This is a genomic window from Porphyromonas uenonis DSM 23387 = JCM 13868, assembly GCF_000482365.1.
Classification (GTDB): Bacteria; Bacteroidota; Bacteroidia; order Bacteroidales; family Porphyromonadaceae; genus Porphyromonas; species Porphyromonas uenonis.
Window position 1 is genome coordinate 4,398 of record NZ_KI535306.1, and the last position, 57,671, is coordinate 62,068.

44 protein-coding genes, 1 tRNA gene and 1 pseudogene (1 of these 46 only partly in view) are annotated in these 57,671 nt (G+C 51.6%); 35 read left to right on the plus strand and 11 right to left on the minus strand.

Annotation, left to right across the window (positions count from 1 at the left end):
* From L215_RS09260 to L215_RS0103765, 8 genes and pseudogenes are all read left to right on the plus strand, one after another.
* Positions 1–459: pseudogene (locus L215_RS09260) on the plus strand (conjugal transfer protein TraG); the annotation flags it as partial.
* 371 nt (positions 460–830) lie between these two features.
* A complete protein-coding gene (gene tnpA, locus L215_RS0103735) occupies positions 831–1,766 on the plus strand; it encodes a transposon Tn4555 protein TnpA (RefSeq protein ID WP_004292844.1) in 936 nt (311 codons plus the stop codon).
* Positions 1,767–1,907: 141 nt separating this feature from the next.
* Positions 1,908–3,026 carry a tyrosine-type recombinase/integrase gene (locus L215_RS0103740; RefSeq protein ID WP_004338318.1) on the plus strand — a complete coding sequence of 373 codons (1,119 nt, stop codon included), beginning with the start codon at positions 1,908–1,910 and terminating at the stop codon, positions 3,024–3,026.
* Between the two features lie 247 nt (positions 3,027–3,273).
* Positions 3,274–4,131 (plus strand): transposon Tn4555 protein TnpC, encoded by an 858-nt coding sequence (gene tnpC, locus L215_RS0103745; RefSeq protein ID WP_004339687.1) that lies wholly within the window; start codon positions 3,274–3,276, stop codon positions 4,129–4,131.
* A gap of 199 nt (positions 4,132–4,330) precedes the next feature.
* On the plus strand, positions 4,331–4,705 hold the full coding sequence (locus tag L215_RS0103750; RefSeq protein WP_004338328.1) for an excisionase family DNA-binding protein: 375 nt from the start codon (positions 4,331–4,333) through the stop codon (positions 4,703–4,705).
* A 5-nt stretch (positions 4,706–4,710) separates the two neighbouring features.
* Positions 4,711–5,808, plus strand: coding sequence for an AAA family ATPase (locus tag L215_RS0103755; protein WP_004338330.1), 1,098 nt, complete (start codon positions 4,711–4,713; stop codon positions 5,806–5,808).
* A gap of 3 nt (positions 5,809–5,811) precedes the next feature.
* Positions 5,812–6,927, plus strand: coding sequence for a DUF6371 domain-containing protein (locus L215_RS0103760; RefSeq protein WP_004292742.1), 1,116 nt, complete (start codon positions 5,812–5,814; stop codon positions 6,925–6,927).
* Positions 6,928–7,210: 283 nt separating this feature from the next.
* Positions 7,211–8,614, plus strand: coding sequence for a hypothetical protein (locus L215_RS0103765; protein WP_004339684.1), 1,404 nt, complete (start codon positions 7,211–7,213; stop codon positions 8,612–8,614).
* A 92-nt stretch (positions 8,615–8,706) separates the two neighbouring features.
* Here L215_RS0103765 and L215_RS0103770 read toward each other — a convergent pair whose 3' ends face one another.
* The 3 genes from L215_RS0103770 to L215_RS0103780 all read right to left on the minus strand — a co-directional run bounded on the left by L215_RS0103770 (position 8,707) and on the right by L215_RS0103780 (position 10,972).
* Positions 8,707–9,672 (minus strand): CfxA family broad-spectrum class A beta-lactamase, encoded by a 966-nt coding sequence (locus L215_RS0103770; protein ID WP_004339683.1) that lies wholly within the window; start codon positions 9,670–9,672, stop codon positions 8,707–8,709.
* 170 nt (positions 9,673–9,842) lie between these two features.
* Entirely contained in the window at positions 9,843–10,661 is an 819-nt protein-coding gene (locus L215_RS0103775) for an IS3 family transposase (protein WP_025883500.1), read from the minus strand.
* A 5-nt stretch (positions 10,662–10,666) separates the two neighbouring features.
* Entirely contained in the window at positions 10,667–10,972 is a 306-nt protein-coding gene (locus L215_RS0103780) for a transposase (RefSeq protein WP_025883498.1), read from the minus strand.
* 709 nt (positions 10,973–11,681) lie between these two features.
* Between L215_RS0103780 and L215_RS0103785 the strand changes: the two genes are divergently transcribed.
* On the plus strand, positions 11,682–13,088 hold the full coding sequence (locus L215_RS0103785) for a DUF3945 domain-containing protein (protein ID WP_027451366.1): 1,407 nt from the start codon (positions 11,682–11,684) through the stop codon (positions 13,086–13,088).
* A gap of 210 nt (positions 13,089–13,298) precedes the next feature.
* Here the strand turns inward: L215_RS0103785 and L215_RS0103790 are convergent, their stop codons facing one another.
* The gene (locus L215_RS0103790; protein ID WP_025883601.1) at positions 13,299–13,607 is read right to left on the minus strand and encodes a hypothetical protein; all 309 of its coding nucleotides are present in this window, start codon (positions 13,605–13,607) and stop codon (positions 13,299–13,301) included.
* A gap of 876 nt (positions 13,608–14,483) precedes the next feature.
* Between L215_RS0103790 and L215_RS0103800 the strand changes: the two genes are divergently transcribed.
* Together L215_RS0103800 and L215_RS0103805 are read left to right on the plus strand one after the other, a co-directional pair.
* Positions 14,484–16,760, plus strand: coding sequence for an NADP-dependent malic enzyme (locus L215_RS0103800; RefSeq protein WP_025883602.1), 2,277 nt, complete (start codon positions 14,484–14,486; stop codon positions 16,758–16,760).
* 231 nt (positions 16,761–16,991) lie between these two features.
* Complete coding sequence (locus tag L215_RS0103805) at positions 16,992–18,221, plus strand: class I SAM-dependent methyltransferase (RefSeq protein ID WP_025883604.1); 1,230 nt, start codon at positions 16,992–16,994, stop codon at positions 18,219–18,221.
* A gap of 85 nt (positions 18,222–18,306) precedes the next feature.
* Here L215_RS0103805 and L215_RS0103810 read toward each other — a convergent pair.
* Positions 18,307–18,380, minus strand: a tRNA-Cys gene (locus tag L215_RS0103810).
* Positions 18,381–18,855: 475 nt separating this feature from the next.
* Here L215_RS0103810 and lysS point away from each other — a divergent pair.
* The 20 genes from lysS (at position 18,856) to L215_RS0103910 (ending at position 41,526) form a co-directional block, all read left to right on the plus strand.
* The gene (lysS, locus tag L215_RS0103815) at positions 18,856–20,595 is read left to right on the plus strand and encodes a lysine--tRNA ligase (protein WP_025883605.1); all 1,740 of its coding nucleotides are present in this window, start codon (positions 18,856–18,858) and stop codon (positions 20,593–20,595) included.
* A gap of 61 nt (positions 20,596–20,656) precedes the next feature.
* Entirely contained in the window at positions 20,657–21,664 is a 1,008-nt protein-coding gene (locus tag L215_RS0103820) for an NAD(P)H-dependent glycerol-3-phosphate dehydrogenase (RefSeq protein WP_007366179.1), read from the plus strand.
* 36 nt (positions 21,665–21,700) lie between these two features.
* Positions 21,701–23,068, plus strand: a complete 1,368-nt coding sequence (locus tag L215_RS0103825) for a glucose-6-phosphate isomerase (RefSeq protein WP_025883608.1) — start codon at positions 21,701–21,703, stop codon at positions 23,066–23,068.
* 20 nt (positions 23,069–23,088) lie between these two features.
* Positions 23,089–23,778 carry a DUF4290 domain-containing protein gene (locus L215_RS0103830; protein WP_238296474.1) on the plus strand — a complete coding sequence of 230 codons (690 nt, stop codon included), beginning with the start codon at positions 23,089–23,091 and terminating at the stop codon, positions 23,776–23,778.
* 46 nt (positions 23,779–23,824) lie between these two features.
* Entirely contained in the window at positions 23,825–25,135 is a 1,311-nt protein-coding gene (murA, locus tag L215_RS0103835) for a UDP-N-acetylglucosamine 1-carboxyvinyltransferase (protein ID WP_027451368.1), read from the plus strand.
* Entirely contained in the window at positions 25,128–25,673 is a 546-nt protein-coding gene (gene rimM, locus L215_RS0103840; RefSeq protein ID WP_025883610.1) for a ribosome maturation factor RimM, read from the plus strand. The genes murA and rimM overlap by 8 nt, the downstream gene beginning before the upstream one ends.
* Positions 25,674–25,706: 33 nt before the next feature.
* Positions 25,707–26,852 carry a 1-deoxy-D-xylulose-5-phosphate reductoisomerase gene (gene dxr / locus L215_RS0103845; RefSeq protein WP_027451369.1) on the plus strand — a complete coding sequence of 382 codons (1,146 nt, stop codon included), beginning with the start codon at positions 25,707–25,709 and terminating at the stop codon, positions 26,850–26,852.
* 287 nt (positions 26,853–27,139) lie between these two features.
* Positions 27,140–28,663 (plus strand): PBP1 and LysM peptidoglycan-binding domain-containing protein, encoded by a 1,524-nt coding sequence (locus L215_RS0103850; RefSeq protein WP_025883580.1) that lies wholly within the window; start codon positions 27,140–27,142, stop codon positions 28,661–28,663.
* A 9-nt stretch (positions 28,664–28,672) separates the two neighbouring features.
* Positions 28,673–29,350: a porin family protein gene (locus tag L215_RS0103855; RefSeq protein WP_025883579.1), complete on the plus strand. Its 678-nt coding sequence runs from the start codon at positions 28,673–28,675 to the stop codon at positions 29,348–29,350.
* A complete protein-coding gene (locus L215_RS0103860; RefSeq protein ID WP_025883577.1) occupies positions 29,350–30,039 on the plus strand; it encodes a CPBP family intramembrane glutamic endopeptidase in 690 nt (229 codons plus the stop codon). Before L215_RS0103855 ends, L215_RS0103860 begins: the two co-directional genes overlap by 1 nt.
* Positions 30,029–32,998 carry a PD-(D/E)XK nuclease family protein gene (locus L215_RS0103865; protein ID WP_025883576.1) on the plus strand — a complete coding sequence of 990 codons (2,970 nt, stop codon included), beginning with the start codon at positions 30,029–30,031 and terminating at the stop codon, positions 32,996–32,998. Before L215_RS0103860 ends, L215_RS0103865 begins: the two co-directional genes overlap by 11 nt.
* 42 nt (positions 32,999–33,040) lie before the next feature.
* On the plus strand, positions 33,041–34,426 hold the full coding sequence (locus L215_RS0103870; RefSeq protein ID WP_025883574.1) for a T9SS type B sorting domain-containing protein: 1,386 nt from the start codon (positions 33,041–33,043) through the stop codon (positions 34,424–34,426).
* 18 nt (positions 34,427–34,444) lie between these two features.
* Complete coding sequence (locus tag L215_RS0103875; protein ID WP_025883573.1) at positions 34,445–35,044, plus strand: IMPACT family protein; 600 nt, start codon at positions 34,445–34,447, stop codon at positions 35,042–35,044.
* Positions 35,045–35,195: 151 nt separating this feature from the next.
* Positions 35,196–35,927 (plus strand): 16S rRNA (cytidine(1402)-2'-O)-methyltransferase, encoded by a 732-nt coding sequence (gene rsmI, locus L215_RS0103880; RefSeq protein ID WP_025883571.1) that lies wholly within the window; start codon positions 35,196–35,198, stop codon positions 35,925–35,927.
* Positions 35,924–36,775, plus strand: a complete 852-nt coding sequence (locus L215_RS0103885) for a Cbp1 family collagen-binding glycoprotein adhesin (protein ID WP_025883570.1) — start codon at positions 35,924–35,926, stop codon at positions 36,773–36,775. Before rsmI ends, L215_RS0103885 begins: the two co-directional genes overlap by 4 nt.
* A gap of 96 nt (positions 36,776–36,871) precedes the next feature.
* Positions 36,872–37,600 carry a YjjG family noncanonical pyrimidine nucleotidase gene (locus tag L215_RS0103890; protein WP_027451370.1) on the plus strand — a complete coding sequence of 243 codons (729 nt, stop codon included), beginning with the start codon at positions 36,872–36,874 and terminating at the stop codon, positions 37,598–37,600.
* Positions 37,597–38,328 carry a DNA repair protein RecO gene (gene recO / locus L215_RS0103895; RefSeq protein WP_025883569.1) on the plus strand — a complete coding sequence of 244 codons (732 nt, stop codon included), beginning with the start codon at positions 37,597–37,599 and terminating at the stop codon, positions 38,326–38,328. The genes L215_RS0103890 and recO overlap by 4 nt, the downstream gene beginning before the upstream one ends.
* 272 nt (positions 38,329–38,600) lie before the next feature.
* Positions 38,601–39,392, plus strand: a complete 792-nt coding sequence (mazG, locus tag L215_RS0103900; protein ID WP_025883568.1) for a nucleoside triphosphate pyrophosphohydrolase — start codon at positions 38,601–38,603, stop codon at positions 39,390–39,392.
* On the plus strand, positions 39,359–40,336 hold the full coding sequence (locus tag L215_RS0103905) for a methyltransferase domain-containing protein (protein WP_244869669.1): 978 nt from the start codon (positions 39,359–39,361) through the stop codon (positions 40,334–40,336). The genes mazG and L215_RS0103905 overlap by 34 nt, the downstream gene beginning before the upstream one ends.
* Positions 40,336–41,526 (plus strand): hypothetical protein, encoded by a 1,191-nt coding sequence (locus tag L215_RS0103910; protein ID WP_027451371.1) that lies wholly within the window; start codon positions 40,336–40,338, stop codon positions 41,524–41,526. The genes L215_RS0103905 and L215_RS0103910 overlap by 1 nt, the downstream gene beginning before the upstream one ends.
* Positions 41,527–41,654: 128 nt before the next feature.
* On the opposite strand, the gene L215_RS0103915 is transcribed toward L215_RS0103910, so the two are convergent.
* From L215_RS0103915 to L215_RS0103935, 5 genes are all read right to left on the minus strand, one after another.
* Positions 41,655–42,170 carry a helix-turn-helix domain-containing protein gene (locus L215_RS0103915; protein ID WP_025883565.1) on the minus strand — a complete coding sequence of 172 codons (516 nt, stop codon included), beginning with the start codon at positions 42,168–42,170 and terminating at the stop codon, positions 41,655–41,657.
* A 1,519-nt stretch (positions 42,171–43,689) separates the two neighbouring features.
* A complete protein-coding gene (locus L215_RS0103920) occupies positions 43,690–45,225 on the minus strand; it encodes a potassium/proton antiporter (protein ID WP_025883564.1) in 1,536 nt (511 codons plus the stop codon).
* A 261-nt stretch (positions 45,226–45,486) separates the two neighbouring features.
* A complete protein-coding gene (locus L215_RS09265; RefSeq protein ID WP_238296469.1) occupies positions 45,487–47,067 on the minus strand; it encodes a fimbria major subunit in 1,581 nt (526 codons plus the stop codon).
* A gap of 570 nt (positions 47,068–47,637) precedes the next feature.
* Complete coding sequence (locus L215_RS0103930; RefSeq protein ID WP_025883562.1) at positions 47,638–48,552, minus strand: dihydroorotate dehydrogenase; 915 nt, start codon at positions 48,550–48,552, stop codon at positions 47,638–47,640.
* Positions 48,546–49,361: a dihydroorotate dehydrogenase electron transfer subunit gene (locus L215_RS0103935; RefSeq protein WP_238296468.1), complete on the minus strand. Its 816-nt coding sequence runs from the start codon at positions 49,359–49,361 to the stop codon at positions 48,546–48,548. The genes L215_RS0103930 and L215_RS0103935 overlap by 7 nt, the downstream gene beginning before the upstream one ends.
* A gap of 241 nt (positions 49,362–49,602) precedes the next feature.
* Between L215_RS0103935 and uvrA the strand changes: the two genes are divergently transcribed.
* The 4 genes from uvrA to L215_RS0103955 all read left to right on the plus strand — a co-directional run bounded on the left by uvrA (position 49,603) and on the right by L215_RS0103955 (position 56,874).
* Complete coding sequence (gene uvrA / locus L215_RS0103940) at positions 49,603–52,557, plus strand: excinuclease ABC subunit UvrA (RefSeq protein WP_025883558.1); 2,955 nt, start codon at positions 49,603–49,605, stop codon at positions 52,555–52,557.
* A gap of 22 nt (positions 52,558–52,579) precedes the next feature.
* A complete protein-coding gene (locus tag L215_RS0103945) occupies positions 52,580–53,965 on the plus strand; it encodes a hypothetical protein (protein WP_025883557.1) in 1,386 nt (461 codons plus the stop codon).
* A gap of 1 nt (position 53,966) precedes the next feature.
* A complete protein-coding gene (locus L215_RS0103950; protein ID WP_025883554.1) occupies positions 53,967–56,336 on the plus strand; it encodes an ATP-dependent helicase in 2,370 nt (789 codons plus the stop codon).
* An 82-nt stretch (positions 56,337–56,418) separates the two neighbouring features.
* Positions 56,419–56,874, plus strand: a complete 456-nt coding sequence (locus L215_RS0103955) for a DUF6078 family protein (RefSeq protein ID WP_027451374.1) — start codon at positions 56,419–56,421, stop codon at positions 56,872–56,874.
* A gap of 472 nt (positions 56,875–57,346) precedes the next feature.
* Here the strand turns inward: L215_RS0103955 and L215_RS0103960 are convergent, their stop codons facing one another.
* On the minus strand, positions 57,347–57,671 hold the final stretch of the coding sequence (locus L215_RS0103960) for an InlB B-repeat-containing protein (RefSeq protein ID WP_154657848.1). The gene runs 632 nt beyond the window's last position; 325 of the gene's 957 nt are visible here — the last part of the coding sequence; the start codon falls outside the window, past its right edge; the stop codon is at positions 57,347–57,349.

The following is a 57,671-nucleotide window of genomic DNA, read 5'->3' on the forward strand; positions in this document are numbered from 1 at the left end:
AATGTCTTTAGCGGACAGGTCGTGGGAGAAACGGCTAAGACGCTTTCCGAGCGTTTTGGCAAAGTGCTTCAGCAACGGCAGTCCATGACCATCAATCGAAACGACAAGTCCACATCTATATCTACGCAGATGGATAGCCTGATTCCTGCAAGTAAGATTAGTAACCTTACACAAGGTATGTTCGTTGGGGCTGTCTCTGACAATTTCGATGAACGCATCGATCAGAAAATATTCCACGCAGAAATCGTTGTGGATGTTGCCAAGGTCTCAGCTGAAACGAAAGCTTACCAGCCCATCCCAGTGATAGTGGAATTCAAAAATGAAGATGGCTCCGATAATCTTAAAGAGACCATTGAAGCCAATTATCGAAAGGTAAAGCAAGAAATCTTTTCCCTTGTAAATGTTGAAATTGATCGAATTAAGAATGATCCAGAATTATCTAAGTTGATTAAAGAGTAATAAATTCTCAACACTGTATTTATAACCATAGAACAACCAAAACTAATCAGAAATATCCGAGTGTAAATCTTTAATTACCAGCATATTCTAAAATTTAACACTTTTCGGTTGCCATTTGTCGCTTCCCAAATTTCCACATATTTTTGAGACGTATTTCTGACGTGGAGAATTTGCGGGGCTTGTTTTTTGTCACACCGTGCAGACAGTTGACAAGGGTTTACAACCGTTTACGACAAGCGACAATAACCGCCCCGATATGCGGAAACAGTCACACTGTGTAGAAAAGCGACAATGGTTGACTTCCGTTCACATCCGTTTACCATTTCAGAGATATAGGATTGAAGAAATGAACCATTAAACGATAAAACGGTATGAAAGCAACCAGAAAATGCAGTTTTTGCGGCAAGTCCTTTGTAACCCGAAGCGGTATGCAAAGATATTGCAGTGAGGCTTGTCAGGCAGAAGCCAAACGAGCCAGAGTGATGCAGAAGAACAACCTCTTCAAAGTCGCCCAACCCTTGATGGAGATACAGCATCAGGAGTATCTCACCTTTTCCAAAGCAGCCATCCTCATGGGCTGTTCCCGACAGTACATTTACAAACTTGTAGCCATCGGCAAGCTGAAAGCCTCACGCATCAGCAACCGCATGGCATTCATCCGCAGAGCCGACATCGAGCAGATGTTGGAGGGCAATCCCTATCACCGCATCCTGCCCGGCAACACCTCCACACCAAGGAAATCATCTTCATCTTCCTTACCTGCCAAAAGAGAAAAAAGGGAAAAGGAAAGCGAAGAAGTGTTGGACTTCTATTCGGGCGAGGAGGTGATGTCCCTTTTTAAGGTAAAGCAGTCATGGCTTTACACTTCCGCCAAGCGTAACCATATCCCCATCTGCCGTATCGCAGGAAAGAACTATTACAGCAAGAAGCATATTGACGAGTTTTTCGGTGTGGCAGTTGATATTAGCGAAATTACCGACTGGCTACTGACCGAGGAGGTGGAGGAACTGTTCGGCATGAAGCCGACCGCACTCCGTGCCTACACCTATCGCCATAAGATACCCACTAAAAGAGAGTACGGGCGTACCTATTACTCCAAATCACATTTGAACGAACTCCGCAGAACTGACCTTGTGAACGATGAACGCTACTATACCGTTGAGCAGGTGCAGCAAATCTATGGTCTTTCGTCAGCCAACATCTGCCATATCGTCAAGGTGAAGCACATCGAAAAGATAAAGGTGGGTGTGAAAAACCTGCTTTTGCGCTCAGATGTGGAGCGTGTCATGGCTGAAAGGAACAAATAACCGTGAAAAATCGGGATTATCGAAAATTATTTCAAAATGATGTATCGTGGAGGTATTCACGGATATTTCACGTTGTTCCTTTGCCATCGGAAACATGGATACAACTCCAAAATGTATACAACCAATTAAAACATAATTATTATGAGTAAATGCAAAACAGTTACCTTGCGTAAGCGCAAGATTAAGAACGGGACACAGTATTCACTATGCCTTGACTACTATCCCGGCTACCGTGACAATGTCACCATGAGAGTGATTACACGTGAAGCCTTAGGAATTTACATCTTCGCCAAACCTGCAAACCAGCAGGAACGGGACTTCAACGCACGCATGATGAAGAAAGCGGTCATCCTGCGCAACCAGCGCTACGAAGCCATTTTCAATGAAAACAACGGCTTTTTTGACAAGACCAAGATGAAGGGCGATTTCCTTGCCTATTTCAAAGGACTGGCTGACCGCAAGAATATCAAGTGGCAGCACGTATACAAGCATTTCCAGCGGTTCGTGAACGGCAAATGCACCTTTGAGGAGGTGGATGTGGATTTGTGCCGCAAGTTCATGGAATACCTGCTTGATGCACCCCAATCCATCCACACCAACCAAAAGCTGCACATCAACTCCGCAGCAGGCTATTGGTCAACTTTCCGTGCCGTGCTGCACACCGCCTACCGTGACAGGAAGATAAAGGAGAACCCAAACGGCTTCTTAGACCGCATCGAGTGCATTCCCACCATCAGGGAGCATTTGAGCCAAGAGGAACTGATACGGCTTGCCGAAACACCCTGTGAGGAGGAGGTCTTGAAAAAAGCTTTTCTTTTCGCCTGTCTTACGGGACTGAGAAAGAGCGACATCAGACAGCTCACGTGGCAGCAGATACAACCATACACCAACGGCAGGATGTTCGTTACCACCCGTATGCAGAAAACCAAAGAAATAGTGCATAACCCCATCAGTGATGAAGCCTATGGACTGCTGGGAGAACGGGGCGAGGGACTTATCTTTGAGGATTTCAAGGACAAGATGCTGCAAGGACCACTCCAACGGTGGCTCACGGCAGCAGGGATAACCAAGAAAATCACCTTTCACTGTACCCGCCACAGCTTCGGAAGCCTGCACGTGGAAATGGGAACGGACATGGCTGTCATCCAAGCCTATCTCGGACATAAGAACATTACCACCACACAAATCTATTCCAAGATAGCAGCGCAGCAGATGTGTCAGGTGGTGGACAAGATAACCTTGAAGCGCAAGGAGGCATAAATGTCTCACATTGACAGGTATTCAGAGGGGCGGTTATGGCTACAAGGCTATAATCGCCCCTCTATGTTTTTGGCTTGATGCCACCATTTATAAGCCCCTCAGAGTATGAAACAGAGTATGATATGATGACATTTCGTGAAATACATTGAAAAAGACCGTTCTAACCGCAAATAACGGGCAGTAATTGGGAAAAATAGCATTAACTTTGCACAAAATAATACAGGAACATTCAATCTCTCAACGAAATATGGAATCATCAATCAAGGACAAATACATCATCTTGGGCTTTGTCGGCTTCGCCATCGTCCTAATATCTTCCATTGCCACGCTGGTAATAGCGGACAGCTTCAACCAAGACAACTTTGTCAGGTGGATAGTATTCGTATGCTGTAACCTGTTGGGATGGTTGCTCTATCTCTCCTTTCAGACACTTATCTTTGATACATACGAAATCTACAAAATCAAGTTCGGCAAGAAAGAAACGATTGCCGAAGCCATAGAGGTGCAGGAAGAACTGTCACAAAATACACTTGAAGAAGCCACATCTGTGCCTGGACCTACATCAGTCCCTGAGCCTGTACCCGAATCATCCCCGACAAAAGAAGAGACACTTATCCAAACACAACCGATAGAGCTTACTATCGCCCCGGATCTTCACGAAAAGAACCGTGCCAATTACGCAAGCAGAGAGCAACGGGAAAAGGAAGAGCGCATCCGCATGGTCATGGAGTATTGCCATTATTACCTGCCTCGCATTGCCGACCAAGAAACCGTGAACCACATCTGTACTGAGGTGGACAAATGGATGAATCTTAACACTTATACCCCGAAGCCCATACAAAGACCGTTTACCAAAGACATCAACAACATTCCACTCCGTCACTTCGTATGGAATATCTCTGAGCGTTTCCTGTACAAGAGATACTACAATGGGGATAACCGTGCCAAGTTCATCAAAGCCCTTTTCCCGAAATCGTTTGCTGATACAGACTTATCAACCATCAAGAATTTCAAGGTAGAGCCGTTAAAGACGGAAATTCCCATTGATGAACCCGAAAACGGCAAACTTGATTTCCACTATCCCGAGGATTATGTGCGGAATTAGGATAATCACGACACCAACGACAACCATCCGGTAACTCATAACCGCCTGTTTTACATCGTTTCCCGAGTAATTTTACCCGTCATTTATGGCTGGGCTTAATTATTCGGGAATTATTTTGCAATGACGTGTCGTGGAGATATTCACGGATATATCATTTCAGTCCTTTGCGCCAAGTCTTACAAAAGAGACGAGTACGCGAATGGAAAAATCAATTCTTACCTTCAACGACCTCCCCGAGGTTGTCGCTCAGCTTCGAGACGAAGTGATGAGCCTGAAAAGCCTGCTCGCCGAGCAGCGCAGCGTGAACAATGCCAAAACGGTGGACACCCACGTGCCCATGTCTGTGGACGAGGCAGCAGAGTATTTAGGTATCCCTAAGGGTACGCTCTACATGAAACTGTCAGAAGGGACAATCCCTGCCACCAAGCCCGGCAAACGCTATTGCCTTTACCGTGACGAACTGGACAAGTGGCTGGAAACCGCCCGAAAGAATCCCATACCGTTGTCAGACGAGGAACTGAACAAGTCCTTATCCTCTTCCCACCGTCGCAAGCCCAACCCACGTAACTGGTGAATGATATGGAAGAGGATAAGAACTATATCAACCTGATACGTGGCGACCTCACAAAAGCATCCCAAGCGCATAACGGTATGCCCGACAGTGTAGGCATGATGAATATCAAGACGGCAAACCAAACCATTCTTGAAGCATCGTTATTGCCTACGCCCCGTGCGCTGTGGGACAGCTTTTGGTACGAGGGGGAACTCTCCTGCTTGTTTGCCGATTCCAACGTGGGCAAGTCCATCCTTGCCGTGCAGATAGCCGACCGCATCGCCCGAACCGACAATGTGCTGTATCTGGACTTTGAACTGTCCGAAAAGCAGTTCCAGCTCCGCTATACCAACGAGCATGGAGAGCTCTACACCTTTCCCGACAAAATCTATCGGGTGTCTATTGACTGCAACCAGCTTTTGGATGCCAACTTTGAGGAAGCTATCATAGGCGGCATTGAACAGATGGCTGTGCAGACCGACTGCAAGATTTTCATCATTGACAATCTTACCTACCTGTGTTGCGCCATGGAGAAAGGCGATGCCGCAGGACGGCTGATGATTCAGCTGAACAATCTCAAAAAGAGATATGCGCTCTCTATCCTTGTCCTGGCACATACGCCCAAACGCTCTTTGGATTGTCCCATCACATCCAACGACCTTGCCGGAAGCAAACGGCTCTACAATTTCTTTGACAGCGTGTTCACCATTGGAAAAAGTGCCCAAGACGGAGGGCTTCGCTATGTGAAGCAGCTTAAAGTGCGCTATGGCACGTTCTCTCATGATGCGGATAATGTAATCGTTTACGAGATTGACAAGGTGGATGCTTTCTTGCAGTTCGTGTTCAGGGGCTATTCCACGGAAAAGGAACACTTGAAAAAATTGGGCGACAATGAATCAAGCCAAAGGGATTGCCAAATTCTGCAACTCTCCCAATCGGGCAAGTCCGTCAGGGAGATAGCCTCACAGGTGAATTGTGGCAAGTCCACCGTAAACCGTATCATCCAGCGCAGCAAAGAGAGTAAAAACGCAGGTGTCCCAAGTGTCCCACTGTCCCAACCCTTAGAGTGTGGGACAATGGGACAGGATGGGACAGCCGACAATCAACCATCAAAAACGGACTAAGCTATGGGCAATTATTCATTACAGAAGTATAAAGGAACGGCAACACGGCATACCTGCCCCAAATGCGGAGACAGGCATTCTTTCGTCTATTACGTGGACGAAAATAATGTGCCGTTGCATCCATCGGTCGGCAGATGTAACCACGAAAGCGGTTGTGGGTATCACTACACTCCGAAAGAGTATTTTCAAGAGCATCCTGAACACAGAACTACCAATGATTTCTCTTTTGACAGGCAAAGAGCAGAGCAGAAGAAAGTGAAGCAGCAAAGTAAGCCGACAGCCATCGGCTATATTCCCCCTCACTATGTGGAGAAGTCGCAAAGCGAGCGTAGCAATTTCTTCCGTTTCCTCTTCACACTCCTTACTTCCTACTATGGCGACAAGGCGAAAGAGGTGTTGAAGCGGTTGTTGGAGGAATACCGTTTGGGGGCTACCCGTGACGGCTCTGTTATCTTTTGGCAGATAGACAGGACGGGCAAGGTACGCACGGGAAAGGTGATGCAGTACAATCCCGAAGACGGACACCGTATCAAGGGAGGACAGACATCGGCAGTGAACTGGATACACAGCATATTGAAAAAGCAGCGTGTGTTGGCAGAGGATTGGCAACTATCCCAATGCCTTTTCGGGGAACACTTGTTGAAAACGCATCCCGACAAGGTGGTGGTCTTGGTGGAATCCGAGAAGAGTGCCGTTATCGGTTCTGCTATCTTCCCCGATTATGTATGGCTGGCTACGGGTGGTAAGAGTCAGATGAGAGAAGAGAAACTCCGTGTACTGTCAGGGCGAACCGTGCTTCTCTTTCCCGATGCCGATGCTTATGCCGAGTGGAAACAGCGAGCCGAGAGCATGTACTTTTGTAAGGTGGTGGTTTCGGACATCATCGAAAGGAATGCCACCCCGAAACAAAAAGAAGCCCATATCGACATAGCCGATTGGATTATCTTTCAGATACGGGAGGGCAAGGTGATGAGTACAGCCAACCACTTGGTCGAGGCTGAGAGAATCCTCCAGCGGATGATAGAGAAGAATCCCGTCCTGCAAAAACTGATAGACGATTTAGACCTTGTGCTGGTCGGTGCATCTCCAATCGGCAACGATGATGAAAAACCTCCCTGACGGAGGAGAGCGGAAGCCGTAGGCTGGAGTTTGCAGACAATGGCTTGCCATTGATATAGCCCACTATAACTACACGCTCCGCTTACGTAGTTGTGGGCTCTCCCGAGGGGATTAGGGTTTTACCCTAATGACCCACTCAGGGCGTTTCTCCCCTGAGAACCCAGAGCAAAGAGTGACCCTCTCTTTGCAATCTCCGCTTATGGGTTGCACCCCTAAGAACCCCATGCGTTTACGGACAGCGGAAAAGCAAACAATAAAGTACAAACCCAAAAAACAAGTATCTATGGCAACAAAATCAAGCATACATATCAAGCCCTGCAATATCGCATCGAGTGAGGCTCACAACAGGAGGACTGCCGAATACATGCGCCACATCGGAGAGTCCAGAACCTATGTGGTTCCAGAACTCTCCACCGATAATGAGCAGTGGATAAATCCCGACTTCGGCAGTCCGGATTTGCGGATGCATTATGACAATATCAGACAGATGGTAAAGGAAAAGACCGGACGTGCCATGCAGGAAAAGGAGCGTGAACGCAAAGGCAAGAACGGTAAAATAGTCAAGATTGCGGGATGCTCCCCCATACGTGAAGGAGTGCTGCTTGTCAGGTCGGACACCACACTGGCAGACGTGCGTAAATTCGGTGAGGAGTGTCAAAGACGCTGGGGAATCACACCGCTGCAAATCTTCCTGCACAAGGATGAAGGGCATTGGCTGAACGGTCAGCCGGAAGCGGAAGACAGGGAAAGCTTCAAAGTCGGGGACAGATGGTTCAAGCCGAACTATCATGCCCATATCGTTTTCGACTGGATGAACCACGAAACAGGAAAGAGCCGAAAGCTCAATGACGATGACATGATGCAGATGCAGACCCTTGCATCCGACATCCTGCTGATGGAACGCGGGCAGTCAAAGGCTGTCACTGGTAAGGAGCATCTGGAACGGAACGACTTTATCATTGAGAAGCAGAAAGCTGAACTGCAACGCATGGATGCAGCCAAACGGCACAAAGAAGAACAGATAAATCTTGCCGAGCAGGAACTGAAACAGGTGAAATCAGAAATACGCACTGACAAGTTAAAGAAGACAGCCACCACGGCAGCGACAGCCATAACTAGTGGAGTTGCTTCTCTTTTCGGGAGTGGAAAACTGAAAGAACTGGAACGTGCCAACGAAAAACTGCAAGACGAGGTTTCAAAACGGAACACCAATATTGAAAAATTGCAGAGCCAAGTACAGCAGATGCAGAAACAGCATGATACGCAAATCCACAATCTCAGAGAAATGCACAGGCAGGAACTTGACATGAAAGAAAAAGAACTGTCACGGCTCGCCAGAATCATAGACAAGGCTTTCAGGTGGTTTCCGATGTTCAGGGAAATGCTGCGCATGGAAAAGTTTTGTGCCATGCTGGGATTCTCTAAAGAAATGACTGAAAGTCTTATAGTCAAAAAAGAAGCCCTGAAATGTAGCGGTAAAATCTATTCCGAGCAACACAGGCGGAACTTTGATATAAAGGATGATATTTTAAGGGTGGAAAATGACCCTGACGATGAAAGCAGGCTGAACCTGACAATAAACAGGAAGCCGATTGCCGACTGGTTCAGGGAGCAATGGCACAGGCTTAGATATGGAGCAAGAGTGCCGCAACAGGAAGAAAGAAAAAGTAGAGGATTCAAATTATAATAGAAGCAATTTGATTAGTAATCTAAAAGCACTCCGATAACGATTAGAGTGCTTTTAGATTGTTTATCATTAATTATCAAAGCAAGTGCAGTTTAAGATTTTACTGAAGTTTGCATTAATAAAGAATATACTACAGCTGATATATGCGCAACATATTGTGACGCTTGTGATTCATTTCCCTTGAAATCCTTAACAAATACCGCTAAGGTATAACTGATATTATTAGGCAGACATATATAGGCAACATCATTGTGAGCTGCAAGAACACCATTTTCATTAACATAACCTGAACCTGTCTTATGCGCTATAACAACCCCTTCTTTATCAAGAAGTGGAGCTGCTATCCTATCTACACCTGTTTTGCATTCTTTTAACGTATTCTTAATGAAACTTTGTTTCTCATCATCGATAAGACCTTCAGTAAACAAACGATTCATCAACATTGCAGCACCAAGAGGAGATGTATAGTTAGAGTAAGCCTTGTTATGGTCAGCCGACATTTCCTCTTCCGTATAAGCTATCTGAAAACTTGAACGAGGAATGAGTGTGGCTATAAAACTATCTGTTTGAGCGACATTAACCATATCCTTAAACATAAGGTTGCTTGCATTGTTGTCACTCTGAGTAAGAGTATAACGCAGCAAATCTCTCACTGTCAATGATATGACTGGCCCTGAATAATCTTTCAGCATAGGACTCCAAGTCTTTGGGTCAAGTTTATCCCTATTTATATTTACTAAGGTATCAAGTGAAATTCCTTTATTGTCAAAGTCATTACAAAGAGCTAATGCCTGATGAACCTTAAACACACTCATCATAGGATAAACACTCTTATTATTGACCTTAACCGTATCTCTGTTATTAACAATAACCGCCACACCAATTTCGCCAGGACAAGCTGAGACAATTTGAGAAATGCTATCAGTCAAAACATTTGTTAAAGGAGGATTTGCGCTATCTTTTGTCGCTGATTTATGGAACAATGAAAATACCAAGATGAAAATGCAAACTAAAGCTATACTCAAAACTACGATTTGTTTTTTTCTGTTTTTTTCCATGTTTATATTATTTATATTTGTTTGACGAGAATATCTTTATTTGCCGACAAAGGTACATAACTTTACGGAAATATAGTACTCCCCATTTTTCGACAACGGGCTAGTGTTTTTTTCTTTCACTGTTACAAACGTACTCATTTTCTTTCTCTTTACATAGTTAATGGTTATTGTTATGCAGCTACTACTATTCCATATTCCATGGCAGGGAGTAGCTTGGTGATACTCTGGTGGGGGCGCTCATAGTTATAGAACTTTATCCACTTCCCTATTCCTTGCCGTAGTTCTAAAACTGTATCGGCTGGATTAAGATAGATATACTCTTGCTTGATACTTCTCCAAAAGCGCTCTATCCAAATATTGTCTTTGCAACGACCTTTCCCATCCATACTTATCCTTATTCCCTTTTCCTCTAATAGCTCTACCCACTTCTTGCTCGTATACTGTACGCCTTGGTCCGAGTTGATAATCTCGGGGCATCCATATTGCTCTATACTCTCCTTCATAAGGTCAATGCAGTTATTAGCTGAAAGCGTATTGGAGAGCTTCCACCCCACCACAAAACGACTATAAACATCTATAACTGCATAGAGGTACATAAACCCCTTCTCCATAGGGATATAGGAAATATCTGTCGACCATACCTGGTTGGGGCGCTCTACCTTAAGCCCTCTAAGCAAGTACGGATGTACATAGCTCGGCATAGTGCCCTTACTAAGGCTCCTCTGTGGGTAGATCACTAGTATGTCCATCTTACGCATAAGTCTCCTTACACGCTTCTCATTAACGGAGTAACCTCTCAGTCTTAGCATATCACACATATGCACAACTCCAGAGGTCGGATGCTCAGTATGGTACTTATCAATAATACGCATCATCTCTAGGTTCTCCTCACTTTCTCCCTTTGGTTGATAGTACAAGCTGGAACGGTTAAGTTTCATATACTTACAGAAACGATTTCGGCTTAAGCCTGCGGGGCGCTGACGCTCCATCTCTATTATCTCACTTTGAGTCCGGCATCCTCGCAGGCAGTCGCAAAAAAATCGCAGTCAATCGTTAGCTGTCCTACCTTCTGTAATAGTCGCTTATTCTCACGCTCTATCTGCTTAAGGTCTCTAGCATTGTCAGAGGGCTTTTCAAAGGCTTGCGCAGCTTTTTCCTCTAGCTCTCGCATCCACTCTGTAATCTTACTTGGGCTGACTTCGTATCGCTTCGCTAAGCTCTGTATCGTCTCCTCGCCCCTCAAACCAGCCAATGCCACTTGTGCCTTAAAGCTTGAACTGTATTTACTTCTGCGTCCCATAAACTTCTTTTTCTTTTTTCGTTAGAAAATGACAATTAGTTCCATCTCAACTCTCAAATGTAGCACTTTTTGAGCTGTCTAGTTTTTGGGGAGTATTATATTTTTTGCGTAGTAATTCTTTTTATGCACATGTCGTTCCCTGAAAATGGTTGACTTATTTTTTGCTGAAACTGATTTCGGTTGACATCGTTTTCGTCGTCATACTAGAATGAGTTGTCTTGACTTTTCAAAGATACTGATTTTAGTTGACTCTGGTAGTTTGGGGTAGTTTGTCGTGGTATACCCCGGGCTTGTTTTTTCTTTTTCAAATCGGATAAACTCCCCGTCGGCAATGCAACAGACTAAGCCAAACGCCTGTAGCGGAGCGGAGGGCGTTTGGTGTGTCAGGGGTATTGCCGCTCTTTGTGTTCCGATTGAAAATGAAAAATCCAGTCTCTTCTCTCTTTGCTGAAATAAGTTCTATTTAGCTGGTTACTAGCTCCTTTGACTCTTTGTCTTTTCGAGCTTGCCCTTATCATCGCTTAGTACTACTGTAATAATGTTCCTTCTGAGTGCTAAGGTAGACATAAAAAATCAAACTACCAAATCTTGGACGAATTTTCTTTTTCAACACTTCCTTTCCTTATAATTCCCTGAGACTTAGAAGAGGTCATTTTAGCTTATATATTTGCTGTCTGAAAGGTATTATTCAAATCAAACAGAGTGAATTATGGAAGCAAATAGCAATGACAACTACGTGTTGGTCTTAGAGGATCGCACCGAGGTAAAGAACGAGCAAGAAGCGGGGAAACTCTCCGTGGTTTCGGGTATTGATGATAAGGGCAAGCTCAAAACAACTGAGCCTCTTGAAGCTAATCAGGCTGCCTTTTTGAAGTTCAACAGCAAGGATGGACTGCTGAAGAACTTCATGACCAACTTTCTCAAGCAGTTCAACAACCCCTCCCATTTCGGGCTATACAAGGTGTTGGCGAGCAATGTGGAGCAAGGTGTGGATAACCTGCGTACTCTGCTTCAAAGCCGAGATACTCCTGAAAGCAGACAGCAGTTGGCAGAGGTCGGTGTACCCTTTGAAGACTATCTGCCACAGCAGAAAAAGAGTACAGCCATTGATGCAGACAAGGTAGACTGGAAGATGCTTGACAGTCTCGGACTCTCCCGAGAGCGGTTAGAGCAGAGTGGGGAGCTAGAGAAGATGCTCAATTGGCAAAAGAGCAGCCTCGTAACCATAGCCATCCCTATTGGAGACACAACTATCTACACAGAGGCTCGCCTTGCCTTCCGCACAGATAATGAGGGCAATATCGGGTTAGCCATACACGCTATGCGTAAAGAGCCACAGCTCGACTATCCCTATATGGGCTACAAGTTCTCGCCCGAGGAAAAAGAGCAACTGCTCACGACAGGCAACCTTGGCAAGACCATCGAAGTAACACCCAAGAGCGGAGAGCCTTTTGCAGCCTACGTCTCCATCGACCCACAGACCAACGAGATCATCGCCTTGCGTGCCGACCGTGTAAGCATTCCTCAAGAAATCAAAGGCGTCACGCTCTCTGATCAGCAATACAAAGATCTAGTGGAGGGCAAAGCGGTGAAAGTAGAAGGAATGACCGCTAAGAGTGGCAAATCCTTTGATGCTACGCTTCAGGTCAATGCAGAGAAGAAAGGCATTGAGTTCATCTTTGGAGACAACAAGAGTCTCAAAGAGCGTCAGGAACAGCAACAAGATCGTCAACAAGGCAAGGCACCTCGCAAGCTTTGTGGTCTAGAGCTGTCAGAGAAGCAACGAGAAGCCTTAGACAACGGTCGCACACTTTACCTCAAAAACATGATCGATAAAGAGGGGCAACCCTTCAATGCCTATGTCCGTATGGACAAAGAGCAAAACCGCCCACGCTTCTACAAATGGAACCCTGACAAGAAGCAAGGGGCGGGAAAGGTCGAAGCCGTGGCGGAAGAACACAAGACGCAGGTAGCTGTGAATAAACACGGCAAGACCAACGAAGCTACCAAGCAGGTGAAAGAGCCACTGAAAAAGGGGCAAACAGCACCCACTGCTGAACAAAAGCAGAAGCAGGACGAGAACAAGCAGAAGAAGTCTCGAGGACGTAAGATGTAACCCATAATCCTTTCAAAGACTATGACAACATGATTAGCTGATACGTAACGAAAAGGAACTGCATTCGCCTCTCGCCAGCGAGCTAATGAAGCTCTTGAAACACCAAGGATTCTCATTACATCAGAAGAGTTAAGCTCTATTTTCTCTTCAAGGACTTCATAGTCACTTTTGAGTTCCGCAATAAAGCCCGATACCTTATCTATTGCAGATCTAAGAGACTGAATCTCTTGAAGTATTTCCAATTGTGTCTGATTGTAATCCATATGATTCGTCTTGTAATCCTGCTTTAAGACACTTAAGGTAGTCTTCAACTTGAGAGATAAACTTGGAGAGATCAAGGTTGGGTCCCATCATGTAGTTCACGACTTCTCTCACTAGAGCATTAAGAATGGATTGTCTTTCGCTTCCATAGATGCTGTCCAACACTTTGAAGAACTGTTCTTGAGTCAGTGTATAGTGTACATCGTTTTGCAGGCTCAAAGGTTCCGTTATGTCCTCTACAACATCTGCATCAATCATCAGAAAAATGACATCTTTCTTAGCTGCTTGAGCGATTTTTGAGGAAGGTCCTTAATTGCTGACCGCCACTAAGAGTCATTGATTTTCTAAAGTTGGAGACATCCATCTCAGCTATGAAAGCTTGAGACTTGAGGTTATTCGAACTGCGAATGATATCCTCAAGAGACGGATTGACTATGTACAGCTTAGCTGTTTCTTTCATTAGGCTACTTTTTATGGTTTACCACAGCAACTTGCTGCGCTGCAAAGTTCCCAATGTTTAGACGTTTAGACGAATATCATATTACTATTGTTGGGTAAAGTATTACCATTATAGGCATCTGTTCGTGAGAGGAGGTAAGGTACTGCAAGTGCACGGTGCAAGATCCCTCTATATATAGGGGACTTGCACCGTGCACTTGCAGTGTAGCCATACTACTCTCCGAAGGGTGATGAAACCAAGAATTTGGTGATTGTTCAGAGAAATGGTACTTTTGAACTCGGATAACACAAAGTAAGTGTACTCTGTACGGACTCTCAAAAATATCCGTCTTGGCTACAGGGGTTTTAGAGAGTATATAAAGAGAGTGAGACATAGGAAGTTGTGGGCGTAAGTTCATTTTCCCCGCTTCCGCTCTTAGCTGTTGCATAGAGGAGCTACAGATTATTCTGGGCATAAGACTAGAGCAACGGAGCAGAATCAAGTAAGTGTCGTGACCCATACGGGTTGCGACACTTTTTTGGTTGTATGTGTATGTCAAAACGCTGAATTTCTTTTTCCCGCAGAGCTTGATGCGTCACGAAGTGGTGCAAAAGTCGTAGCTTTGCACATGCACTTCGCTAGGTGAGGGAGATCCTTGCCGCGAGGAACTATGTATCATACTATAAGATAGCATAATGGACAAAAAACTAGAAGCGGCTGCGAGAGCCTATCATGCGCTCCCTCAGCCTGGTAAGATAGAGGTGCGACCCACTAAGTCGCACAATACACAGCAGGATCTGACGCTCGCCTACAGCCCTGGCGTGGCGGTACCCTGCAAGGATATAGAGGCCAATCCTGAGCTTGCTTACGACTACACGGCCAAGGGTAATCTCGTCGCCGTCATCTCTAACGGTACCGCTGTCCTAGGACTGGGCAATATCGGTGCTATGGCGGGCAAACCCGTCATGGAGGGCAAGGGGCTCCTCTTCAAGATCTATGCAGGCATCGACGTCTTTGACCTAGAGGTCGACGAGAAGGACCCCAAGAAGTTTGTCGAGATCGTACGCTCGCTAGCGCCTACCTTCGGCGGTATCAATCTCGAGGACATCAAGGCGCCCGAGTGCTTTGAGATCGAGGAGGAGCTGAAGGCTACGCTTGACATACCCGTCATGCACGACGACCAGCACGGCACCGCCATCATCTCCGCAGCGGGCATGCTCAATGCCCTCAAGATAGCGGGCAAAAAGATCGAGGAGGCGCAGATCGTAGTCAGTGGCGCAGGAGCTTCAGCGCAGTCCTGTACCAAGCTCTACATCGCTCTGGGAGCTAAGCGGGAGAACATTGTGATGGTTGACTCCAAAGGGGTCATCCGCACCGACCGCCCCAATCTAGATGAGCGCAAAGCGTTCTTCGCGACCAGTCGTGAGGGCATCTATACGCTAGCCGATGCGATCCAGGGGGCTGACCTTTTCCTTGGGCTTTCGCAGCCTGGCGTGCTGACCCCTGAGATGGTGCAAAAGATGGCTCCCAATCCAATTGTCTTCGCCCTGGCCAACCCAGAGCCCGAAATTAGATATGAGGATGCAAAGGCTGCACGTCCTGATGTGCTTATCGCTACGGGGCGGTCAGATTATCCCAACCAGATCAATAATGTGATCGGCTTCCCCTACATCTTCCGTGGGGCGCTCGATGTGCGCGCCACGGCAATCAACGAGGAGATGAAGATGGCTGCCACGATGGCTATCGCAGATCTAGCGCAGGAGCCGGTCCCCGATGAGGTATCAAGTGCTTACGGGCATATGCCGCTCCACTTCGGTCCTGACTACTTTATCCCTAAGCCTGTAGATCCACGCCTCATCACAAGGGTCTCGATGGCCGTGGCTCAAGCTGCAATCCGCACAGGTGTAGCGCGCCGTGAGATCACCGACTGGGATGCTTACGAGCAGTCGCTCATCATGCGTACGGGAGGTATGAGTCACCTGCTACGCCGTATCCACGAGGCTGCGCAGAAGTCTCCGAAGCGTATGGTCTACGCTGCAGGCGAGAATCCACTCGTACTGCGCGCTGCTGCCGAAGTGGCTCAGCTCGGTATCGCACACCCGATCGTGCTGGGTGACCCCGAGGTGATCGAGCAGATTGCCAAAGAGCATGACCTCGACCTCTCCACCATCCAGATTATTAATCAGCATGACGAGCGGTGGAAGGCTAAGCGTGAGGAGTATGCCAAGCACTATACGGAGCAAAACTGGCGCAAGGGTGGTCTCCTGAGCGAGGCTAAGGACAAGATGTTTGGTCCGAACTACTTCGGCATGATGATGGTACAGTGTGGCGATGCCGACAGCTTGATCACAGGCATTTACTCCAACTATGGATATCTCTCCAATGTGGCTCGCGATACGGTCGGTATAGCGCCAGGGCACCAGCACTTTGCCACAATGCACCTCGTGATGATGAAGAGTGGACCCCTCTTCCTCGCTGATACGCTGATCAATCAGAACCTCAAGGCTGAGACGCTGGTAGACATTGCGCTACTGGCTGCCGAAAAGGTGCGTTGCTTTGGTATCAAGCCTGTCATTGCTATGGTTAGCTTCTCAGACTTTGGAAGTACCGATGCCGAGTCCTCTGTGGAGGCACGCAAGGCGGTCGAGATACTGCACAGAGACTACCCACACATCGTGGTGGACGGTGAGATGCAACTACAGACCGCGCTCAACTATCAGCGACGCGACGAGGAGTTCCCCAACAATCGCATCAAGGGAGAGCCTGCCAATGTACTCATCTTCCCCCGTCTCTCGGCTGCGAATGCATGCTACCAGCTCCTCAAGCACCTAGACATAGCAGAGGACGTGATCGGTCCTATCCAGATCGGACTAGCTAAGCCGATCTACTTCGCCGACCACGATGCAGACGTCAAGGACATCGTCAATATCACAGCGATGGCATCACTAGACTCCAGCTCCTGCTTCGTCTAGTCCATCGCTCCATAGTACGACAAGAGGGAGATCCACCAGCTGGTGGGTCTCCTTTTTTAGTTCCATATTGATGATAGTCCATTTTCATAGGGAGGAAACTGTTGAGCACCCTAGAGGTGCGTCCTGACCGTCCCGCTTCTAGCATGGGACTCAGCGCAGAGAGGCGGGGTGGGGGAGCTTTGCAGATATCTACTTATCTACTATCTTTGCGCTGTAGACAACGAGGTCAGTATGTTATCACAGCAAGATATAGAGCAAGTAGTGGCGCTGAGTAGGCTTTGGGCAGACAGATCGCCCGATAGGATTCTCTTCGAGCGGAGTGAGTTGGAGCCTGAGCTAAAGCGCCAGATCGCTCTACAGGTCTCTCTCCTGCCGAAGATGCAACGCAAGGTGCCATACTTCCTCCAGGGTGGGGGGTATGTCCCGCACAGGGTCAACTTCGAGCAGTCTAGCAGTGAGCTTACGGCACGATACAAGCAGCAGTTTGTCACGGAGCATGATCGTGTCCTAGATATGACTGGTGGGATGGGGATTGATGCGCTTGCTATGGCTACAGTCGCAGAGCGTAGCTTGATTTATGAGATAGATCCTGTCATGGCGCAAGCCTTGACTTACAATGTGCATAAGCTCCTGCAGCAAGACAATGCGACGGTGCGCTGCGGCGATGCCCTGGCGGAGATGGATGCCTCTACACTAGAGGGTGTAACGCTCGTCTATGCTGATCCAGCACGACGCGATATGGATGATCGAAACAAGCGACTCATTAGCATGGACGAGTATAGTCCAGCACCTCTTCAGATCATAGCTCGGCTACAAGAGTTGGGCTATGCGGGGCGTCTGCTACTCAAGCTCTCTCCCATGCTAGACATTCGCTGGATATTGGAGCAGCTGCCACAGATTTCTGCGCTTCATATCGTACAAGTGCAAGATGAGGTCAAGGAGCTACTGGTCTCCATCTCAATGGCTTCACGAGAGACCGATGTAGCGCTTCATCTGGCTCTCGTAGATCGCTTGGGAGAAGTCAGTCGGTGGAGCTTTCCCTACGAAGCTTTGTCCTCGGTCCGCACGCCCTATGCGACTAGCGTAGAGGAGTATATCCATATTCCTCAGCCGCTCCTGATGAAAAGCGGAGCCTACCACCTGATTGCTCAGGAGCAGTCGCTCTCCTTGCTCGGGCCTAACAGCCACATATACACCTCTTCACAGGCATCCACGAGCCCTCTGTACAAGAGCTATCGGCTGATCGAGGAGATAGACTATAGCAAGTCAACCCTCAGGGGCAAGAGCCTACACTCCCTGCGCCAGCGCTACCCAGCGCTTACCATTATGTCCAGACACTTCCCGCTGACCGCTCAGGAGCTCAAGAAGACACTCCGGACTGACGAGAGCGATACCTACTACCTACTCGCCACGACCTTAGGAGAGCAAGCCCGTAAGCTACTGATCCTCAGCTCTTGCTAGCGAGCGTGGATGAGGATAAAAAAAGTTCCTCCACAAGTATGAAGCATACTCATGGAGGAGCTATGAAACGGAAAACTTTTCATCATGGAGGTTCGTGGCGGATTTGAACCGCCGTACACGGTTTTGCAGACCGTTGCCTAACCACTCGGCCAACGAACCATTACCTTCGTGATTACGGCTACAAAGGTACAACAATTTTTGAACAAACCAAATGCTTCGGCTCTTTCGCTAGGGCTACGCATGATAAAAAATGTGGTCGTTTCATTTCCTACCTAGAAATTTGACCAATTCCTAGGTAGCTATTTGGCAAATTCCTAGGTAGGAATTCCATTCTTCAGGAGGAAGGTGTAATCAGAGGGGCTCTGTAGCCACTGTGTAGAGATAATCGAAAAGCGCATTTCCTAGTTATCGTCATGTGCAGCTCCTAGCAGACTGGCGTGGTTACCATGCGTCAGATCGGCTTTTGGTAGTGAGGCTTAAAATGAGTACTTTTGCAGAGGGTGTATCATAGATACCCCGTAAGCTGGCTTGAGCCGATCTTGTCTCCCTAGCTGATTCGATGGGAGGAGGTAGGCTTTTACCACCTAGACTGTATGCTCAGCGGGTGGAAGCGTTTTTATACTTAACTATAGTTATGGACTTACACTTACTAGAACTTAGTGATCAGGAGATAGCACGTCGCAACAGCCTAGACGAGATCCGTCAGATGGGCATCAACCCTTATCCAGCAGCCGAGTATGTCGTGACGGCACATGCTCAGGAGATACAGGACCAATATCAAGATGAGGCGCCTCGCATGGAGGTAAGCATCGCTGGTCGTGTCATGAGTCGACGCATCATGGGCAAGGCTTCCTTCATGGAACTTCAAGACGCCTCGGGGCGTATACAGGTTTATGTGACTCGTGATGACCTCTGCCCTGGAGAGGATAAGGATCTATACAACAAGCTCTTTAAGAAGCTCCTCGACATTGGCGACATTGTTGGTGTCAAGGGCTTTGTCTTCCGCACCCAAACGGGTGAGATCTCGGTGCATGCCGAGGAGCTAACCTTGCTGAGCAAGGCGCTACGTCCGCTCCCCATCGTCAAGGCTAAGGACGATCAGGTCTTCGACGGCTTTACCGATCCTGAGCTACGCTACCGCCGTCGCTATGTGGATCTGATAGTCAATGAGGAGGTGAAGGGCATCTTCATCAAGCGTACGAAGATCTTCCAGTCGATGCGCAACTTCTTCAATTCACGAGGCTACCTAGAGGTAGATACGCCTGTGCTGCAGTCTATCCCGGGTGGCGCAGCGGCTCGTCCTTTCGTGACACATCACAATGCGCTTGACATACCACTCTACCTGCGCATCGCCAATGAGCTTTACCTAAAGAGGCTGATCGTGGGTGGCTTCGAGGGGGTTTACGAGTTTAGTCGTAACTTCCGCAATGAGGGTATGGACCGAACGCACAATCCTGAGTTTACCTGCATGGAGATCTATGTCGCCTACAAGGACTACCGCTGGATGATGCAGATGACGGAGCAGATGATCGAGCATATCTGTCAGGAGGTGCTAGGCTCTACGACCATTCAGGTAGGGGAGCACACGATCGAGTTTAAGCCTCCCTATCGTCGCCTCACGATGATCGACGCTATCCAAGAGTATGGCGGGGTCAATATCGATGGCATGGACGAGGCTGAGCTTCGCAAGGTGTGCCAAGCTAAGGGTGTGGAGATCGACGAAACGATGGGTGTCGGCAAGCTGATCGACGAACTCTTTGGCGCCGTTGCTGAGCCACACTTGATACAGCCGACCTTCATCATAGACTATCCGAAGGCGATGTCTCCGCTTACTAAGGAGCACCGCGATAGAAGCGATCTGACGGAGCGCTTCGAGCTATTTGTCAATGGTAAGGAACTGGCCAATGCTTACTCAGAGCTTAATGATCCGATAGATCAGCGTCACCGCTTTGAGGATCAGCTACGTCTGAGCGAGCGTGGAGACGATGAGGCTATGTATATCGATCACGACTTCCTACGTGCGCTAGAGTTTGGCATGCCCCCCACGTCTGGTATGGGTATCGGTATGGATCGTCTGGTGATGCTTCTGACTGGTCAGGAGAGTATCCAGGAGGTATTGCTCTTTCCACAGATGCGTCCAGAGATACAGCCTAAGCGTGACAAAGAGGAGGCTTATGAAGCCGTTGGCATAGACAAAACTTGGGTGCCACTCTTGCAGAAGGCTGGGTACCTCACTGTCGCAGACCTCGCGGGCAAAGCTCCCGGCAAGGTGATGCAGCAGATGATGGATATCAATAAGAAGTATAAGCTAGGCTTGCAGATCCCCGCACTGGAAGAAATATCCCAGTGGGTGGGCGAGGAGTCTACGAAATAATCATAGTTCACGCATAGCTCTCTCTTGCTAGAGGGCATGGCGTGTATACGGTACAGTCAATATGGATATTGGTCGCATAGGCATACTAGGTAGTGGTAGCTGGGCTACTGCACTGGCTAAGATCTCTCTAGAGTCTACGCCTGAGATAAATTGGTATGTGCGTCGAGATGATCAGGTGCAGCGCTTTAAGGCTACGGGGCATAACCCCGACTACCTCTCTAGTGCTGCCTTTGATACGGATCGGATAACCTTCTACACAGAGGGCTCGATCAACCCTTTCTTTCGCAATAGTGACACCATCATCTTGGTGACCCCTTCGCCCTACATCAAGCACTACCTCAAGAAGGTGAAGCGTAGTAGCATGCGTGGCAAGCTGGTCATCAATGCGGTCAAGGGAATCGTGCCTGACGAAAACCTTTTGGTCTCAGAGTTCCTCATCCAGGAGTTCTCCTTGCCGAAAGAGCAGATCGGCGTGGTGAGTGGCCCCTGTCACGCTGAGGAGGTGGCGCAGGAGCGTCGTAGTTACTTGACCACAGGGTCTTACAGCGATGAGCTGGCGCATCTGATGGCTGATACGCTCTCGTGTGACTACATTACCTGCACCACGTCGGACGATGTGGTCGGCATCGAGTTTGCCTCGGTACTAAAGAACATCTACGCCATCGCTGCGGGTATCTGCAACGGACTCAACTACGGAGACAACTTCCAGAGCGTCCTCATCAGCAATGCGATTGCTGAGATGAATAGCTTTGTCAATACGGTACACCTGCTCAACCATCGTGTCATCACCAACTCGGTCTATCTAGGCGATCTGCTCGTGACTGCTTACTCCAACTATAGTCGCAACCGAACCTTCGGTACGATGATCGGCAAGGGATACAGTGTCAAGGCAGCGCAGGTAGAGATGGAGATGGTGGCGGAGGGCTACTACGGTGCTAAGTGCGTGCGCGAACTTAACACGACACGCTACCGAGTCAATATGCCGATCATGGATGCTGTCTACGAGATACTCTATAATAAGCAGTCGGCCAAGGAAACCATCGAGCGACTTTCGCTCAAGTTCCGCTAACGGACGAAACCTTTTAACCTAACACACGATACAACCATGAAGACAGCCGCATCGCTCATTCAGATCGATACAACACATGCGCAGGCTCATCTATCGGCAGAGACCATCCGCCAGGCGGAGCAAGATGCGCTCGCAGCGATTCAGACGTTACACACAGGCTCGGGAGCTGGTAACGACTTCCTAGGCTGGCTCACACTCCCCGAGGAGACGCTCGAGCGTGACCTCTGCAAGCAGATACAGATGGTAGCCGATAGGCTTCGCCAGGAGTGCCTATATATAATATGTATAGGCATCGGGGGCAGTTACCTAGGTGGCAAGGCTGTCATGGAGGCACTCGGAGACCACTTCTCCACGCATCGTCAGCCAGAGCTAGGGCATCCGCAAGTACTCTTTGCAGGAAACAATATCAGCAGTGACTATCTGCACGATCTGATGGATCTGGTCGTGGACAAGCCTTTTGGTATTGTCAATATCTCTAAGAGTGGTACGACAACCGAGCCAGCTATCGCCTTCCGCATGCTGAGTCAGTACTTAGTGGCTCGTGATGGTCAGGAGGTGGCTAAGCGACGTATCGTTGCCATTACCGACAAGAAGCGAGGCGCTCTGCGTCGCCTAGCAGACGAGCAGGGATACGACACCTTCGTCATACCAGATAACGTAGGCGGTCGCTTCTCCGTGCTGACTCCTGTGGGGCTGTTGCCGATTGCTTTGGCAGGCTTTGACATTGAGGCTTTGCTCCAGGGTGCCAGCGACACGGCGCTCATGTATAGTAGTACGGAGCATCCGTTAGAGACCCCAGCCGTGCAGTATGCCGTGACAAGACAAGCCGCCTATCGGGAGCGAGCTGTGAGCGAAGTGCTAGTCGCCTTCGAGCCACGGCTGAGTGCCATGGGGCAGTGGTGGATGCAGCTCTTTGGCGAGAGCGAAGGCAAGGAAGGCAAGGGACTACTCCCGCTCTCTCTGACCTACACGACCGATCTGCACTCGATGGGGCAGTGGATACAACAAGGTCCCCACAACATCCTCGAGACGATGATCGTCGTCGACACGCCGAGAGACACGATCACCATCCCAACAGATGAGCAAAACCTAGACGGTCTCAACTACCTAGCGGGCGAGACGATGCACCATGTCAATGAGCAGGCGCATCTAGGCACGCTCTTAGCGCACGAAGATGGCGGTGTGCCAGTTTTGCAGTTGCAGTTACCTCAGATTGACGCTAGGACGATTGGCGCCTTCATCTATACGATGGAGTATGCGGTCGCCATCAGTGGCTATATGATGGGGATCAACCCCTTTGACCAGCCAGGCGTGGAGGACTACAAGCGCAATATGTTTGCCCTCCTCGCTAAGCCAGGCTTCGAGAGCGAGACGAAAGCGATGCGCCAGCGACTCAACAAATGAACTTACGACAGATTACAACAATGACAGATACGATACAAACAACCCACAAGAAGAGCTACCACGAGGCCATCCCTCTCCCTGAGTATGGACATCATATCCAGCACATGGTAGACCACTGCTTGACCATTGAGGACCGCGACGAGCGGACTAGGTGCGCACACGCTATTGTCAAGGCGATGGCGATCATCCAGCCCGAGCAGGCTAAGAAGTCGGAGGATCACAAAGTCCTCTGGGATCACCTGGCCGTCATGGCGCACTTCGCGCTAGACATTGACTACCCCGTAGAGCCCATTCACGAGGAAGCGCTCCGTGGTGCGCCCGAGCCTTTGTCCTATCCTGAGGACGACATCATCTATCGCCACTATGGGCACCTCATTCAGGAGCTGATCAAGAAAGCGTGCGAGATGCCCGAAGGCGACGAGCGCGAGGCTTTGGCACTCTCCATTGCCAACCGTATGAAGCAAGCTTATATCTTGTGGAATAAGCGTGCCGTCGATGACTACACCATCTTTAAGGACCTTTACGAACTCTCTGGCGGTAAGCTCGTGCTGACCGAAGAGGAGCACCAGCTAGACGCTACCACACGGCACACACCTCAGGGACGGGGAGGCAACCGTTCTAGACGACAGTACAGGCGTCCAGCACGAGGAGGCAACAACTCCAGAGGAGGAAGTCGCCGTGGCGGTCGTCCCAACCGTTCTAGACGTTAGCAGATACAGATAAACATCTCACTTCTTACTCTTACGACACTAGCTTATGGCATCTTACATCATCGAGGGAGGTCACAGACTCCAAGGCGAAGTAACCATACAAGGAGCTAAAAACGAAGCGCTCCAAGTTATCGCCGCCACCTTACTAACCAGCGAAGAGGTCATCCTAGAGAATGTACCAGACATCCTCGATGTCAACAACCTCATCAAACTCGTAGAGCTCCTCGGTGTCGAGGTGACACGACTCAGCCACGACAGCTATCGCTTCAGAGCTCAGGAGATAGATCTAGACTTCGTCGACTCTCCGCAGTTCCTCCATGAGAGCAAGATATTGCGAGGCTCCGTGCTTCTCGTCGGTCCTCTCGTCGGTCGTTGTAGACACGCCGTCTTTCCCAAGCCCGGCGGTGATCAGATAGGACGTCGTCGACTAGACACCCACCTGATCGGCATTGCCACCCTGGGGGCGGAGTGCGAGTATGATCAGGAGCGTAGAGCCTTTCGCATAGAGGTACCACACCTGCGGGGAGCTTATATGCACCTCGAGGAGGCATCCGTGACAGGTACCGCCAATGTGATCATGTCGGCAGTCCTAGCAGAGGGCAAGACGACTATATATAACGCTGCCTGCGAACCGTACATACAGCAGCTCTGTCGTATGCTCGTCTCTATGGGAGCCCACATCTCTGGCATCGGCTCTAACCTGCTCACCATCGAGGGTGTCGAGCGACTACACGGCACGACGCATCGTATCCTGCCCGATATGATCGAGGTGGGCAGCTTCATCGGTATCGCAGCCATGACGCAGAGCGAGCTAACGCTCAAGAACGTCGGTCTCCCCGACCTAGGACTCATCCCGCAGATGTTTCGCAAACTCGGCATTGAGATCATAGAGCGAGGCGATGACCTCATTATACCCGCCAGAGAGAGCTACGAGATAGAGACCTTTATGGATGGCTCTATCCTCACTATCGCCGATGCTCCGTGGCCAGGACTGACACCAGACTTGCTGAGCGTCTTCCTCGTTGTAGCGACACAGGCCAAGGGCACAGTCCTCATTCATCAGAAGATGTTTGAGAGCCGTCTCTTCTTTGTGGACAAGCTCATCGATATGGGCGCACAGATCATCCTTTGCGACCCACACCGCGCAGTGGTCGTCGGCAAAGACCACCAGACCCGTCTGCGTCCTGCCGTGATGGCTTCGCCAGATATACGCGCTGGTATCGCTCTCTTGATAGCGGCCATGAGCGCCGATGGCACCAGCGTGGTCAACAATGCCGAGCAGATCGATCGTGGCTACCAGCATCTACACGAGCGGCTCAACGCTCTAGGCGCTCACATCGAGAGACGCGATGAGTAGCGCTATCACCTTTACCGTACCAGAGCTCACGCCCATTGGCCACTTAGGCAAGCCACACGGCGTGCGTGGTGAGCTGACCGCTTACCTGACCATCGAGCTAGAGACACTCTGCAGCGACCCTAGCAGCGAAGCCTTTTACCTCTTTGCTGAGATTGACGCTTTGCCCGTCCCGTACCAGCTCCTGAGCTATCGCAGCAAGGGAGACAGCTACCTGCTCACCCTGGCGCATGTCGCTGATCGCTCCATCGCTGAGAAGATGACTGGATGGCGACTCTTCGTTTCCACAGAGCTCCTGGCAGAGAGCGAGGTCGCTTATAGCTGGGATCACTTCATCGGCTTCCGAGTGGTCACCCCCGAGGGAGAACCTGTTGGAACGATCCTAGAGATCAATGATCAAACGGAAAACATCCTCCTCACCATCGAAAGCGCCGACGGCACCCAGCGCTTGATTCCCATCCACGAGGAACTCGTTGAGACGATAGATCCTGAGAGCAAAACCATCCAGCTCCACATACCCCAAGGGCTCCTAGACCTGTAAGCTCACACCTTTCTCACAAGTAGACTACACACTATGCGACGCATCGCACTCTTTGGCTCGACAGGCAGTATCGGCACCCAGGCACTGGAGGTCATCTCCTTTCACCCCGAGCTACTCACCGTCTATGCCCTCACCACTCATCGCAACGTGCCTCTCCTCGTAGAGCAGGCGGAGAAATACCATCCGGCCGTCGTGGTCGTAGCTGACGAAAAAGCCGCCACAGAGCACACTGCACTCCTCAAAAGGCTAACCTGCACCGTGCTCGTTGGCGCTGAGGGGCTCTGCGAACTGGCGCAGCATAGCGACTACGACGTCATGCTCTCCGCCCTCGTCGGCTTTGCGGGCTTGCGCCCCACACTCCTCGCTATCGAGAGCGGGCATGAGATCGCTTTGGCCAATAAGGAGACCCTCGTAGTGGCTGGTCAACTCATCATGAGCTCTGCACAGGAGCACGGTGTGCGCATCCTCCCCGTGGACTCCGAGCACTCAGCCATCTACCAATGCTTGATGGGCGAAGGGACCCCTCTGGAGCGTATCTGGCTCACGGCAAGTGGAGGACCCTTCTGGCAGATGCCTCTCGACGAGCTAAGCCAGGTCTCCGTAGCTGATGCGCTACATCACCCACGCTGGTCGATGGGTGCTAAGGTGACGATCGACTCGGCGACGATGATGAACAAAGGCTTTGAGATGATGGAGGCGTGCCACCTCTTTGCCGTCCCAGCAGATCAGATCTCTATCTTGATACACCCTGAGAGCGTCGTGCACTCGATGGTGCAGTTTGCCGATGGCTCGGTCAAGGCGCAGCTAGCCGTCCCCGACATGCGTCTCCCGATCAGTCTAGCACTCCATGGTGGCGTGCGTGAGCCACTGCCCATAGCGCGTCAGCCCTTTGTCGGCACCACGCTTCACTTTGAGGAGCCAGACGCAGCCCACTTCCCCTGCTTGGGTCTCGCCTTCGAAGCCTTCAGACAGGGCGGCAATATCCCCTGCTTGCTCAATGCTGCCAACGAGGTCGCTGTGCGCGCCTTCCTCGATGAGCGTATTGGCTTCACCGAGATAGCGCGACTCATTGAGCCCATCATGACGGCCGTCCCCTATGATGCCACCCCGACGCTCGATGCTCTGCTGCACTACCACGACGTGGCGACCGCTTTAGCCACTGAGCAGCTCCCCCGATAGCCCCCTCGTCAAACGAACATCTGTGAGTCCTCGTAGTCCTGCTACGGGGACTTTTTGTTGCCTTAGGGCTAGAAGATGTAAGTTCCATCAGGTGAAACTGGAGTTTCAGCCCCCTTGGCACAAAAGTTTCATCCAGGTGAAACTAGAGTTTCTTCCGTATGAAACTGGAGTTTCTTCCGTATGAAACTAAAGTTTCCTCCGTATGAAACTAAAATCTCTTGGGGAAAACGGTTGACCAAGAGTGCTATTTATGCTACCTTTGTCTAAGTAAAAAGAGAGATAAACCGATGAAACAGATATTACAGCGCCTTCTCTTGCTCTGCGTGAGCCTGCTCCTAGTCACGACAACGCTCATGGCACAGGCGCCTCTACGGCATGTGGTCAAGAAGTTGGAGACGGTCTACTCAATCTCCAAGCGCTACGGAGTCTCTGAGGAGGAGATCTACCGGCTTAACGAAGGCAGTCAGTGGGGCATCCGTGAGGGGCAGACACTCCTAATCCCCCAGCGCAAGCCCGACACGATCTATGTTGAGGCGCCTGTGGTCACGCCAGCGGAGCCTGGCATTCACGTGGTGCAATCTGGCGAGACGCTCTTCGGCATTAGCCGTAAGTACGGCTTGACAATGGGTCAGCTCCTCGAGCTCAATCCGCAGAAGCAGAATACGCAGATCGCAGTAGGGGAGCGACTCGTCGTGGCCTCTGGGGCTAAGCTTAAGCAGGAGCCCAGCCCGCTAAGCGGTACGCAAATAGAGCAGGTTCGAGTGGCTCTGATACTACCCCTACGAGAGAGTGGACAGCCTAGTCGCTATCTACACTTTTACGAGGGGGCGCTCCTCGCTATCGAGCGGTTGCAGCGCCAGGGCGTAAACATTGATCTGCAAGTCGATGCGGCTGTCAATCGCTCAGCCCTGGAGCAACTCCTCAAGACCAAAGAGGGTCAGCAATACGACCTAATCATCGGCGGAGACTCGGAGCAGAGCGTGGAGCTACTGGCTCAGCACGCTAAGGCTCAGCAGGCGGTCTATCTATCGCCTTTCGTATGGCAGAGTGGCAAGGGGCAGTTGTACGACCACTTCTTCCAGCTCAATCCTGCACAGTATCGTGTCACGGAGCGATTGCAGCAAGCCTTTGCTCGTCGCTATGCGGGGTACGAAGTGCTACTCGTGCGCTGTGGCGAGGGTGATCAGGCGGACAAGTTTAAAGCGATCGAGAGTGCCTGTCGTGAGGCTGGCATCTCCACGCAGAGCCGCTCTCTGCGAGAGATAACCATCGGACAGTGGCCTCGTCAGAGCGGTAAGAAGTGCGTGGTCCTACTCAACTCTAGCAAGAAGGCGGACCTTGTGGCTGTACTAAACGCAATGCGTGATGCGCAGCTCTCGACGAGTGACTATCAGCTCTTCGGATATCCGCAGTGGCAGACCTATGGCAGGGAGATAGATGAGCGCCTGCGAGAGGTGCAAGCCACGATCTTCTCCACCTTTTACTGGGACAAGGATCTTCCCGAGAGCCAGCGCGTCAGGGAGGCGTACAAGCATTGGTACGGACGTGATATAGAGGAGGGCTACCCGAGCTATGCGCTACTGGGATATGACGTGGTGCGCTACTTTATAGCAGCTCTATCGTCCTATGGTCGGGGCTTCCAGCAGTTCCAGCATCAGCTACCAAAGGATGGTTTGCAGTCGGGCTTCCTCTTTGCACCAGCCATTACAGGGCGTAGCTCTGGGAGAGGGGGGTATACGAACTTGAACCTCTTCTTCATCACTTATAGTCCACGTGGGGAGCAACGTCAGCAGATCCCCCTAGCAGAGTAAGTAAGCACTATGCGAAGTCCTAAGAAATGGTGGAGCGGACTGCTCCTCTTGCTCCTCACCTCAGTCATACCTCTGCAGGCTCAGCGCTCGCAACTGAAGCCTCTGGAGGTGCGTATAGGTGGCGGAGGAGGTGTGAGTGGCTCAATGCTAGACCTAGTGCCACGTGTGGAGATGCTTCCTCACCTAGGGGCGATGGGTTATGTGGCGGTGCTACTGACCAATCAGAACTATACGGGCATGACGATGCGCCTCTCCTACGAGCAGCGTGGCTGGCGAGAGGTCTACACCAAGCCGATCGCCTACAGCTTTGCGAGAGATATGGACTTCATTGACTTGGCGCTGATGGCACACCTTTACTACCCCTTTGGCAACTTTCAACTGGGGCTTGAGGTGGGACCAAACGTGGGCTACATCATACGAGACGTGAGCAGCCCCACGCCGAGCGAGGAGACGAGAGCTGTCGTGAAGAGACGGCATGTCTATCCGCTCTTTAGCAAGTTCTCGTGGGGACTCAAGGGCGGACCCGTCTTGAGCCTAGACATAGCTAAGAGGCATAGAATCACGCTGAGCGGACACTTCTACTATGGTCTGAGCGACCTCTTTGCTACGACGGTGCGCGACGACTATGGCCGTGCGGGCGAGCTGGGCGTCACGGTGGGGCTGGGCTATTACTTTAGAGTGCTCTGATGCTGGTCTTACTGCTCCTCTTCACCTTAATCCTCTTTGTGCTAGCCTATCCGCTGCTACCGATCACGTTGGTCGGTATTGTAGCTTTCGGCGGGGGAGCGCTCCTGTCCACATGGACCTACCTGTGGGGCTACCGATGGCTGTACCATCAGCCCGCTCCGCAGGAACCTAGCGAACTGCTAGCCCTCCCATTCGAATCGCTGAAGGAATATTTGAAGGGGGTGAAGTTGACTCGCTTCCTCCTCTACGCAATCCTCGCGGTAGGCATCTACTTGCTCCTCTCGTGGGGCAACGAAGCGCTTGTCTCCGTCTGGCCAGAGGCGTGGGGTGGCGCTTGGCTACGCAATTGGGGTAAGGCATCTCAGGAGGCGCAGTCTACGCTCATAGAGGGTGCGAACTTATGGGTGCTCTTTCTCACCGTAGGGGTGCTGACACCAATTGCCGAGGAGCTCTTCTTTCGAGGGGCGCTCATGGGGTGGATGATGCTGAGGCGCTTTCCCCGATGGGCCGTCATCCTCCTGCCCGCACTACTTTTTGCCGTGATGCACCTCAACCCTATGGGGATGCTGCAGATCTTCTTCCTGGCACTCTTACTGGGCTACTTGCGCTGGGCTAGTGGCTCTCTCTGGCCATCGGTGGGGCTACATATTTGCAATAACATTTTAGTCTTGGGTATCTATGGCTTCTAATGACAGCTTTCTCTCGCAGGTCGTCAGTCGAATGCGCTCTAGTGAGGTCCCGCTGAGGAATCAGTTGGTGGTGGTGCCGACGAAGCGTGCAGCGACCTTCCTACAGCGTGAGCTGGTGGCACAGCTACAGGATAAGCCTGCGACGATTTTGCCTCGTATCGTCACCATTGATGAGTGGATCACAGAGATGTCTAGGCGGGTTATCCTAGACAATACGGCTCTCATCTCGATACTCTATGAGGTCTATGCGACATACTTAGCCGATCAGAAGCTGGGGCAGGTGGAGACAGATCAGATGCTCTCCCTGAGCCAGACGGAGCGCATGCTGCGAGACTTCCAGGATATAGATCTAGCCTTGGCAGATGTGAGGATGCTCTTGATCAACCTAGAGAATCTAAATGACCTAGACAGCTACACCTATCTAGACGAAGAGGAGCGAAAGGCTATCAAAGAGTTTTGGCGCGGACTCTCAGACCAGGACTTGGATAGTCCACAGGGAGGGTATCGCCACTTTGCCACGGTATGGCGAGACATTTACCAGCTATTTAATGTGCGTTTAGCCGATCTTAAGGTCGCTTACCGAGCAGGCGCTTATAGGATTGTGGCGGAGGATACCTTTACAAGTGATGATCTGCTCAGAGCGCTACGGCGTTACAGCGGTTCGGCAGTTAGTCTCGTCAACTTCGTCGGACTGTACAACCTGACACCCGCAGAGCGGGCAATCATCAAGAAACTCCAAAGCGCTGATGCCGATGCGCTACAGGTGCAGCTCTACTGGCAGAGGGTCTCGATAGACGCTCATGGGGACTTTAATGAGCATCTCTACAGTACGATAGATCAAAACGCCAAGCTCCTCGGAGGAGTCGTTCTAGACGAAGACTTCACCCGTAAGTATGCGCCAGAGGTACACCTGCTCTCGCTCAACTCAACCATTCAACAGCCACAAGTGGTCAACGATCTCATCGCTGAGATCACTCAGGAAGATGACACAGCGCTCGAGGAGCTACGCATAGCTATCGTGCTCAACGATGAGAAGACGCTCATCCCGCTGATGAACTCGCTCAAGCAGCCTGCCTGCACCTCGCTCAACGTGACGATGGGCTATCCTCTCCAGTACACCTCTGTGGCGACGTGGATACGCCGATACCTTAATATATATGGTCTCGTATCCTCGTCGGAGACAAGGGTGGAGCGTGTCAAGCTTACCTGTTCGCGCTTGAAGCTTTGGCTGACAGCCCCCTTGACACGAAAGCTCTTTGGCGACCTTACGACTGCGCTGATGGATCGGATCGCTCTGCACCACTACGCCATCACAGCGTCAGAGCTTCGCACGATCATAGAGGAGGTTGCCGGAGATGCAGATGAAGCGGTGCGACAGCGTCTACTAGATCTGCTCACGCCCAGTCTCACGGGGGTAGGACTACTCGATCGTATAGGTCAGCTGCTAGAGCTGCTCAAAGGGTTGACACCAGAGACAGAGGATGACGAGTCGATAGATCAAGTAATCCTATCGGAAGCTCTAGACCAAATCGTCCGCTACGTCACGCAGGTGTCTAATCTGCTACAGCCGAACGAGGGCATGCATCATTTACTAAACGCCCCGAAGCCTGTTGCTTATCTCTTGGAGCAACTGATGGCTGTGGGGAGTATCCCCTTTGAGGGAGCTCCGCTGGAGGGCTTGCAGGTGATGGGCTTCTTGGAGACACGTACGCTCACCTTTGACTATGTGATCATGCTCAACGTGCAGGAAGGCGACCTGCCTAAGTCAAGCCATATCACGACGCTCATCCCCGATATGCTACGGAGCGCCTTCGGTATGACCACTTACCGTACGGAGGACGATACCAATACCTACCACTTCTACCGCCTCATACAGGGGGCTAAGCGGGTTTATCTACTCCAGGACACACGTCCTAAGAGTATCTCCTCGATGGAGCCTTCGCGCTATGTGGACCAGATACGCTACCTGACGAACTTGTCGCTAGATGAGTCCACTTATGCTGACTCGCTAGATGCTAGGAATGAGCAGGAGCACACTGTCGCCGACAATGACGAGGAGGTGCATCTCTACATGACGCAGATAGCTTCGGGCGAGAAAACTTTCTCTCCCTCCGACTTGATCACCTACTACAATTGCGCTTACCAGTTTTACCTCAAGAAGATAAAAGGTATCGGCGAGCCACGCCAAGAGCCGGGTGTCGTGACGCAGATCGAGCTTGGCTCCATGGTGCACGCTTATCTGGAGTGGTTTTATAAAGGGCTGAAAAAGACGAGCAACGTCTCAGACCTGGAGCACACGGTGAGCCGCGCCAAGCTACAAGAGCTCTATAAAAAGATCGTCTCTGACAAGAGTGCCCCCGACGAAATCCTCCTAACAGACCTAGAACGGTACATTAGCAAGGCTATAGAGATAGACAAGCGCTTGCTCCAAGCTGGTCATTCGCTCCAACTGCTAGCTAGCGAGACGAAGATGACAAACCTCCTCTTCGAGTGGACGGATGATAATGGTCAGAATCATACGATACACCTCACGGGTCAACCCGACCGAGTGGATATAATCGATGGAAAAGACTATCGCATCGTGGACTACAAAACAGGAGCTATCAAAAAGCCTAAGACAGTGGAGAGGCTAGAAACAGGAACACTTGATGGTTGGCGTGATATGGCGAGCAACTGTAAGCTGGGAGGCTACATACTACAGTCCTGTCTCTATGCGATGCTCTATGCGCAGCAAGCGGAGGAGGGGATTAGCGAGATACAGCCTACACTCTATTCGCTAGCTCCCGCTATCCCAGCAGATGAAGGGGCGATAAGCTTTGCGGAAACTGTAGCTCTGGACGAACTCAAAGAGCTTGTCATACACTACCTAAACAAACTGGTAGCCTTGAAGTTTGACCAAACGAAAGTACTGGACGTCTGTAAGTACTGCGACTACAAGACAATCTGTGGACGCAAGTAGCTAGCTGGTCCCTTGAATACATGATCTATAGTAGCACGCCATATGAAGACTAGAAGCCTGATCCTATCACTCCTCATACTCATAAGCTCTGCCGTGACACTCTCGGCGCAGAGCGTCTCAGCTAGTCCGGGCAAGCTGAGCCAGCCCTACACGCCCACAGGGCAGCAGGTGCGACTCTTGGCTTATCATCCAGCTTCCGGAGAGGGGAGCGGTGCGGTCTCTTTGACCTTTCCCATAGCTGCGGGAGAGAAGCTCTACAGCTACACCACATCGATACAGGAGGCGCAGCCTGTGGCTACGGCTCAGTACGCAGGGACGACCGTCACCGTGCCAAATGCTCAGCTGGAGTGCGGTTACTTCACCGCTCAGCCTAGTCAGATCATGATGACACGAGTCTACTATTGGATCTTTGATTACAGCCGTGTCTCTCTACGAGACCTCGCTCTGACCGCAGACTATGACGCTGCGGAGCCTTGCCAGCAGGTGACACTCACCCTCTCTCGACCGCTACCGCCCATATCCTACCGCACGCTACAAGGCGCCTCCATGCAGGCGGATCGTGGGCTAGTCGTGCGCTACCAAGACCTCGTCTACAAAGAGGAGACACATGCCTTCACCGCAGAGCAAAAGGAGGAGCTACTCCCCGAGACCAATGGTGGGGCGTGGCACTTGATAGCTCCGCTGAGCGACACCTCTTTTGCCATCATTGGGGACCGCTTTACCAAAGGTGTGACAGAGCAGTACGGCTTGCCCATAGAGAGCCCCGTGCTACAAGCTCATCGTGTCGAGCTACACGCTCGCTATCGGCTGGTCAGCTCTGGTCAGTCGCAGGCTGCCGACTCGACCGCAAGCAATGCGGGGCAGCTCCCCTCTAGTCTCTCCGCTCCCGCTACAGTGGAGATAGACTTGGTCGCTAATGAGCCAGCGGCAGTGCTTTACCAAATCATCATTGCCGAGGGAGCTACCATCTCTAAGGACGCTCCTGTCGTAATGCAGTTTAACGGACGACAAGCTCAATACACCTTTGACAAGATGGGTACCTACACACTCTACGGCACGGCGAGCGATCGCACGGCTAGTTGCACAGCCACCTCTCAGCCAGTCGTGGTGACGGTGCAAAGCTCTAGACTTGAGGTGCCCAACGTCTTTACCCCCTTTAGCAGTCCTGGCGTCAATGACCTCTTTCAAGTGGTTCATCAGTCGCTCGTATCCTTCGAAGCTCGCATCTACGACGCTTGGGGCGGACTCATCTACAGCTGGAGCGACCCCAATGGTGGCTGGGACGGCACTTGCCGAGGCAAACCTGTGCCGAGCGGGGTCTACTACTATGTCATCACGGCCGAAGGAGCTGATGGCGTGCAGTACCACAAGAGTGGGGACGTCAACATACTGGAGAGCGACTATTCGCAGCAACCCAACTTCAACTAATACGAGGAGGTCTTAGCGATGAAAGACTTTTACCATACCATCCAGTCGCCAGCCATTGCCGAGCAAAACATACAGCGTAGTCGCTTCATCGGCTACTGCTATCCAGTCTCTAGTGCTGAGGAAGCTTTGGAGCGTATCTCGGAGCTTCGCAAGGAGCATTACAGTGCGACGCATGTCTGCTGGGCTTACTCGATCTATGGCGACGAAGCGTACGAGACTCGCTCCAACGATGATGGCGAGCCCTCAGGCACAGCGGGCAAGCCTATCCTAGGGCGCTTGATCTCTCGTGACCTAACCAACGTAGCTGTGGCTGTCGTCCGCTACTTCGGTGGCGTCAAGCTCGGCACCAGTGGACTGATCGATGCCTATCGCTCCACGACCGAGTTAGTCCTAGACAAGGCAACAGTCCGAGAGGTCATCCTATATAGTGGCGTGACGCTCAGCTTTCAGATGGATCTGATGGGACCTGTCATGCTCTTGGTCAAGAACCACGGCGCCGAGATTGTCGCTCAGGACTACACCTCCCAGTACCACCTCACGGTACAGCTACGGCAAGGCGATATGCCTTCGTTTGTTGCTGCCGCAGGGGAGATCTACGGAGTCACACTCCAAGAATAGGGTAAAACTGAATAAGTCCATACTCTCGTAAAGACCTTGTAGACAACCTTTTCTCTAGTTTAGATTTAGGAGGTAATGCTTGATTCCACTAGTTTTTCGTAAGTTTGCACCGTAAATATCTCTTGCCAGTCAAGAGTTCAGTCTAACTACAATGGCTCAACTGACGGTCGTCCCGACCCCTATAGGCAATCTTGGAGATATCACCCTACGTGGACTAGAGGCTCTACGTGAGGCTGATCTGATCCTAGCTGAGGACACTCGCACCTCCTCCGTATTGCTGCGGCACTACGAGATAGCGAAGCCTATGGAGAGCCACCATAAGTTCAACGAATACAAGACCTCCGAGCGCTTAGCGCAGCGCATTGCCGAGGGTACCTCCGTGGCACTCATTAGCGATGCTGGTACGCCGGGGATCAACGACCCAGGCGCTATGCTCATACGAGCTTGCATCGACGCTGGCGTGACGGTCACCTGCCTGCCTGGAGCTACCGCCTTCGTCCCAGCCTTAGTAACTAGTGGACTAGACACGTCACGCTTTTGCTACGAGGGCTTTCTCCCAGTCAAGAAAGGGCGACAGACACTCCTCACCGCACTAGCCACGGAGACCCGCACCATCATCATATATGAGTCGCCATACCGAGTCTGCCGTACGCTCTCTGACCTGATTACATACTTCGGCGCTGAGCGACAGGCCGCTACTTGCCGTGAGTTGTCGAAGCTACACGAAGAGGTGCGACGTGGCACCCTCCAAGAGCTGAGCGACCACTTTGCCGAGACAGCCCCCCGCGGGGAGTTTGTCATAGTCATCGCTGGTGCTACGCCTACTAAGCCTTCCAAGAAGAACAATAAACACACATCAGAAGATACAACTACACAATTATGAAACAGTCACTATCTCTCACTTTCTCAGCATTGGTACTATCACTACTGATGCTCACGGCTTGTAACAAGAACAGCCAAGAAGACCAAGAGCGCCAAAACGAGCTCACCGAACTGCAGTCTCTCCGCACGCAAGTTGCTGAGCAGGATTCACTAATCAATATGGTGATCCAAAACTTCGCTCAGATACAGCAACTAGAGGGTATGATCTCGCTCAATGCCAATGACGAGCTACCACAATCTCAGCGCGCTAAGATCGAGGACAATCTGCGCCTGATCAATGAGAAGCTAGAGTCAAACCGTCAGACTATAGCGCTCCTAAACAAGAAGCTCGCTCAGTCTGGTAACAAAAACACCTCCCTACAGCGCACCATCGGCACGCTACAAGAGCAGCTCAACGCTAAGAACGCTGAGATCCTAGATCTCACTGAGGAGCTCAAGCGCAAGAACTACGCTATCGGTGTCCTCGACTCTATGGTCACAGACCTGCACAGCAATGTGGAGAATCTAAGCAAGACCTCTGCTGCCCAGCAAGCTGAGCTAGAGCGTCAGGATGCTGCGCTCAACACGGTCCGCTACTGTATCGGTACCTCTCGCGACCTCAAGGATATGAACATAATCCGCAATGGCGAGGTAGTCACCGAGGGTTACCAGTCAGACTACTTCACGCAGATAGACCTGCGTCGAGTTACCTCGATACCTGTCTACGCTAAGAAGGCTGAGCTCAAGACCAAGCACCCGAAGTCTAGCTACCGATTCGTCAAGGGCGAGGACAAGATGCTCACGCTTGAGATCACCAATCCTAAGGAGTTCTGGAGTCTCTCTAAGATACTAGTCGTACAGATCTACTAATCAGTCTCTCGACACACTACATTTAGCAAAAGGGGAGGTGCTTAAGACACCTCCCCTTTGAAGTTTTATAAGACAGATCTCTTGCCTGCAAAATCAATGAAGTACAAAGCACTACTCTTCGACCTCGATGACACGCTCTGGGCCACCTTCGACAATAATAAGGCGAGCCTACACAGACTCTACGATGAGGAAGGGTGGGGAGCCTATTACGCTACCTTTGAGGACTACTTCGCCGTCTACTTCCCCCATCAGGAGCAGCTCTGGGACGACTATCGCAAGGGGTATATCAGCAAGGAGCAGCTACTCCTAGACCGTCTGCGCTATCCACTCCGGGGGCAGGTCTCGTGGAGCGATCAGCAAGTCAGGGAGCTCAATCAGCGCTTCATCGGCTATGTGCAGCAACAGACGGGACTTATCCCACATGCCCTCGAGGTGCTCGCAGAGCTACATCGTAGCTACACGATCGTCATCGTGAGCAATGGATTTGAAGAGACGCAGTACGGCAAGATCAACGGCTCCGGCTTGGCGCCCTACATTGACAAGGTGGTCTTGGTAGACCATGTCGGAGTGCCTAAGCCTGCGCCAGCCTTCCTAGACTACGCTTTGAAAGCAGTAGGGTGTAGTCGTCAGGAAGCCCTTGTCATCGGGGACAGTTGGCCGAGCGACATCATCTGTGCACTCAATAGTGGCATCGACTCCGTCTGGTACAACCTATGGCAAGTCCCGATGCCCGAATATGACCAGCAGCACCACTCAGTGCTTGAGATCAGAGACCTGCGGGAGCTACTGCCCCTGCTCACACCGAGTACCAATTCACGCCTATGATTACCACGGTAGAGGGGGTCGTGCTGCGTGTCATCCCGTACTCAGACCGCTCACTCATAGCTACGCTCTACACCGACCTGTGGGGGGCTGCAGCCTTCTCCGTGCCTATCGGTAGCAGGAGCAGAGCAACAACCAACCTCTTCCAACCGCTACGAGGCCTGCAGCTTACGACCCCTTCACCCGCCAGTCAGCCCGTCAAGCTCATTCGTCAAGTACAGCTCGTCCGTGGTGCACTCCCCTTAGCTCAGCGTCCAGCCGCTAGCGGTTACTTCCTCTACCTCGCACAGCTCCTCAGAGAGCTACTCGCCCAAGAGCCAGAGGATCTGCAGCTGTATAACATAGTAGTGCAAGCCCTAGACCAGTTAGACCGCATCGAGAGCCTTGAAGAGCTACAAGGCTTTGACCTAGCCCTGCTCGTCTCCATACTGCGTGCCAAAGGGTACCTCCCCGAGGGGCTAGAGATGCGAAGCCTGGACTCAGAAAGCTACAAGACACACTGGCTAGACCTAGAGCAGTGGACGATACTCCCGCTCCGAACCGACTACTCCGTGCCGCTAACGCCAGAGCTACAGAGCGCCTTGCCGAGACTCCTACGATATGATCTAGAGCGCTTTACGCCGAATAGCTTCGCGCCCGCAGAGTACGAGACCCTGCGCAGACTACTGCTCCACTTTACCGAGCTCCACTCGCCCTCCTTCCGCATCAAGCACATCACGCCGCTCCCCTAAGCTAAGCTAGCCTTGGCTGTACACACCTCTTGTAACACACTCTATTCGTATCATATACGAGTTCCAAAAGTAGTTCTCCTTTTGGAACTTTTTAGTTCCAAGGGAGGAACTCTTTAGTTCCAACGCTGGAACTTTTCAGTTCCAAGGGAGGAACTCTTCGGTTCCAACGCTGGGAAGTTTTTGGAAAGTTGTAGGATTGATTCGTCGCACGGCTGGTTGCGAGGTGCTTTGACCTCAAAGTGGTACCTTTGCACTGTAATAACTGACAAGCTATGATACACAGCAAAGATGAACGGCTGGAGGCTTTCTCCCGTCTACTGGATGTCCTCGACAATCTGCGTACCCACTGCCCCTGGGATCGCAAGCAGACGAATGAGTCGCTACGGGCTAACACGATCGAGGAGGTCTACGAGCTGAGCGATGCACTACAGCAAGGTGATACGAATGCGGTGTGCAAGGAGCTGGGCGATGTGCTCCTGCATGTCCTCTTCTATGCTCGCATAGGAGATGAGCAGGGGGACTTTGACATTGTGGATGTGTGCAACAAGCTGTGCAACAAGCTCATCTTTCGCCACCCGCATATCTATGCGACTGAGCAGGTCGAGGATGCGGGTCAGGTGGTGCAGCTATGGGAGCAGGTGAAGCAAAAGGAGAAGGACGGCAATAAGTCGGTCCTCTCGGGCGTGCCGTCGGCTCTGCCAGCACTGATCAAGGCGTACCGCATACAGGACAAGGCGCGTGCCGTCGGCTTCGACTGGCAGGAGCGTGAGGAGGTCTGGGCAAAGGTGCGCGAAGAGCTTCAGGAGGTTGAGCAGGAGATGACTTCGGGGAGTGCCGATGATCTAGAAGCTGAGGTAGGGGACTTGCTCTTTAGCATTGTCAATGCGGCTCGTCTCTATGGGGTTAACCCAGACAATGCATTGGAGCGCACGAATCGTAAGTTTATCGAGCGCTTTGAGTACATTGAGCGGACCGCTAAGGAGCATGGCAAAAGCATCACCGACCTCTCGCTAGAGGAGATGGAGACGCTATGGCAGGAAGCAAAGAAGGGTGTCAACCAATAAGTCCTGTCTTCGCTATGATCGCATGTAGTCTCTCTAAGCAAACTTGCCCGCATTGCCACAACAGCAGCTACACCGAGCTGTGGGAGTGTGAGGATCATCTGGTCTCGCATGAGCGGTATGCGATAGGGCGCTGCAACCAGTGCGGACTGCTACAGACCTTGACGCCGCCTCCTGCAGAGGAGCTAGGACACTACTACGACAGCTCTGACTATCTGAGCCATCAGACTGAGGGGCGGGGCGATATGGCCCGCATCTATCGTGCAGTAAAGCGTTACCGCATAGGACGGCGTGTACGGACCGCTCGCAAGCTCTGTGCGACATCTCCGCAGATGATGCTGGAGGTCGGAGCGGGTGTCGGAGCTTTTGCCAATGCTATGCAGGAGCGAGGGTGCAAGGCTTATGTCGTGGAGCAGAGCAAAGCGGCACGAGAGCTGTGCGCTCAGAAGATTCCCAGCGAGCAACTCTTTGCCACGACACAAGAGCTTGTGGCGCACACCGATCTATCTGGTCAGCTAGACCTGATCTGTCTGTGGCATAGTTTGGAGCATTTGCCAGATTTGGCCGATCAGCTGGAAATTTACGATAAACTTCTCAAGCCTGGGGGAACGCTTTGCATCGCTGTGCCTAATGCGCAGAGCTTTGACGCTAGCTATTACCGAGAGCTATGGGCCGCCTACGATGTGCCGCGACATCTGTGGCACTTTACACCACACTCGATGCGGCAGACGGTGGAGGCGCACCACTTCTCCCTAAAGAAGATTCGCCCGCAGCGACTAGATGTTTACTACATTGCACTGCTGAGCGAAAGCTACAAGCAGGGTGGGCGCATGAACTGGGTCACTTGGCTCAAAGCTTTTGGCGTGGGATTCTCTTACCACATACGCTCTCTCTTTACGCCGATGAGAGCGAGCGCACAGCTCTACCACTTCGTCCGTCAAAAGTAATGAAGGCGCGACAGCTACTGGGGGCGATCCTACTACTGCTAGCCCCGATCTCCGTACTCTGCGCTAGCAACGTTGCGGAGCTGGGCGTGGACTCGGTGCATCTGCGCGTAGGGGTAGACGCAGTGACTTTCTTTCGCAATAATGAGTACCACTCTGACTATCAGCTCGGCTATACGCTCCCTGGATGGCAGCTGAGCCCCACAGTGGCGCTGGAGCATCGCAAGGTGCGACTCGTTGGTGGGGTTTACAGCCTCACTTTACTAGGTGCACAGCGCTACCCACGAGGAGGCTGGTACGACCACTTGCCACACTGGGGGGCCAAGCCTGAGGAGCAGGGAAGTGGCGTGCATCTGCGTCCTATCCTCTCCTTACAATACAAGCCGAACGACCATATCAACGTCTCGATGGGGACGCTCCTCGGGGCTAAGACGATAGCGCTACGAGGTGTCGCCTCGTCTACCGTCGATCAAGGCGGGACGCTCTCGCTCGTCTCTCCGCTCTACGACCCTGAGTACAGCTTCACACGGGATCCTGCGCAGGGTGCGATGATCCAGCTAAGCTATCCACGCTTTGACCTAGAGGCGCTTGTGGACTGGCAAGGGTTTATCTTCCCTGGCGAGACTCATCAAGAGGCTTTTGCAGCACTGCTGGCGACTGCTTACAGGCTTTACGACAAGGAGCCTTGGTGCGTGCAGTTTACTTGTCAAGCCACGGCTCATCATCGGGCAGGCGAGATACAGCAGATGTCACCACCAGACACGCTACACACCTATCTGGCGGGAGCTGCTGGGGTGACCACACAATATAGATATGCCTCGCAGGGGACGGTCGAAGGTGCGTTGCACTTTTTGGGCTCCTCGCTACGTGACGGCAAGCCTGAGCCACCTCTTGGATATGGTCTCTATGGTCGCTTGGCTTGGCGACATAAGCTCCTTCGCCTAGCGGCTGATGCTACCTACGGACACAACTACTATGCGCCATACGGAGGACCGCTCCTTTCGTCAGCTCGTACAGCAGACGATCAATGGCGACTGGGCGTTTATCCAGCACTAGACGTGCCTCTCTCGGGCTTCGGAGACTTGCGCTTCGAGGGTGCCCTCTGGTGGAACCATCGCACCGCTACGCAGAGCCGTCTGAGCCATATGCTCTCCCTGACGCTCACCTTCCACTACGACAAAGTATTTCGCTAAAGGGGGGCGGGCTTAGCTTCTTTTAGCCGAGAAAGGGGAGTAGTGCTTCCTTTTTTAGATACAACCGTTTAGGCTGTCTGCTTTTGATCAAGTAGGCAGCCTTTGCTTTTGACTGTACGAGGCAGCTTTTACTTCTTAGTGCTCTGAGGAACGAATATCTCGTAGCTCCCGTCACTATAAAAAATGCGTATCTCGTGAACTTCACGCTCTGGAGCATCTGGCTGGTGAAGCATCTGACGTATCTGCTCAACCTCCTCTCTGGTAAATGGAAAGGGCGCTCCTTGACTCTGTGAAGTATGCTCAGACGCGAGCTCCCGCTGCACAGGCTGTGCTGGCTGAAGAGACGCAGAGCTGCCTCCCTCATAACTGCCAAAGAGCGTGCCCTCTAAAGAGGTCGTGGCGCCCTTCGCCTCTTCGCGCTTAGCGGCTCCCTTGCCAAAGAGTAGCCACTCATAGCTCCACGATGGATAGGCGGCGATGATATTATTCAGCGTCTCTATGGTGGGACGATTGCGCCCGTTGAGCATATGACTGATGACAGATGGCGTGATACCCGCCTCTGTCGCAAAAGCTGTAGCGTTTAGCTCCATAGACTCCATCATGTAGCGTACACGCTCTATAATTCCCTCTGATTCGATCAACATAGTCTCTCTCTTTATCACATATTCATTTGTAACACTAGGTGCTACAGCCGACAGAAATGTATTGCCATACAAATGTAGCAAATACAATTGAAATAACAAGTCATCCTGTGATAGAGAGGTGCTATTTGGAGTGGATTCGCTGGATAGCGTACGGTTTTCCACTTATATCTCATCTCCACATATCGAAACCTATAAACTGGCCAATAGGCAGTTACAGCTGCTTTCTAGCAGAATAGAGTAGGGGAGAGCTGCTACCTATCAATACACAATCAGATATTAGCAGCCTACTGCTTATCAAATATGCTGTAAGTGTCTCATAACTAATCAATAGAATATAATTCTCAGACGGTTATAATATCGTGAAACGCTAGATATCACAAGTAAATCTTCCATTGTTCAACTGTGATAACCACCGAGGTTATTATGATGCTAAGTTTCTGTCAATACAGTTGTGATGCGGTTGAGTTGTATTGCGCTTCGACATGATTCATTTGTAGCCTCATGCCTTGTTTAATTGTGATCGACTTGTATCGTCTTTTGGCTTCTGTTTTTTGCTTTGTCAATGCCGACTCCTAGTAACTAGTCGAGATCAATGTCGAGAGCGTCACAAGAGACGATAAATTAGTAATAAGGATTGGGGGCTAGCAAAACGACGCCCTAACGAGAGGCTCTGATTTTACGCCGAAGCTTTAAGCTTAGCTCAGGGCTGACACATAAAAAATGAGCTGGTTTCAGATGCTCCCGAAGAATTTTCAAATAGCTCGGTGGATATTTCTGATTTCCTACCTAGGAAATGGGCAAATTCTTCGGACTTATGATTTGATTCTTCCGAAGTTTCATTTGATTCCTCCGAGGAATTTTTGATTTCCTAAGTAGCTATTGGGCAAATCCCTAGGTAGAAATTCAATTCTTCGGGAGGAAGGTGTAATCAGAAAGGTTCCGTAGCCACTCTGTAGCGATAGTCGGACCGAGCATCCCTAGTTATCGTCATATGCTGCTCCTTCCTAGACGGCTGGTTATAATGCGTCAGTCCTGAAGCTTAACTAGCTTTTGTCTCCGGAGACTGTTGCAAAAGTCAACAGTCTCACAATCTTGCAAGCAAGATTGTCCTGACTTTGCAGAAAGAATGAAGCGCAAGGCGCTGAGGGTGAGGCCTGAAGGGAGCATACCTCCGTATGTGACCGAAGCCGAATCCCGAGAGCAACACTGCGATTCGCCTTTATGCAACAGTCTCCTCCGATGATTTCTAGCGGATTGCGACAGCATAGCAGAAGGGCTCAACCTTCTAAATTCAGCGATTGAGCCTCTTGGTTCTAATTCTAATATCAGCTTGCATATATAGGAGACGAACTAGGAGCCGCACTCTAGTCTCTAGGAGCGAAAATACTTGCTCGTCACGGGGAGCAGGCTTGGTAGAGAGTTATCTAAGCGTAGCTAGACGAAGCAGCCCCATTTACCGCTCACCTCTTCGCTTCTAAGACCTTTGAGCTCAGTTACCATACGAAAGCCACTAGAGCCTTTACTTAGCCTTGCGACTAGCAACCTGTCCGAGCGTCTTGCGTAAGCGAGTGAAGAGGTCTGTAGTTGGAAGTTCTGCTTTGGTAGTCTCAGCCTCACGGCGCTCAGAGACGATGAGCAGGATATCATCAGGATGCAGGTGTAGTCCTCCCTTTGGCACTATATAGCGGTCGTTGCGACGTACGAGGATAACCAGCTCTTCGGGATTGAGCGCAAGGTCCTTGAGTAGATGTCCTTTGGTCAGCATCTCCTCTACGACTACACGCTCCTCCATATTTGTATTAGTCTCCTCAGGGATCTCAACTCCCATGAAGTAACCTTCGGGAGGAGCGGGCTCCGCTAGGTGTAGCGCACGAGCGACAGGCGTGATCGTCATACCCTGACAGATGAGCGATACCAGCGTGATGACAAAGACTATAGTAAATATGTGATTAGACTGAGGCACCTCGGCCAGTACGGGGTAGGTGGCAAAGAGTATCGGAGCGGCTCCACGCAGACCGACCCAGGAGGTGAAGAGACGAGCTTTGAAGGATAGGTTACGGAATGGCAGCAGCGTCACAAAACAAGCTAGCGGACGGGCTACAAACATCATTAGCACAGCAATGAGTAGCGTTGGGATCAATACGGGGAGCATGTCGCTCGGATTGACCAATAGTCCTAGCATGATAAAGAGTATAATCTGTACGAGCCAGGTGATACCATCGAAGAAGCCGTACACCGACTTTCGGGCTGTTATTTTGCTATTCCCTAGATAGATACCAGCGATGTAGACGGCTAGGTAACCGTTGCCTCCGATATACCACGTGCTCACGTAGGTGATCATGACAAAGCAGAGCAAAGCGATGGGATAGAGAACTTCGTTCTGAATGTTCAGATTATTGAGCATCTTGACGCATAGCCACCCAAAGAGGAAGCCGCCTATGATTCCAAAGAAAAACTGTAGTACGAGGCTCCCAGCCACACCCCATAGGGATGTTTCTCCTCCCATGACGAAGCCGATCAGCGCGACAGTAATCATGTAAGCCATCGGGTCGTTACTACCGCTCTCTAGCTCTAGGAGAGGTTTGAGATTTTCCTTGAGATGCACACGTTGCGAACGTAGGATGGCAAAGACCGAGGCCGAGTCGGTACTGGACATCGTGGCAGCCAGCAAGATGGCGATAGGTAGCGAGAAGGTGAGCGAAGCAAAGAGGTAGTGCGTCACGCCAAAGATGAGCAATCCCGTGAAGAGTGTCGTAAGCAAGACTCCGATAGTACTCAAGGCAATACCTTCGCCTAGCACGGGGCGTATCTGCGAGAGCTTGGTACCCATACCACCCGAAAAGAGAATGATCGATAGCGCCACGATTCCAATGGACTGCACCCCCCTCATATTGCTAAACTGGATGCCGATGCCATCAACCCCAAAGAGCATACCTGTCAGCAAGAAGAGAAGCAGTGCAGGTACCCCAAAGCGCGCACCTACCTTACCAAGTAGGATAGCAACAAAGATTACAACGGATCCAATAATCAGAAAGGTCTCAGTAGATAAAATCATATGGCGATGCTAAGTGAATATGGTAGCCCAACAAAAAGCTCCTAGAGAGCTACAACTCTCATTAAAGAAGGGAAATAATACGTCAGCAAATATACGAAAGAAATCGATTCTCTCCGTCTAAAAAGGGCCGACACGCCACAATAGTCTGGTAACTTAGGAGTAAACAAAAGACGACCACGAGGGATTCTAGATGTTCCTTCGTGGTCGTCTTATTAGCCGTGTTACACCTCCTACATATTATATAAGGTGCAAGGAGAGAGGTTACAGATCGGCTGTACTTTCGCGATCTGTAAGTGGTGTGAGAGTCAGTGTAGCGGTGATTGCTCTCTTAGGCGTATACTCCTCAGGGTGATCCACAACCTGCATCAAGACAGGAGAGCCAAAGTCTGAAATACTCTTGATCTCAATGCGGTAGTCGTTGTTTCGGACAATGCCGTAGCGCCCATAACCCTCCTGACCTGAGGCGTGCTCGATGGGCAGATAATAGTAGTTGTAGCTCCGCAGGTAGTAGCGCAAGCCCTTGAAGTCTATTGGATAGAGCTCCCCTTTATATCCAACAGCTGGTACGAACATCTTATCACCAGAAGTCTTGACATAGTCTTCGCATACAACCTGTAAGTCTTTGGGATAGCCTGTGGGTATGGTTACAGTAGGCTTCTGATCCTTCGTAGCTTTGTTGCGCTCGTAGATCGCTTTCAGATAAGCAGTAAAGTCTCGACCACGATAGTAGCGTCCATTGAAGCTAACCCATCCCTCGTCTGCCTTAAAGCCTTCAAGTGTGCTTAAGCTCATAGGATAAATTTTGTAGCCCACTAGTACAGAAGGGAGGAAGTAATAAGAATAGTGATTAGGGTCGACGGTCGTCTCCATTACGTAGTACGTTGGCTTCGTTAGATCACACTCATCTATTGTCTTAGGAATTAGCTTGCTAGACTCTAGATTGCAAATCGTTTTAGACTCGTTAACGAGCCTGTAAGCCTGAAGGAGTGTCTTATGCTCATTTGGATCACTGCTGGCGATCTTATCATAACCAAGAGAATAGGCATATCGATTAGCATAGCTGGACCCATCTCCAGGCATCTCCATAACATTCTCTGGGGTACCGATGAGTGGTGCTAGCTCACGCATCAGGAAGATTTTAAGAGCTCGACTGCCTATTGTGAATGTTCCTCCATTAGTCAAGTCAATCGACATATACTGAGGCACTTTAGGATTTCCAAACATCCTCAAGCGAGCGAGCGTGCGTGTGAGTGGCACTTGTACAGGAGATGCTCCTTTGTCAAAAGCGCTCTTCTCAATTTTTATGGGACCCTGATCATTGCTCCACACGACAGAAGTAACTTTATCATGAGAGACATTGCATTGCTCCTCACATTTATAAACAGACTTGAGTTTGCTCCAAGACGCACCCTGCCCAAACGTGTTTTGAACCGCATGCGTACCATTGAGTACTGCGACTAGATAGTAGGAAGAAACGGGAAGTGACATCGATAGGGGGCCATTAGTCTCTAGCTCATTTTTGCTAAAGACTCGGTGAGCCACCACTGTGCGCTCTGCAGGCTCAGACTCACTGGAGAAAAAGTATAAATCTAGCTTCTCTACCACAGATATGGGGTCATCACTAGCACCTCTCAGATCCACTCCTAGGTTATTCAGCTGTATTCTCAGGTTGCCCTCCGTAGCTGTCTGCTCGGGAGCTTTAGGTGATTTACGACATGCTCCCAGTAGCAGTACGCTCATGCACAGCACTAGTGAGATAAGTCTAGGCATTGCAAAGCTCTTCTGCTTTCGTTGGTTAGCTTTTTCTTTGTTCAGAATGCTCATTGAGGTTTGTAGTTCCATAGAGTTATGTTTTTAATTACGATGCGTGATGCGTAAGTGAGTAGTTTTCTCGCTTCCGGTGCGAAGTTAAGCAAAAAGGGGGGGAATTCCACAAACTTACCCCCCCCAGTATCGATTTTCTTAACTAAACATAAATCCCATTCTAATTTCGGCGAGAATCCCGTAAAGCTATCCGAAATTGGCGAGAATTTCAGCGAGAATCCCGTAAAACTGTCCGAGATTAGCGAGAATTAGCAAGCACAGCTCCTATCAGCTCACTAAATTTCAGCGAGAATCTCGTAAAGCTGTCCGAGATTGGCGAGAATTAGCAAGCACAGCTCCTATCAGCTCACTAAATTTCAGCGAGAATCTCGTAAAGCTGTCCGAGATTGGCGAGAATTAGCAAGCACAGCTCCTATCAGCTCACTAAATTTCAGCGAGAATCTCGTAAAGCTGTCCGAGATTGGCGAGAATTTCAGCGAGAATTCCGTAAGGCTTGTCCGAGATTAGCGAGAATTAGCAAGACAAAGCTCCTACCAGCTCACTAAATTTCAGCAAGAATCTCGTAAGGCTGTCCGAGATTAGCGAGAATTAGCAAGACAAAGCTCCGATCAGCTCATTGACGTCTGATATATGATTCTCCTCTAGATAGCTAGAGAGTCCGTGAGCAAGCTTGGAGGCAATATCTGGCTCTACAAAGTTGTAGGTGCCGACTTGTACGGCTGTGGCGCCAGCTAGTAAGAACTCAACCACATCCTCCACAGAGACTATGCCACCGAGTCCTACGACTGGGATCGATACAGCTTGCGCCACCTGCCATACCATACGGACGGCTATAGGCTTGACAGCTGGGCCGCTCAGACCTCCAGTGATTGTGGATAGCTTCGGTTTGCGAGTCTTGACATCGATCGCCATCCCGAGGAGCGTATTGATCAGAGAGAGACTGTCTGCACCAGCCTCTTCGGCAGCGCGAGCTATCGCTGTAATGTCAGTGACATTGGGCGAGAGCTTGACCATCAGGTGCCCTTTGTAAACTTTCCGCACCGCTGAGACCACTTCGTAGGCGCTCTCGCAGTGGACGCCAAAGGACATACCGCCTTCTTTGACATTAGGACAGCTAATGTTTAGCTCTATGGCGCGCACCTTTGGGTGATCGTTTAGTCGCTCAGCGCAAGCCACATAGTCATCTATCGTAGAGCCACTCACATTGACGAGAACCTCTGTATCGTAGTGACTTAGCTGAGGGAGGATATGCTCTACGAGATAGTCCACTCCCCTATTCTGCAGCCCCACACAGTTGAGCATGCCTGCCGTCGTCTCTGCCATACGTGGATAGGGATTGCCTTGTCGTGGGTGTAGCGTAGTCCCCTTGACTATAAATCCACCCAGCTCATTAAGATCTTGAAATGGATCAAACTCCAGCCCATATCCGAAAGTACCAGAAGCAGTTAGGATAGGATTCTTCAGGGTAATGCCTCCCCCTATATTGACCGATGTGCTTACCATAATAGTTGATCAAAGTTAAAGACAGGGCCTTCCGTACAGACACACGTGTTCCCCTGGTTTGCAATGTTTTCCACACAGCATAGGCATGCTCCCACGCCACAAGCCATGAGATTTTCGAGAGAAGCCTGCCCTGGCACGTTGTGCGCTTTTGCCCAGTTGTGGATAGCACGCATCATAGGGCGAGGACCGCAGGTGTAGACCATAGAGTACTTGTCTAGCTCTAGCTCAGGAGCCGCTAGGACGGCCCCCCGCGTGCCATATGATCCGTCATCAGTCGTGTAGCTGTAGGAGCAGCCGATCTGCGCTATCTCATCACGCAGTATCAGTAAGGAAGCGGTGCGAGCGCCTATGATCAGGTGCGGTCTCACTCCCGATAGTTGCTGCAGATGACGAGCGAGCATGATGATGGGTGCCATCCCCACCCCACCAGCGATTAGGAGCGGGCGCTCGCCAGCTATCGTGGGGTCTGTGGCAAAGGGAGTTCCTAGAGGTCCGACAATATTCACCTTGTCCCCCTCTTTTAGGTCGCATATATAGTTGCTACCACGCCCTACGCGCTGCACCAAGAGCGTTAGACATAGATCCTCTCTAGACCACTTGTATATGGATATGGGGCGCCGCAAGAGTATTTCCGCAGGGCGACAGTCTACCTGTACAAACTGCCCAGGCGCTACACCTTGTAGCCACGAGGTATCGCCCGAGGAGACCTCTAGTCTTAGGGTAAGTAGGTGATAGCGTGGCGCTACCTGCTCGTTGTGCAGGACAGTCGCATCAACGATAGCAGGCTGTGATGTTGTGATCCGATCCATATACATTGATTTGTAAGCGTGTTAGGAGCTGTTGCACCCCGCCCAGGGGCTGGACAGCTTCTACTGGGACAAAAGTACAGCTTTTTGCTGGCTTAAAAGCAAAGCCTAGCGAGCAAATTAGTATTTCTAGGAGGCTCTCAGCTTTTATAATGCATCAATCCTATTCAGGGGACGACCTTGCTGTGCTCTTTGTCGTAATTAATCCTTATATTTGTAGGCTAAGAACGGCACTCCTAGATAAATGGATCAGAATAAACGGACAGTTCCACATACAGACACTCCCAGTGATAGCGACACACACGCCTCTGCTTCTGAGCAAGAGCTATGGGCGATGGGCGCCATCGAGGTGCATGGCGCTCGTGTGCACAACCTCAAGAATATAGATGTCTCACTACCTCGTCACAAGTTGGCCGTCGTGACGGGACTCTCGGGGAGTGGCAAGTCGTCACTTGCTTTCGACACCTTACTAGCAGAGGGACAGAGACGCTATCTAGACACTTTCTCCTCCTATGCTCGTAGCTTCATCGGGGGCGGTGGCGGACGACCGGATGTCGATGAGATCGTAGGACTCAGTCCTGTCGTAGCTATCGAGCAGAAGAGCGCCTCGACCAATCCCCGCTCTACCGTCGGCACCGTGACCGAGATCTACGACTACCTCCGTATCCTCTATGCACGTGTCGGCACCCCTTACTCCTACCTCACAGGCAAGGAGATGGTGCGCTACACCGAGGAGCAGGTCGTGGAGCATATCATGGAGCAGTATGCCAATGAGGGGATCTACATACTAGCTCCCATCGTGGTCGATCGTAAGGGTCACTACCGCGAGCTCTTTGAGCAAATGAGACGTCGGGGCTTCCTGCACGCTTACATTGATGGTGAGGTGTGCGAGCTGACGCCTGGGATGCGACTCAACCGTTTCTCCATACACTATGTCAGTGTCGTGGTGGACAAGTGCTCCGTACGAGAGAGCAATAAGCAGCGCATCACCGAGGCGGTAAGCATAGCGATGAAGCTCGGAGAGGGTGTCATCGACGTGATGCGACGCGATAGCACAGAGATACAGCATCTGAGCAAGCGACTGATGGATCCCGAGAGCGGTATCGCCTATCCGGATGCTTCGCCAGCCGACTTTTCGTTCAATTCGCCTCGTGGCTACTGCAAGCGTTGCAAAGGCTTGGGCCGTGTGGGCGTACTAGACATAGACAAGGTCGTGGCCGACCCTAAGATCTCCATACGTGATGGCGCCATCGTGCCTATCGGACGCTACAAGAAGCGCAGCCTGCTCTTTACCTCTATTGAGGAGATCTTGACGGAGCATGGTTGTACGATAGACACCCCCTTTGAGAAGATTCCTGCAGAGGCTGTTGATCAGATCTTCTTTGGCATTGACTCGGACGACTCCGACGATGAGGGCGAGGCGCACTTCGCCTTCGAGGGTGTCTCCCAGTATGTGCGAAATCTAGCAGAGGATGACGACGCTACCGCCTCCATGCGTAGCTGGGCGGAAGAGTTCCTGACTGAGCAAACTTGTCCCGAGTGCAACGGACGACGACTCAACCCGATAGCTCTCAGCTACAAGCTAGCAGGCTACACCATCGCCGACCTGACAGAGCTAGACCTAGACCGTCTAGAGGGGCGACTGCGTGAGATCGAAGGGCAACTGACGAAAAACCAACAGAAGGTGGCGCACGAAGTCATCAAAGAGATACTCCTCCGACTCACCTTCCTGCTTGATGTGGGGCTTTACTACTTGACGCTCGCTCGTCCCTCCGCTTCGCTCAGTGGTGGCGAGTCACAGCGCATACGACTAGCCACGCAGATAGGCACGGGCCTGGTCGAGGTACTCTATATACTAGATGAGCCAGGCATTGGTCTGCACCAGCGGGATAACCGTATGCTCATCGATGCGCTCAAGAAGCTTCGTGATGCGCAAAACACGGTCCTCGTCGTAGAGCACGATCGTGATATGATGCTTGCAGCCGACTACCTGATCGATATGGGACCAGGAGCGGGGCGTCTCGGCGGGCATGTAACCTATCAGGGTCCTCCCTCTGCTATTGGCGACACGCATACGCTCACCTGCGACTATCTGACCAATAGACTAGCCATCCCCCTACCTGCTAGCTACCGACAGCCTACCGATGACGCATGGCTACACCTCAAGGGCTGCACAGGCAATAACCTTAAGAACGTAGATGTCTCTATCCCGCTAGGTCTCTTCGTCTGCGTCACTGGTGTATCGGGAAGCGGTAAGTCTTCGCTCATCAACGGCACGCTCGTGCCGATCATCTCGCAGCATCTCTATCGTAGCAAGCAGGCGCCACTCCCCTACTCCTCTGTCGAGGGCTTGGAGCTGATAGACAAGATAGCTTTCGTGGACCAGTCGCCACTAGGTCGCACGCCGAGGAGCAATCCTGCGACCTACACGGGACTCTTTAGCGAGATCCGCAATCTCTTTGTCCAGGTTCCCGAGAGCCGTGCTCGAGGGTACAAGCCAGGGCGATTTTCCTTTAATGTCAAAGGCGGACGCTGCGAAGAGTGCAAGGGAAATGGCTACAAAACCATCTCTATGAACTTTCTTCCCGATGTGACCATCCCGTGTGACGTGTGCCGTGGCAAGCGGTACAACCGTGAGACCCTCGAGGTACGATACAAGGGCAAGAGCATTGCCGAGGTGCTAGACATGACTTTCAACCAGGCGGTCGAGTTCTTCGAGCATATCCCCGCCCTCTATCGCAAGCTCGCTACGCTGCAGCGCGTCGGGCTAGGCTATGTCAAGCTGGGTCAACCCTCCACAACCCTCTCGGGCGGAGAGAGCCAGCGTGTCAAGCTAGCGACCGAGCTCTCGAAGCGAGACACGGGACGCACCCTTTACGTCCTCGATGAGCCGACCACAGGTCTACACTTTGAGGACATACGCGTCCTGCTCAAGCTGGTCAACGAGCTAGTAGACCGTGGCAATACGGTACTCATCATCGAGCACAACCTGGATGTGATCAAGAGTGCCGACTACCTTATTGATATGGGACTCGAGGGCGGACGCAACGGCGGCGAGGTCATCTTCGCTGGCTCGCCTCTAGAGATGGCTCAGTGTCTCGACAAGCAGAGCTACACAGCGCAGTATCTCAAGGAGGAGATGCAGCGCACCCCAACGACAGAATCAGACGAGCAGGCTTCCTCAGCCTCTCACTCATAGACACCTATTTATCTACTGGATTATGGAACAGACAGATCCCAAGAAACTCTCCAACCGCTATTGCCCCGAAGGCATGAGCGTCGAGGCGTGGCAGATAGCCCTTCGCAAGCAGTTTGCCGAGCAAAACGAGTTTACCGTCTCTCATCTAGACAACAACCGCATCTGGGGCGACTACATGGTGCAGAGCGGAGCTAACCATTATCGTGTTGCCTTCCGTGGCGTACGGAGCGACCGCAACTACTGCGCTTGTCTAGACTTTCGCACCAGCGGACTAGGCACCTGCAAGCATGTCGAGGCGGTCATCAACTACCTCTCGGAGGAGGTGCCCGGCTATCCCTGGGGCACCACACCCTTCCAGCCCGACCGTACCTCTATCTTCATCAGCTACAAGGGCGGACGCACCATCGAGTGCAGCATAGGCAAGGGCAAAGAGGAGCTCTATGCCGACTGGCAGGCACGTTACTTCGAGGGCACACTCCTCCCCCCGAAGCATTACCACCTCATAGACCAAATAACAGAAGAGGCCAAGGAGCTCTCCAGCACCTTCCAGTGCTACGACGATGTCTACGAAATGATCCGTAGCTATCTCCGTCTGCACAACTGGCGCGAGCTAGTCGCACGCACGCTCCCCGATGGCGAGCTACCACAACCCTATGCGCAGTCTATCGCTAGCCCAGAGATGTGCCAGACGCTCTACAAGCTCCTCTATCAGAGCTACGGCATCATACCAGCGCCTCATAGCGAGACCATCATAGAGCCTATCATAGCGCTGATGCGCTTCATCTCGGTCCATGACGCTGGGCGCATGCTGATCGTGGTGCGCAGTGAGGAGGAGCAAAGCCTTTGGAACACAATGCTCGACCAGAGAGGTGTCACCGAGGGCGTCACCGTGGCGCTCTCCTCAGAGGTCAATAGGCAAAATACAAGCATCTCAGGAGCCTACAGCCTGGTCTTTGTCGCTTGTGGCGAAAAGCTCAGCAAGTGGACCGACCCCATCTCCATTGCGCTCAAGCGCCTGGCCATCAAGCATCTCTACATCTCCGTACCGCACCTGTCGCTCTTCACGCCCCTGCAGTTCTCCTCGATCACGCAGCACATCGACCCCTATCTGCTGGGGCCGACCTACCTTTTTATAGAGGATGCCAAGCAGTTCTTCCCGATGACCGACCTCCCCGAGCGTCTCCCCGAGCGTCTCGAGGGTTTGGTCACCTTCCTGCCCGAAGATCCGACCATCCGTACCTACGAGCCTCAGCTGCCGAGCACTCCGAGCAATGAACCCGTATGCGACGACGAGACGCTCCCCTACCAGCTCCTCCAGACGCTACGTGACGCCATCGCCGATCCCAAGCGACGCATCCGCTTGCTCGAGACGCTAGACTCGATCCTTCAGGAAGAAGAGCACGAGTAATATGGTAGACCTCACTGCACTCAACGAAGCACAGCGAGCTGCCGTCGTCTATAACGAAGGGCCCGCCCTAGTCATCGCTGGGGCGGGCTCGGGCAAGACCCGCGTCATCACCTACAAGCTGGCTCACCTCGTAGACCAGGGGTGGAACCCCCAGCGGCTCTACGCACTCACCTTTACCAACAAAGCGGCCGGCGAGATGCGCTCACGTGTCAGCGAAATGCTTGGCGAGGGCATCGCTTATAGGCTACGCATGGGCACCTTTCACTCCATCTGTGGACGTATCCTACGACGCTACGCCCCACTGCTTGGCTACAGCCAGGACTACTCCATCTACGATACCAGTGACACCAAGGCGCTCATACGCAACTGCATCAAGGAGCTAGACCTCAGCGACAAGAGCTACACCCCGACGCGTGTCCTCAAGCGCATATCCGATGCGAAGAATATGCTCATCTCCCCGCAAGCCTACGCCGCCAATCAGGAGATACGCAAGTACGACACGATGAATCATGAGGGTGAGCTCTACAAGCTCTACAGCCTCTACACCCAGCGCTGCAAGGAGAGCAACTCGATGGACTTCGACGACCTGCTCTTCCTCCTCAACGTCCTCATACGCGACTTCCCCGAGGCGCACCAAGAGATCAAAAGTGGCATAGACTTCCTCCTCATCGATGAGTATCAGGATACAAACACCTCGCAGTTTGAGCTAGCCCGCCACCTCGTCGCCGACCACAACCGCATCTTTGCCGTGGGCGACGATGCCCAGAGCATCTACTCCTTCCGAGGGGCGCGCATTGCCAATATCCTGAGCTTCAAGCAAGCTTTCACCGGTGCCAAGCTCTTTAAGCTAGAGCAAAACTACCGCTCCACAGGCCATATCGTGAGCAGTGCCAATGCCCTCATCGAGCACAACCAGCAGCGCATCCCCAAGGAGGTCTACACCGACCTCGGCGAGGGCGAGAAGCTACAGCTCTACCACTACACCTCGTCCGACGAAGAGGCGACACGACTCATCGACATCATCACGCAGCGACACGATGAGGAGGAGATACCGCTCTCTGATCAGACCATCCTCTACCGTACGAACGCACAGAGCCGTAAGTTCGAAGAGGTCCTTCTCTCGGAGGGCATCCCCTACGTCATCTACGGAGGCATGGCCTTCTACGCTCGTGCCGAGATCAAAGACGCTATAGCTTACCTCCAGCTCATCATCAACCCGCACAACGAGCTGGCGCTCCGCCGAGCCATCGCCTATCCACGCAAAGGCATTGGCGACAAAACCCTCGAGAAGGTCGCTCTCTATGCGCAGCAGCAAAGCCCGCAGCTATCACTCTACGATGCGCTCTGCGCCGCCATCGACAGTGCCGACCCCGTCGGTCTCAGCCGAGGCGTACGCAACAAGATAGCCTCCTTCGTCAATCTCATCGACTCGCTCGCCACCGCTTATCAGCAGTACGCCAAGCTCGAGGAGTGGATCGCTCACATACTACGTGAGAGCGGCATCGTCGCTGAGCTCACACGCGAAGACACCGTCGAGAGCCAGGCCAAGCTCGACAACCTCAAGGAGTTTGTCAGCAGTGCCTCCGAGTTTGAGGCTCGCTACCGACAGGACCCGCTCAACCTCTTTGCCGAGGAACCACTAGGCACCGGACTGCTCAGCGCCTTTGCCCAGCAGATCCCCCTCCTGACCAACCAAGACCAGGACAATGTCGAGCAGCAGAGCGGAGTCGCCCTACAGGATCGGCTACAGCTCATGACCATCCATGCCGCCAAGGGACTAGAGTTCCCCTACGTCTACATCGCTGGCGTAGAGGAAAACCTCCTCCCCTCCTCACGTAGCCTCGACACCGCCGAGATGATCGAAGAGGAGCGCCGACTCCTCTACGTCGGCATCACACGAGCCCAAAAGCTCTGCACCCTCAGCTATACCAGCATACGAACACGCAACGGTAAGACCGAGCTCATGATCCCCAGCCGCTTCATCGCTGAGTTACCACGAGCGCACTACACCCTCCACGAGGAGGCAGCCCCCATCGGGACCAGCCAAAGGCTAACAGCCTCCAGCCAATGGTCAACAGCTAACAGCCAACGGCCGACGGCCAACAGCCAACAGCCAACGGCCAACAGCCAACAGCCAACAGCCAATAGCCAACAGCCAACACCCCAGCAGATGCTCGCGAAGAGTTCCCCCGTCAACGCCCTCGAGAGCCTCGACAGCTACCACGTCGGTGACCGCGTGCGCCATCCACGTCATGGCGACGGCAAGATAGAGCGCATCGAGAGCGCCATGGGCGGTAAGCTCACCATCCACTTCGACGACGGCAGGACCCGCGAAGTCCTCATCCGCTACACCCACCTAGACCATATATAGGTGTAGCCTCTGACTATCCTAATAACCCTAAAACTAACCCTGAGAACACAGATAAAACTGATTTACTAAACACTACAAACTTATGGAACACAACAGTTGTTACACACCACAATGCACCAGACGCGAGCACTGTACCCTCTGGCGCAATGCACTCGTGGAGGTCGAGCACGGCAATGGCTTGCTCACCATCACCAATCCCCAGCTCATCGAGCGGGCAGGCGGATACGATCACTGCCCCAACTACTACGAGCACAAGCTCAGACGCTATGCCCGTGGACTCGTATGGAGCTACGACGATCTGACCCTAGCCCAGTGGCGACAGATACAGACGCAGCTCAATAGGCAGTTCGGCTACAGCGAGATGAAGCGCATACGCCACGGCTACGTAGCCCTCAGCCCCGAGGAGCAAGGCGTCATCGCACAGATCTTCACCACTATAGCTCCAGGTAGTGAGCCACAGTACGTAACCTACGAGGAGCACTACACCAAGCCCCCACGCATCGAGGGCCGCGCCGCCCACAAGCTACTCAAGGGCTAGACGACGAGACGAGTAACGATTTGTAGGGACGCTCGGTCGAGCGTCCGTCCCCGTTAAAGGTTACTGAGTTACTCGTCTAGCTTTGATACAACGGACGCACGGGACGTGTAACCCTTTGTAGGGACGCACGGTCGTGCGTCCGTTCCCGTTTAAGGTTACTGGGTTACACGTTATGTCGTTCTACGACGGACGCACGACCGTGCGTCCGTTGTGTCAAAGCGATACGTGTAACCCGTGACGTGTAACGATGATACGTGTAACCCTTTGTAGGGACGCACGGTCGTGCGTCCGTACCCGTTAATGGTTACAGTGTCCCGATTACACGTCTTGCTGTACTACAACGGACGCACGACCGTGCGTCCCTACATATCGTTACACGTCACGGCATCCATACCGATCGTTACACGTCATTATGGCATCTTGCTGTACTACAACGGACGCACGACCGTGCGTCCCTACATATCGTTACACGTCACGGCATCCATACCCCGCGGCTTCTGCCACCCTCCACAGGATCAGCGACAAAGGTCACGACATACTCCTTGGTAGTTGCAGTCGATACGAAGTTAGCCACGATGGTGTTTGGCTTAGTAGGATCCATCTGATAGGAAACTTTTGTCTTTCCAGCCTTGGTGTTAACGCCGTTGATGGTCCAGTCCTGTATCTCAGCGTTTTCACCTGGCTTTGCAACGAAGTTCACATAAAAGCCCTCGGGGACCTTATCTCCGGTGTTAAGTATCCCAATATAAGTATTCTTTGCGGTCACGGTACCAGGACCATTTGCGGAGAAAGTGACT

Coding starts and splice junctions, on each gene's coding strand:
- tnpA (WP_004292844.1), top strand. CDS start 831: ATGAAAGCAACCAGAAAATGCAGTTTTTGCGGCAAGTCCTTTGTAACC.
- L215_RS0103740 (WP_004338318.1), top strand. CDS start 1,908: ATGAGTAAATGCAAAACAGTTACCTTGCGTAAGCGCAAGATTAAGAAC.
- tnpC (WP_004339687.1), top strand. CDS start 3,274: ATGGAATCATCAATCAAGGACAAATACATCATCTTGGGCTTTGTCGGC.
- L215_RS0103750 (WP_004338328.1), top strand. CDS start 4,331: ATGGAAAAATCAATTCTTACCTTCAACGACCTCCCCGAGGTTGTCGCT.
- L215_RS0103755 (WP_004338330.1), top strand. CDS start 4,711: ATGGAAGAGGATAAGAACTATATCAACCTGATACGTGGCGACCTCACA.
- L215_RS0103760 (WP_004292742.1), top strand. CDS start 5,812: ATGGGCAATTATTCATTACAGAAGTATAAAGGAACGGCAACACGGCAT.
- L215_RS0103765 (WP_004339684.1), top strand. CDS start 7,211: ATGGCAACAAAATCAAGCATACATATCAAGCCCTGCAATATCGCATCG.
- L215_RS0103770 (WP_004339683.1), bottom strand. CDS start 9,672: ATGGAAAAAAACAGAAAAAAACAAATCGTAGTTTTGAGTATAGCTTTA.
- L215_RS0103775 (WP_025883500.1), bottom strand. CDS start 10,661: ATGGAGCGTCAGCGCCCCGCAGGCTTAAGCCGAAATCGTTTCTGTAAG.
- L215_RS0103780 (WP_025883498.1), bottom strand. CDS start 10,972: ATGGGACGCAGAAGTAAATACAGTTCAAGCTTTAAGGCACAAGTGGCA.
- L215_RS0103785 (WP_027451366.1), top strand. CDS start 11,682: ATGGAAGCAAATAGCAATGACAACTACGTGTTGGTCTTAGAGGATCGC.
- L215_RS0103790 (WP_025883601.1), bottom strand. CDS start 13,607: ATGATTGATGCAGATGTTGTAGAGGACATAACGGAACCTTTGAGCCTG.
- L215_RS0103800 (WP_025883602.1), top strand. CDS start 14,484: ATGGACAAAAAACTAGAAGCGGCTGCGAGAGCCTATCATGCGCTCCCT.
- L215_RS0103805 (WP_025883604.1), top strand. CDS start 16,992: ATGTTATCACAGCAAGATATAGAGCAAGTAGTGGCGCTGAGTAGGCTT.
- lysS (WP_025883605.1), top strand. CDS start 18,856: ATGGACTTACACTTACTAGAACTTAGTGATCAGGAGATAGCACGTCGC.
- L215_RS0103820 (WP_007366179.1), top strand. CDS start 20,657: ATGGATATTGGTCGCATAGGCATACTAGGTAGTGGTAGCTGGGCTACT.
- L215_RS0103825 (WP_025883608.1), top strand. CDS start 21,701: ATGAAGACAGCCGCATCGCTCATTCAGATCGATACAACACATGCGCAG.
- L215_RS0103830 (WP_238296474.1), top strand. CDS start 23,089: ATGACAGATACGATACAAACAACCCACAAGAAGAGCTACCACGAGGCC.
- murA (WP_027451368.1), top strand. CDS start 23,825: ATGGCATCTTACATCATCGAGGGAGGTCACAGACTCCAAGGCGAAGTA.
- rimM (WP_025883610.1), top strand. CDS start 25,128: ATGAGTAGCGCTATCACCTTTACCGTACCAGAGCTCACGCCCATTGGC.
- dxr (WP_027451369.1), top strand. CDS start 25,707: ATGCGACGCATCGCACTCTTTGGCTCGACAGGCAGTATCGGCACCCAG.
- L215_RS0103850 (WP_025883580.1), top strand. CDS start 27,140: ATGAAACAGATATTACAGCGCCTTCTCTTGCTCTGCGTGAGCCTGCTC.
- L215_RS0103855 (WP_025883579.1), top strand. CDS start 28,673: ATGCGAAGTCCTAAGAAATGGTGGAGCGGACTGCTCCTCTTGCTCCTC.
- L215_RS0103860 (WP_025883577.1), top strand. CDS start 29,350: ATGCTGGTCTTACTGCTCCTCTTCACCTTAATCCTCTTTGTGCTAGCC.
- L215_RS0103865 (WP_025883576.1), top strand. CDS start 30,029: ATGGCTTCTAATGACAGCTTTCTCTCGCAGGTCGTCAGTCGAATGCGC.
- L215_RS0103870 (WP_025883574.1), top strand. CDS start 33,041: ATGAAGACTAGAAGCCTGATCCTATCACTCCTCATACTCATAAGCTCT.
- L215_RS0103875 (WP_025883573.1), top strand. CDS start 34,445: ATGAAAGACTTTTACCATACCATCCAGTCGCCAGCCATTGCCGAGCAA.
- rsmI (WP_025883571.1), top strand. CDS start 35,196: ATGGCTCAACTGACGGTCGTCCCGACCCCTATAGGCAATCTTGGAGAT.
- L215_RS0103885 (WP_025883570.1), top strand. CDS start 35,924: ATGAAACAGTCACTATCTCTCACTTTCTCAGCATTGGTACTATCACTA.
- L215_RS0103890 (WP_027451370.1), top strand. CDS start 36,872: ATGAAGTACAAAGCACTACTCTTCGACCTCGATGACACGCTCTGGGCC.
- recO (WP_025883569.1), top strand. CDS start 37,597: ATGATTACCACGGTAGAGGGGGTCGTGCTGCGTGTCATCCCGTACTCA.
- mazG (WP_025883568.1), top strand. CDS start 38,601: ATGATACACAGCAAAGATGAACGGCTGGAGGCTTTCTCCCGTCTACTG.
- L215_RS0103905 (WP_244869669.1), top strand. CDS start 39,359: ATGGCAGGAAGCAAAGAAGGGTGTCAACCAATAAGTCCTGTCTTCGCT.
- L215_RS0103910 (WP_027451371.1), top strand. CDS start 40,336: ATGAAGGCGCGACAGCTACTGGGGGCGATCCTACTACTGCTAGCCCCG.
- L215_RS0103915 (WP_025883565.1), bottom strand. CDS start 42,170: ATGTTGATCGAATCAGAGGGAATTATAGAGCGTGTACGCTACATGATG.
- L215_RS0103920 (WP_025883564.1), bottom strand. CDS start 45,225: ATGATTTTATCTACTGAGACCTTTCTGATTATTGGATCCGTTGTAATC.
- L215_RS09265 (WP_238296469.1), bottom strand. CDS start 47,067: ATGGAACTACAAACCTCAATGAGCATTCTGAACAAAGAAAAAGCTAAC.
- L215_RS0103930 (WP_025883562.1), bottom strand. CDS start 48,552: ATGGTAAGCACATCGGTCAATATAGGGGGAGGCATTACCCTGAAGAAT.
- L215_RS0103935 (WP_238296468.1), bottom strand. CDS start 49,361: ATGGATCGGATCACAACATCACAGCCTGCTATCGTTGATGCGACTGTC.
- uvrA (WP_025883558.1), top strand. CDS start 49,603: ATGGATCAGAATAAACGGACAGTTCCACATACAGACACTCCCAGTGAT.
- L215_RS0103945 (WP_025883557.1), top strand. CDS start 52,580: ATGGAACAGACAGATCCCAAGAAACTCTCCAACCGCTATTGCCCCGAA.
- L215_RS0103950 (WP_025883554.1), top strand. CDS start 53,967: ATGGTAGACCTCACTGCACTCAACGAAGCACAGCGAGCTGCCGTCGTC.
- L215_RS0103955 (WP_027451374.1), top strand. CDS start 56,419: ATGGAACACAACAGTTGTTACACACCACAATGCACCAGACGCGAGCAC.